Below are 55,968 nucleotides of genomic sequence, written 5' to 3' on the forward strand. Positions count from 1 at the left end.
GACGCCGGAGGAGATCGTCCACTTCTTCCATCTGGTGCGCGACCTGCGCGCCCGCGGCGTCTCGATCATCTACATCTCGCATGCGCTGGAGGAGTCGCTGCAGATCGCCGACCGCATCACCGTGCTGCGCGACGGCAAATTGGTGATCACGGCGCCGGCCAGACAGCTCACCCGCGACGCGCTGGTGCAGCACATGGTCGGCCGCGAGGTGGCGCAGGCGGTCTATGGCGGAAGAGAGAAGACCCATCAGCGCCGCGAGAAGGTGCTGACGGTCGAGAACGTCACCATGGGCATGGCGGTCAAGAACATGTCGTTCTCGGTCTATGCCGGCGAGGTGGTCGGCATCGCCGGCCTGATCGGCTCCGGCCGCACCGAGATCGCCAAGATCATCTACGGCGCGCTGAAGCGCAATCTGGTCAATGGCGGCACCATCCGGCTGCGCGGCAAGCCGATCCGTTACCGCGTGCCGCGGCAGGCGATCAATGACGGCATCGCCTACATCACCGAGGACCGCAAGGCCAACGGCTTCTTCGAGACCATGGTGGTCGACGACAACGTCTATATCGGCAGCCTCGCCACCGGAAAGGGCTGGAGCTTCCTGCTGTCGCGCGCACGGCGCAGCAAGCTCGCCAGCTACTGGGTCGATCGGCTCAAGATCAGCGCATTGCAGCGCAAGGCCAGGATCATCGAGCTGTCCGGCGGCAACCAGCAGAAGGTGGTGCTGGCCAAGACGCTGGTGCAGGACCCCTCGATCATCATCTTCGACGAGCCGACACGCGGCGTCGACGTCGGCACCATCCCGCACATCCACGGCGAAATCCGCCGTCTCGCCGACGAGGGCAAGGCGGTGGTGGTGATCTCGTCCTACCTACCGGAGATCCTCGCGGTGTCCGACCGCATCCTGGTCGCCCGCACCGGCCGCATCGTCGCCGAGTTCAACGCGGCGGATGCGACGCAGGACAAGATCCTGTACGCCGCGGTGCATTGAGGGCGCGCAGCGCGGCCTGGCATCGGCGTAGGGCGGATTAGCGCAGCGCAATCCGCCATCTTGCCACGCCTTCGATGGGCAAATCAGCAACAACAAGTTCAGTGTCGTCCCGGCGCAGGCCGGGACCCATAACCACAGATTGTCATTGTTGCACGTCGCTGGAACGACGAGTCCCGTCGACAATTTCTGCTGCGGCGTATGGGTCCCGGCCTGCGCCGGGACGACGCTGCGGGTGGGGCCGAACCGCCCTTGACAATTATTTTAAGTATAAAATAATATCCCCCATCGGCTCCGATGGGGAAATGCCCCCGGTCGCCGAAGCCAGAGCATGATCCGGAAAAGTGGCACCCGGTTTTCCGAGGCGATCATGCTCAAACGGAAAGGCGAGAACGCCATGCGTATCGTTTGCATTGGAGGCGGGCCGGCCGGGCTTTATTTCGGCATCCTGATGAAGATGCTAGATCCCGCGCACGTCATTTCGGTGGTCGAGCGCAACCGGCCCTACGACACCTTCGGCTTCGGCGTGGTGTTCTCGGATGCGACCATGGACAACATGCGCAAATGGGATCCGGTCACCGCTGACACGATCGAGCAGGCCTTCAACCACTGGGACGACATCGAGGTCCTGATCAAGGGCCGGCGCATGCGCACCACCGGCCACGGCTTCGTCGGCATCGGCCGCAAGCGGCTGCTCAACATCCTGCAGGCGCGGGCCGAGGAACTCGGCGTCGAATTGATCTTCGAGCGCGAGGTGAATTCCGATCTCGAATTCCCCGACGCCGATCTCATCGTGGCATGCGACGGCGTGAACTCGAAGATCCGCACCAAATACACCGATGCCTTCCAGCCCGACATGCTGATGCGGCCGAACCGCTATATCTGGCTCGGCACCAACCGTCCGTTCGACGCCTTCACGTTCGACTTCCGCAAGACCGAGCACGGCTGGTTCCAGGCGCACATCTACAAGTTCGAGGAGGGGGCGGCCACCTTCATCGTCGAGACCACCGAGGAGGCCTATCTCGCCCACGGCCTCGACAAGATGGAGCAGGGCGACTCCATCGCGTTCTGCGAGAACGTATTCGCGGAAATCCTCGAGGGGCATCATCTGGTCTCTAACGCGCGGCATCTGCGCGGCTCGGCCTGGCTGTCGTTCCCCAGGCTGATCTGCGGCAAATGGACCACGTTCAACGGCAACAGCCATGTCGTGCTGATGGGCGATGCCGCCCACACCGCGCATTTCGCGATCGGCTCGGGAACCAAGCTCGCGCTGGAGGATGCGATCGAGCTCACCAACCAGTTCAAGATCCACGGCGCGGCGCGGGACAGTATTCCCGCGGTGCTCAAGGCTTACGAGGAGCTGCGCCGGGTCGACGTGGCGCGGATCCAGAATGCCGCGCGCAACGCGATGGAATGGTTCGAGGTGGTCGGCTCGCGCTATGCCGACACGCTGGAGCCGGAGCAGTTCATGTATTCGCTGCTGACCCGCTCGCAGCGCATCAGCCACGAGAACCTGCGGCTGCGCGACAAGACCTGGCTCGAGGGTTATGAGCGCTGGTTCGCGGAGCGCAGCGGCGTGGCCGCGACCAACGACCGCGTCACGCCGCCGATGCTGACGCCGTTCCAGATCCGCGGCCTGTCGCTTCATAACCGGATCATCGTCTCGCCGATGGCGATGTATTCGGCCGAGGAGGGCGTGCCGACCGACTTCCATTTGGTGCATTTCGGCTCCCGCGCGCTCGGCGGCGCCGGCCTTCTCTTTACCGAGATGACCTGCGTCTCGCCGGAGGCGCGGATCACGCCCGGCTGCTGCGGCCTCTGGAACGACGCGCAGGCGGCGGCCTACAAGCGCATCGTCGACTTCGTGCATCAGAATTCGCAAGCCAGGATCGGCATCCAGCTCGGCCATGCCGGCCGCAAGGGCTCGACGCGCGTCGCCTGGGAAGGCATGGACGAAGCGCTGCCGGACCATAACTGGCCGCTGGTGTCGGCTTCGTCAGTGCCTTATCTGCCCGACGGCCAGATCCCGGAGCCGATGAGCCGCGCCGAGATGGACGAGGTACGTGACCAGTTCGTCGCCGCAGCCAGGCGCGGTACGGCCGCGGGCTTCGATATCCTGGAGCTGCATTGCGCGCACGGCTATCTGCTGTCGAGCTTCCTCTCGCCGCTGACCAACCGCCGCACCGACGACTATGGCGGATCGATCGAGAACCGCGCGCGTTATCCGCTGGAGGTGTTCCGCGCCGTCCGCGCGGTGTGGCCGGAGGACAAGCCGATGTCGGTCCGCCTGTCGTGTCACGACTGGACCGAGGGCGGCAACACGCCCGAGGATGCGCTGGCCTTCGCCAAGCTGTTCAAGGGGGCGGGAGCCGACCTGATCGACTGCTCCTCGGGGCAGGTCTGGGCCGACGACCATCCGGTCTACGGCCGGCTCTACCAGACGCCGTTCGCCGACAAGATCCGCAACGAGGTCGGCATCGCCACCATCGCGGTCGGCGCGATCTCGGAGGCGGATCACGCCAACTCGATCATCGCCGCCGGCCGCGCCGATCTCTGCGCCATCGCGCGGCCGCATCTCGCCGATCCGGCCTGGACGCTGCATGAGGCCGCCAAGATCGGCGTCAAGCAGATCGCCTGGCCGAAGCAGTATCTGTCGGGCAAGTCGCAATACGAGGCCAATCTCGAACGCGCGGCTGCGGGAGTGAAAGCATGATGAGGTTCTGGGCCAACGCACATGCGCTGGTGACCGGTGCCGGTTCCGGCATCGGCGCCGCGACGGCGATCGCTCTGGCAAAAGCCGGCGTGCGCGTCAGCATCGCCGGGCGGCGGATCGACGCGCTGAAAGCGACGGCGGCATCGCTCGACAAGCAGGTTGGCGCCGTGGTTTCGATCGACGTGACGGATGAAGCTGCGGTCGCCAAAGGTATCGCGCAGATCGAGGCCGAGGCTGGCCCGATCGATATTCTCGTCAACAATGCCGGCAAGGCCGCGAGCGCGCCGTTCGACAAAACCGGCGCGGCGCTGTGGGCGGACATGCTGGCGAGCAATCTCTCCAGCGTGTTCCTGGTGACGCATGCCGTGTTGCCCGGCATGGCGCAGCGCGGCCGCGGCCGCGTGATCAATGTCGCCTCGACCGCGGGTCTCACCGGCTATGCCTATGTCTCGGCCTATGTCGCGGCCAAGCACGGCGTCATCGGCCTCACGCGCTCGCTGGCGCTGGAATATGCACGACGCGGCGTCACCGTGAATGCGGTTTGCCCCGGCTACACCGATACGCCGCTGGTGGCGGATGCCGCCGCGAACATCGTCGCCAAGACCGGCCGCAGCGAACAGGAAGCGCGCGCAGCGTTGGCAAAAGTCAATCCGATGCAGCGGCTGGTCACGCCCGAGGAGGTCGCCGACGCCGTCCTCTGGCTTGCCTCCGAGACTGCATCGTCAATCAACGGACAAGCCGTCGCGGTCGCCGGCGGCGAAGTCTTTACCGGGTGAAGGAACACGTCATGTCCGAGATGAAAGCAAAACTCCGGCCGTTCAAGGATTATCCCGCCAAGCACTTCCGCTGGAAGGTCGATGCGAGCGGCCGTGTCGCGACCATCACGCTGAACCGGCCGGACAAGAAGAATCCGCTGACTTTCGAGTCCTATGAGGAGCTGCGCGATCTCTTCACCAATCTCAAATACGCCTCCGATGTCCGCGCGATCGTGCTGACCGGCGCCGAGGGCAATTTTTGCTCCGGCGGCGACGTGTTCGAGATCATCGAGCCTCTGACGCGGATGGCGATGCCGGACCTGCTCGCCTTCACGCGGATGACCGGCGAGGTGGTGCGGGCGATGCGCAAATGCCCGCAGATCATCGTCGCCGCGATCGACGGCATTTGCGCCGGGGCCGGTGCGATGCTGGCGCTGGCGTCCGACCTGCGGCTGGCGACGCCGCAGGCCAAGACCGCGTTCCTGTTCACCCGCGTCGGCCTTGCTGGCGCCGACATGGGCGCGTGCGGGTTGCTGCCGCGCGTGATCGGGCAGGGCCACGCGGCCGATCTGCTCTACACGGGGCGTGCGATGAGCGCCGAGGAAGGCTTTGCGTGGGGCTTCCACAACCGCCTGGTTCCGCCGGCGGAGCTCGCCGGCGCCGCGCAGGAGCTGGCGCGCTCGCTCGCGGATGGGCCGTGGTTCGCGCATGGCGTGACGAAAACGATGTTCAACCAGGAATGGGCGATGGGCGTCGACGAGATGATCGAGTCGGAAGCGCAGGCGCAGGCGATCTGCATGGTCACCGGCGATTTCCGCCGCGCCTTCGAGGCGTTCGCCGCCAAGCAGAAACCGGCCTTCGAGGGCAATTGAGATGATCGAAATCCTGCAACCGGAAGGATGGGCCAAGCCGATCGGCTACGCCAACGGCATGGCCGCGCGCGGCAAACAGCTGTTCATCGCGGGCCAGATCGGCTGGAACGGGCAGTGCGTGTTCGAGACTGACGATCTCGTGGCGCAGATCGGCCAGACCCTGCGCAACATCGTCGCAGTCGCCGCCGCCGGCGGCGCCGGCCCCGAGCACATCGTGTCGATGACCTGGTACTTGCTCGACCGCAAGGAATATTCCGCGCGGCTGAAGGAGATCGGCACGGTCTATCGCGACATCATTGGCCGGCGCTTCCCCGCGATGACCGCGATTCAGGTTGCCGGCCTGATCGAGGACCGCGCCAAGGTGGAAATCCAGGCAATTGCGGTCGTGCCGGATTGAGGGTGACGCCATTGGTAGACCCGTCATCCTGAGGTGCGAGCGGAGCGAGCCTCGAAGGATGCACGGCCCGGGTAGTGGCCGTCGACCCTTCGAGACGCCGCTACGCGGCTCCTTCAGCGACAAAGGCGAAGCCTTTGCGCGGGGGTGACGGGGATAGATCGGAGTACGCTGAAGCAATGTTAAGGCTAAGCCCAATCGTCGTGGGCCAGTCCTCGTCCCGGGCCGCAAACCCGCTTGCGGCCGGACAACGGGGCATGCGACCTTAGCCCAAAGCGTAAAAGCGTCCTGTTGTGAGTGGAGGTGAGGACGATGAAGGCGATTATCGTCGGAGGCGGAATCGGAGGCCTCACCACTGCGCTGATGCTGCGCTCGCGCGGCATCAGTTGCGAGCTGTACGAGCAGTCCGAGACGATCCGCGAGCTCGGCGTCGGCATCAACACGCTGCCGCATGCGATCCGTGAGCTGGCGGGGCTTGGTTTGCTTGACAAGCTCGACGAGGTGGCGATCCGCACCTATGAGCTGTTCTATCTGACGCGGCATGGCCAGCAGGTCTGGCACGAGAAGCGCGGGCTCGATGCCGGCCACGACGTGCCGCAATTCTCGATTCATCGCGGCCGTCTGCAAAGTGTGATCCATCAGGCCGTGGTCGATCGGCTTGGCGCGGATGCGATCCGCACCGGCTGCCGGCTCGGCTCCTTCACCCAGGACGAGGGCGGCGTCTCGGCCTATTTCTTCGATCGCAGTGGCGCCCATGTGCACACCGCGCGCGGCGACATCCTGATCGGCGCCGACGGCATCCACTCGAAGGTGCGGCAGACGCTGTTTCCGGATGAGGGCGGGCCGTGCTGGAACGGCCTGATGCTGTGGCGCGGCGCCACCGATTGGCCGGCCTTCCTGACCGGACGCTCGATGATCATCGCCGGCGGCCTGAACGCCAAGGCCGTGATCTATCCGATCGCGCCGGGCTCGAGCCCGGCGAGCCGCCTCACCAACTGGGCGGTGCTGGTGCGGATCGGCGATGGCACCTCGCCGCCGCCGCGCCGTGAGGGCTGGTCCAATCTCGGACGGCGCGACGAGATGATGCCCTATGTCACGAGCTTCACGATCCCGCAGGTCGACTTTACCGGCCTGATCAACGCGACGCCGGAGTTCTGGGAGTATCCGTGCTGCGACCGCGATCCCTTGCCGTATTGGTCGTGCGGCCGCGTCACGCTGCTCGGCGACGCCGCGCATCCGATGTATCCGGTCGGCTCGAACGGCGCTTCTCAAGCCATTCTCGATGCGCGCTGTCTGGCCGACATGCTGGCGCGATCGGAGCATCCGCGGCAGGCGCTGGCGGCCTATGAGCGGCAACGGCTGCCGATGACCGCCGACATTGTCGCCTCCAACCGCCGCGGCGGGCCGGAGGGCGTGATCGACGCCGTCGAGCAACTCGCGCCGCAGGGCTTTACCGACGTCGACACTATTCTCAATTACGAAGCGCGCGAGGCGATCGTACGCGGCTATGCCGCCAAGGCCGGCTTTGCCGCGCGCGTGGTGGCGCGGCAGTAGCCTGGAAAGGAGCGGACGTTTCGCAAAGTCGGTTCGCTTCATTACCCCCTCATGGTGAGGAGGCGCGCATGCGCCGTCTCGAACCATGAGGCCCGGCCTGCGGCCTCATCCCTCGAGACGCGCGTTCGCGCTCCTCGGGATGAGGGGACAGAGCTGGTGATGCTGTTACGCCGGAGGCGGCGGCAGGAAGTGGATGTTGTGCTCGGCGGCGAGCCGCACCACGTCATCCGGGTTCTGCTCCTTCATGTTGTGGATCGCCCAGAACAGGTCGTAGAGCCTCCGCGTCGGCGACACCCAGAACAGCGTCTTGGCCGCCTGCTGCGACTTGTTGAAGATGCCGTGCGGCTTGCCCATCGGCAGGCGCACCAGATCGCCTGGAGTTGCAGATTCATCGGCACCGTCGAGCATGAAGTCGAGCTTGCCCTCGAGGATGTAGAGGTACTCGTCCTGGTCGGGGTGGATATGCGGCGGAACGAAGGTACCCGGCGGGAAGGTGGCGTGCCAGGAGAATGAATGCTCGGTGCGGCTCTTCGGCACGTAGGTCTGGCCGAGGATGCTCCAGGAAATGCCCTGGATGCCTTCATTGGCGCGGGTGATGCCGGCGATCTCGTCTTTTATGCTCATGCTTGCTCCTGTGATCTACTTGGCGGCGCAGTCCTTGGCGTAGCGGTCGCCATAATTCGAAAACACCTTTTCGACGATCTCGGTCTGGAATTTGCCGTCCGGCCGCTTCGCGACCTTGGTGAGGTAGAAATCCTGGATCGGATAACCGTTGTTGCTGAACTTGAAGTTACCGCGCAGCGAGGTGAAGTCGGCCTTCTTCAGCGCGGCGGCGACCGCGTCCTTGTTGGAGAGGTCGCCCTTCACGGCCTTGACGGCACTGTCGATCAACAGCGCGGCGTCATAGGCCTGCATGGCGTAGGTGCCTGGCACGCCGTTGTAGGCCGCCTCATAGGCGGCGACGAACTTCTTGCTTTGGGGATTGTCGAGGTTGGGCGCCCAGTTCGCCCCGCCGAACATGCCGACCGCTGCGTCCTGCTGCGCGGGCAGGGTGGATTCGTCGACGGTGAAGGCGGAGAGCACCGGCACGGTGGTGCCGGCCTGCTTGTATTGCTTCACGAGGTTCACGCCCATGCCGCCCGGCATGAAGGTGAACAGCGCGTCCGGCTTCAGCGCAGCGATCTTGGACAGCTCGGGCTGGAAATCCAGCGTGTTCAGCGGCGTGTAGGATTCCTCGACGATCTCGCCCTTGTAGTCGAGCTTGAATCCGGCGACGGAGTCGCGGCCGGCCTGATAGTTCGGCACCAGCAGGTAGACGCGCTTGTAGCCGCGGTCCTGCGCCACCTTGCCGAGGATCTCGTGCACCTGGTCGTTCTGGTACGACGTCACATAGAAGAACGGGTTGCACTCCTTGCCGGCATAGCTGGAGGGACCTGCGTTCGGGCTGATCAGGAAGGTCTTGCTGTCGGTGACCGGGCGGTGGATCGCCTGCAGGATGTTGGAGAAGATCGGGCCGACCACGAAATCGACCTTGTCGCGCTCGAGCAGGCCGCGCACCTTGACCACCGCGCCGTCGGGCTTCAGTTCGTCGTCGGCGTTGACGATCTCGACATCGCGGCCGGCCATCTTGCCGCCGAGGTCCTTGATCGCGAGCGCAAAGCCGTCGCGGACCTGCTGGCCGAGCGCCGCGGCCGGGCCGGAGGTCGTGACCAGCACGCCGATCTTGATCTTCTCCTGCGCGGTCGCCGGGGTGACCGCGACACCGAGCAGCGCCGCCAATCCCGCGAGCTTCGTCAATTGCTTCATCTCACTCCCCCAACCATTGGCCTGATGCTTCGGCGGCCGATTTGGCTTCAGCTTAGTCTGACGCGCGCGACCGCTGCAAGCGATGTGGCATTGCGTCAGGATGATCGCCGCGGACCATGCGGGCGTCGCACATGCAAGCGCCGCGCCAATTGCTTGAAGTTTAAAGAAATTGCAGGATTGCCCAGGCGTATCAGGCGCGATTCGCAATTGTCCTTGCGGGACGCCGCGAATTGCTTGAAGCTCAAAACAATTGGTCCGACCGGAACCCGCCGCGGAGGCACGATCGCCGCATGATCCTCGATTCCGAAACCAAAGCCGTCGAACTGCCCGACGATCACGGCACCGAGCTGCGGCTGTGGCTGCGCCTCTTGACCTGCACCACGCTGATCGAAGGCGAGGTGCGCAGCCGGCTGCGCGAGAAGTTCGACGTCACGCTGCCGCGCTTCGACCTGATGGCCCAACTCGACAAGGTGTCCGACGGCATGACGCTGTCGGACCTGTCGAAGCGGATGATGGTGTCGAACGGCAACGTCACCGGGCTGGTCGAGCGCCTGGTTGAATCAGGCCATCTCGATCGCCGCACCTCGGAGACGGACCGCCGCGTGCAGTTCATCCGGCTCACAAAACTCGGCCGCGCCGAATTCCGCAAGATGGCCGCCGAGCACGAGAAGTGGATCGCCGATATCTTCGGCGATCTCTCGCCGAAGGATATCCGCGAACTGATGCGGCTGCTCGCCAAGGCCAAGGGCTCGGCGCAGCGCTCCGCCAAGGCGAGGAGCGCTTAAGCCGTGACCGAGGTCGACTACGAGGTCGAATACAACAATCGGGCGCGGGTGCCGGAAAATCCGGCGCTGATGGCCGGCTGGGCGAGGGACTCCGCGGCGTATCGCGAGCAGCATCCGCCGCGGCGGCTGACCTATGGTCCGGGCAGCCGCAACGTCATCGACCTGTTCGAAGGCGATCGTGACGGGCCGCTCGTGGTTTTTATCCATGGCGGCTACTGGCAGGCGCTCGACGGCTCGTCATCGAGCCACTGCGCGCGAGGGCTCAACGGTCACGGCATCAGCGTCGCGGTGCCGAGCTACGATCTCTGCCCCAATGTCACGGTCGGCGATATCATCGGCGAGATGCGTGCGGCGTGCCGTGAGCTGGCCAGGCTCGGCCGGCCGCTGGTCGTGTCGGGACACTCCGCAGGCGGACATCTTGCCGCATGCATGCTCGCGACCGATTGGCCGGCCCATGATGCGTCGCTGCCAAAGGACCTGGTCAGGGCTGCTTACGCGATCTCCGGTCTGTTCGAGCTCGAGCCATTGGTCGGCACCTCCATCAACAAGGCGCTTGGCCTCGACCGCGCCGCCGCCCGGGCGGCGAGCCCGCTGTTCTGGACGCCGCCCGCGGGCGCGACGCTCGATGCCGTCGTCGGCGGCGCCGAGAGCGCGGAATATCACCGGCAGAGCCGGGCCGTCGTCGATGTCTGGGGCAAAGCGGGCGTTGCAACGCGGTTCGGCGTCGTGCCCGACGCCAATCATTTCACCGCGATCGCGCCGCTCGCCGATCCGGGCTCGGCGATGGTGGCGCGGCTGAAGCAGCTTACGCAAGTCTGAGGTGCTGAAGGATCGGCCAGCGATTGCCACGCGATTTCCACGCGATTTCCGCCCTTGCGCCAAATTATTTTAAGTATAAAATGATTGGCGATTGGAACGCTGCCGGGCGTCCTCGATGTTGATGTTGGTCTTCTCGATATTGGTCTTGGCCTTTCTGGATGGAAAGCGAGGGGCGATCGAATGTCAGGTGAATTTCCCGGGCTCGGCCCATCCGGGCATGTCGACGATTTCGCACGGCGCAACCTGCCGCCATCAGCGCAATGGCCGCAGCTGCTGCTCGACCGGCCGGAGTTTCAATATCCCGATTATCTCAACGCCGCGGTCGAACTGACCGACCGCATCGTAGCGCAGGGGATGGGCGATCGCATCGCGCTGATCGGCAACGGCCGCCAGCGCACCTACAAGGAACTGACCGATTGGTCGAACCGCCTGGCGCATGCGCTGGTGGAGAACTATGGCGTCAAGCCCGGCAATCGCGTCCTGATCCGCTCGGGCAACAACCCTGCGCTGGTCGCGGCCTGGCTCGCGGCGACCAAGGCCGGTGCCGTTGTCGTCAACACCATGCCGATGCTGCGCGCCGGCGAACTGGCCAAGATCGTCGACAAGGCCGAGATTGCGCTGGCGCTGACCGACAGCCGCATCGCGGATGAACTGGTGGCCTGCGCCAAGACCAGCAAATTCCTCAAGCAGGTCGTCAATTTCGACGGCACGCAGAACCACGATGCCGAGCTCGACCGGATCGCGCTGAACAAGCCGGTCAAGTTCGATGCGGTGAAGACCGGCCGCGATGACGTTGCGTTGCTCGGATTCACGTCGGGCACGACAGGCGAGCCCAAGGCGACCATGCACTTTCACCGCGATCTCCTGATCGTTGCCGACGGCTATGCGAAGGAAGTGCTCAAGGTGACGCCGGACGATGTGTTCGTCGGCTCGCCGCCGCTTGCGTTCACGTTCGGCCTTGGCGGGCTCGCGATCTTCCCGCTGCGCTTCGGCGCCACCGCGACGCTGCTGGAGAACGCGGCGCCGAGCGAGATGATCCGGATCATCGAAACCTACAAGGCGACGATCTGCTTCACCGCGCCGACCGCCTATCGGGCGATGATGGCCGCGATGGACAAGGGCGCGGATCTGTCTTCGCTGCGACTCGCGGTCTCGGCCGGCGAGACGTTGCCGGCCCCGGTGTTCGAGAACTGGACCAAGAAGACCGGCAAGCCGATCCTCGACGGCATCGGCAGCACGGAGCTGCTGCACATCTTCATCACCAACCGCACCGGCAGCGCCGTCGGCGGCACCACGGGCACGCCCGTCACGGGCTACGAGGCCAGGATCGTCGACGAAGACATGAACGAGCTGCCGGCGGGGCAGGTCGGCAAGCTGGCGGTTCGCGGCCCGACCGGCTGCCGCTATCTCGCGGACTCCAGGCAGAGCAAATATGTCCGCGACGGCTGGAACATCACCGGCGATGCCTTCGTCAGCGACGAGAACGGCCGGCTGTCGTTCGTGGCGCGTGCCGACGACATGATTATCTCAGCGGGCTACAACATCGCCGGCCCCGAGGTCGAGGCCGCGCTGCTCGGCCATCCCGATGTCGCGGAGTGCGCCGTGATCGGCGCACCCGACGAGGAGCGCGGGCAGATCGTCTCGGCGTTCATCGTGCTGAAGCAGGGCGCGCGCTGCGACGATGTCGAGATCAAGCTGCTGCAGGATCACGTCAAGGCGACGATCGCGCCGTATAAATATCCGCGCGCGATCGCCTTCGTCGAGGCGCTGCCGAAGACCCAGACCGGGAAGATCCAGCGCTTCAAGCTGCGCGAAGCAAGCTGACAAGCAAAATGGGAGGGCGACGGCTTGCGGCCGCCGCCTCGGGGATCAACGATAGATCAATGCGCCGCGCCGCCGCCGGCCGCGTTCTTCGGCTTGCCGGTCAAGAGGATCGCGATTGCCGCGAACACCAGCACGATGCCGATCACGGCAAAGGTGTCACTGAAACCAAGCACCAGGGCCTGGCGCTTGACGATATTGCCGAGCGCCACGATCGCCTGGTGATGCGCGGTCGCCGGATCGGAGATGCCGTGGCTGAGGAAGTAATTGGTGACCTCGGCGATCCGGGTGCGCACTTCCTCGCGGCCGAGGTCGACCGACTGGCCGATGATGTTGGAGTGGAACTGCTCGCGCTTGGTGACGATGGTGGCGAGCAAGGCCGTGCCGATCGCGCCGCCGAGGTTGCGCATCATGTTGGAGATGCCGGAGGCCGCCGCCGCGTCCTGCGGCGCGACGCTGCCGAGGCTGACGGCGGACAGCGGGGCCAGCATGATTGCCTGGCCGATCGCGCGGACGATGTTCGGGACGAAGAACTGGTCACCGGAGTAATCGAGCGACATCGCGATGTTCATGAAGGAGGAGACCGCGAACAGGATCATGCCGGTGAAGGCGATGAAGCGCGGATCGAAGCGTTGCATCAGCTTCGGCACCAGCGGGATCAGGATCAGCTGCGGCAGGCCGGTCCAGGCCAGCACCTGGCCGATCTGCTCGGCGTTGTAGCGCTGCACCTGGCCGAGATAGGCCGGCAGCAGGTAGACCGAGCCGAACAGCGCGAAGCCGACGAACACCGCCGAGATGGTGCCGAAACCGAAGCTGCGCTGGGTCAGGAGGCGCAGCCGAATCAGCGGCTTCTCGACGACGAGCTCGATCCAGACGAACAGAGTGAGGCTGACGGCGGCGATCACCGCGAGCTTGACGATGAAGGGCGAGCCGAACCAGTCGTTCTTGTTGCCTTCCTCGAGCACGGCCTGCAGCGACGACAGACCGATCGCCATCGTGACGATGCCGAGCCAGTCGCCCTCGCGCAGCAGGTGCAGCTGCATCGGCTGGCGTTCCAGCGTGAAATAGAGGGTGATGACCATCACCGCGGTCGGGATCACGTTGACGAAGAAGATGGTCTGCCAGCCGTAATTCTCGGTGAGGTAGCCGCCGATGGTCGGTCCGATCGCGGGCGCAAAGGTCACGGCGAGCGCGAACATGGCAAGACCGACCGGCTGCTGGGCCTTCGGCAGCTTGGTGAAGACCAGCGTGAAGGCCATCGGGATCAGCACGCCGCCAAAGAAGCCCTGCAAGCCGCGCATCGCGATCATCGAGGGCAGGTCGTGGGTGAAGGCACAGGCGACCGAGAAGATCGCGAACAGGGTGGCGAAGCCGATGATGATCTTGCGGAAGGAAAACACCCGGCTGAGATAGTCGGTCAGCGGGATCACCACGATCTCGCCGATCAGATAGGAGGTCGAGATCCAGGAGCCGTTGTCGACGCCGGTTCCGATGCCGCCCTCGATGTTGAGGAGCGAGGCGTTGGTGATCTGGATGTTGAGGATCGCCATGAACGCGCCGATCATGGCGGCGACGATGGAGATCCAGACCGCCATGCTGGCGCGGTTGGGATCGGCCGCTACGGCTGCCGCGCGGGGCGCAGCAGAAGGGGAGGAGAGCGCGAGGTCGGACATGACATCACCTATTTGAAGGAGGCGACAGCGAGCTTGGGAGAGGCGTTGGAGCGCGGCGCCTCGCCAGGTTGCGACAAGGTTGCGATGGTCGGGATGACCGACATGCCGGGCCGCAATTCGACCGCCGTCGCGTCGAGCTTGATCTTCACCGGAATGCGCTGCACCACCTTGGTGAAGTTGCCGGTCGCATTGTCGGGCGGCAGCAGCGCGAATTCCTGGCCGCTGGCGGGCGCGAGACTGTCGACATGGCCGCGCACCACCTGTCCCGGGAACATGTCGACCGCGATCTCGACCGGCTGACCCTTGCGGACATTGGTGAGCTGCGTCTCCTTGTAGTTCGCGATCACATAGGCGCCGGTGGCGGGCACCAGCGACATCAGCTGTGTGCCGGCCTGGACGAACTGGCCGGTGCGCAGGGTGCGGTTGCCGACCACACCGTCGATCGGGGCTGATATGGTGGTGTAGCCGAGGTTCAGCTCGGCCTGATGCTGGAGCGCGGTGGCGCGAGCCTGCGACGCGACGGCCTGGGCAATGTCGGCCTTGAGCAACTCCACCTGGCGGAGTGCGGAGGCGAGGTTCGCGGTATCGCGGGCCACGGCGGCCTGTGCGCTGGCGTAGCGCGACTGTGCCTGCTGCGCGTTCTGCACGCTGCCGAAGCCGGTGCCGGCGAGGTCGGTGTAACGCTTGTTCTCCTGCTCGGCGAAGGTCTGCGTCGCGGTGTCCACGGCGAGGGTCGCGCGTGCCGCTTCGATCACGGACTGCTGCACATCGAGCTGCGCATGCTTGCTGGCGATCGCGGCCTCGGCGGCGGCGACGTCGGCCTTGGCCTGATCCAGCGCGACCCTGAAATCGCGATCGTCGATCCGCGCCAGCATCTGGCCGGCGCGCACATGCTCATTGTCGCCCACCAGCACCGCGCTGAGATAGCCGGAGACTTTTGGCGCGATCGTCGTGTTGTCGGCCTTCACATAGGCGTCGTCGGTCGAGACCTGAAAACGGCCGACCGTCCAGTAATCCCAGCCGTACCAGGCTCCGCCCGCGAGAACGGCGAGCGCCGCGCCGGCCAGCAGCAGGCGGCGAAGCCTGCCCTTGGCGGCAGGCGGCTTGGCGGCCTCCGGATTTGCGATCAATTGCCTGGCGGTCTCGGCCGGAACCTGGCTCTCGGCCTTGAATGATGTCTCATGCTGGCTCATGGCGGTGCTCCTGATCCGTCTATCCCACTGGAAAATCGTGCCAATTTCGGCCGGTGCCCGCGGGATTAATTAGGAAACTTGATGTTTTCCAAAATAGAGCCCATATTGGGAGTGTCAATAGAATGACAGGCATCATTTAAAAGCATGGCTCGCGGATGAACCGGAATGACAAGGATCAGACTGAGCAAGGCGCACCGGCGCGGCGCGGCCGCGGGCGGCCGCAGCTACGTTCCGACGACGAGACGCGTGCGCTGATCTATGACGCCGCACGACGCGAGTTCTCCGAGCGCGGCTTCGCGGCGGCCAACATCGCCGACGTGGCCTGCCGCGCCGGCGTCTCCACCAAGACACTCTATCGGCTGATCCCGACCAAGCTGGCGCTGTTCGAGGGCACGGTGACGGACCGGATGGACCGATTCATATCCGCCGTGAATCTCGGCGCCTGCGACGGCCGCGATATCGCGGCGGCATTGGAGGCGGCGCTCTCGAGCTGTGGCGAGTTGATCCTCGATGCCGAGGTCATCGCGCTCCAGCGCATCATTCTGGCCGACAGCGACAAATTCCCCGACATTGCCGAGATGTTCTACGAGAAGGCGATGCAGCGGACCCTTGGCGCGCTGGCCGCGTGGCTGGGCGTGCAGCAGCGGCGGGGACGGATCGCGGTGGACGACGCACAGGCCGCTGCGGGCATGCTGCTCGGCATGCTGGTGTTCCAGCCGCAACGCGACGTGATGTACGGCCACAGGCCGCCGCCGTCGCGGGCGCAGATCGAGGCCCGCGCCAAGGCCTGTGCGGCACTGTTCCTGTCCGGATGCGCCGCACCGGCCGACCAGACCAAGAAGCAGAACGGAGACGCGTGACGCCCCGCGTTACTTGCCCATTGCCGCCGCCGGCGGCTGGGCCAGCACCTGCCGGATCATCCGCGCGAGATCGGATTTGCGGTAAGGCTTCGGCAGCAGTGTCACATCCGGATCGAGACGGCCGTGGTGGATGATCGCGTCCTCGGTGTAGCCGGAGGTGAAGAGCACGCGCACCGAGGGCAGTTTGGCGATCACGGCATCGGCGACCTGTCGGCCGTTCATGCCGCCGGACATGATGACGTCGGTGAACAGCACGTCGCAGACGAACCCGTTGTCGACCGCAGCCAATGCTTCCGGGCCGTTGGCGGTGACCATGGTGCGATAGCCGAGCTGCTCGAGCTGGGCGCTGACGTAATTGCGCACCAGCGGATCGTCCTCGACGACCAGGATGGATTCATTGCCGCCGCGCGTGTCGACCGGAGGAGGCGGCTCGACGTCGATCATGTCGCCGCTGCTGCGCGGCAGATAGAGCTTGATCGAGGTGCCGTGGCCCTCTTCGGAATAGATCTTGAGGTGTCCGTTGGACTGCTTGATGAAGCCGTACACCATGCTGAGCCCGAGGCCGGTGCCCTTGCCGGTGTCCTTGGTCGTGAAGAACGGCTCGAACACCTTGTCGCGGATCCCCGCCGGGATGCCACCGCCGGTGTCGCTGACCGCGACCATCACATATTCACCCGCCCGCACGTCGGGGTTGGCGACGGCATAAACCTCGTCGAGGATGACGTTGCTGGTCTCCAGCATCAGCTTGCCGCCATCGGGCATCGCATCGCGGGCATTGACGGCGAGATTGAGCAGCGCGGTCGCCATGTGGTTCGGATCGATGAAGGCCGTCCAGGCGTCGGGTTCGAGCGCGGTATCGATCTCGATCTGCTCGCCGAGCGAGGGGCGCAGCAGCCGCGCGGTGTCCTGCACCAGGGTGTTGAGATTCGCTTCACGCGGTTGCAGCGGCTGCAGCCGCGAGAAGGCCAGCAGGTGCTTGGTCACTTCTGCACCGCGAAACGCCGCGTCGGTGATCATCTTGGCGACAGACGACAGCGCGGGATCATGTTCAACGGCTTCCGCGAGGATGTCGATCAGGCCGGTGATGACGGTCAGGATGTTGTTGAAATCATGCGCGATGCCGCCGGAGAGATGCCCGACGGCCTCCATTTTCTGCACCTGGCGGAGCTTTTGCTCGGCTTCGAGCTGTTCGCGGGCGGCCTCGACTTCGCGGGCGCGCATGAAGATTTCCGCTTCCATCTGCTCGGTGCGCTCGCGCAACCGGTCGGTCAGCTGGTCCTGCTCGGCGCCGCGCTGCTTCAGCTGGATGAAGCTGGTGACGTCTTCGACCCGATGGATGATGTAGGTGAACTGCCCGTTCGGCCCCAACACCGGCGAATTGCGCGGGCTCCAGTAGCGTTCCTCGAATCCGCCGCCCTCCGACTCGGGCTTGCGGATATCGTATTTCTGCACCGTCATGGTGTCGGGGCGACGGAACTGGACCACGCGCTCAAGCGAGGCGCGCAGGTTCCGCACGCCGTCGGCGGCCGGATCGTCCGGATTGTCGGGAAACACCTCGAACAGCCCGCGCCCGAGGATCGCGGCGCGCTCGGTCTTGGTGGCGCGCAGATAGGCGTCGCTCACTGCCGCGATGCGAAAGTCGGGCTGAGTCAGCACCAGATAGAGGCCGGGCGCCGCCTCGAATAACGCCTTGAAGTCGGGCGTCGGCGGGGACTGGTTCTGCAGCTCAACCTCCCTCGCAGGGTGCGGTCCGCCGGGTGACCGCAGCCAAGATGTGACATGCGTTTCGTGGAACTTCAATGCCTAACATACGGCACTGGCTCGATTTTCTCGATCGATCGGGCGTCGTGCGGCCGCTAGTGCGAATTCGGCAGATAGCGCCAGCCCTCCTTGCCGAGGAAGTCCAGCATGGCCTGCGCGGGCGGCAGCAGGATCTTGTCGGTGCGCCTGATCGCGTGCCACTGCCGGACGATCGGCAGGCCTTTCACCTTGAGCACCACCAGCCGGCCATCCTCCAGCTCATGGAACACCGTGTGCTGGGAGATGAAGGCGATGCCGAGCCCGGCCATGACAGCCTGCTTGATGGTCTCGTTGCTGTCCATCGCCATGCCGAGCTTCGGCTCCAGCCCGACCCGCTCGAAATATTGCTGCATCAGCATCCGCGTGCCCGATCCTTGCTCGCGGGTGATGAAGGTTTCGTTGGCGAGTTCCGATGGGGCGACGTGCCGCCGCCGCGCCAGCCGATGATCGGGCGCGGCGATGATGAAGTGCGGATGCCGGCCGAGCGGCTTCATCTCCACCTCGACATCGGCCGGCGGCCGCCCCATCACCGCGATGTCGAGATCGTAGCCGCGCAGCGCGTCGCGAATCTCCTCGCGGTTGCCGATCCTGAGCGTGACCTCGATCTTGGGAAAGCGGCGCGAGAACGCCGCGATCGCAAACGGCACGAAGTATTTGGCGGTGGAGACCGCGCCCATCGCGACGCGGCCGCCGCTGCGGCCGGCGATCATGTCGAGCGATTGCTCGCAGTCCTTCAGCGCCGCCTCGATCCGCTCGACCAGCGTCAGCACGTGCGCGCCGGCATCCGTCAGCGCCATGCCGTCGCCGGTGCGCTGGATCAGCGGCAACCCCGCGAGCGCCTGCAGGTTGCGGAGCTGCAGCGTCACCGCGGGCTGGGTCAGGTTCAACCGGTTGGCGGCGGACGTGATCGAACCAGCCTCGTGCAAGGTCGACAGTGCACGCAGCTGGCGGATGGTGAGATCCCGCGAGAAGTTGCCGGCCATGACAAGCTCCATAAGAAATACTTTGCCCGGACCAAAGATAATAAAATTTCCCTAATTGGGCAATTCGCGCGTTGATAGGGCGAAGGCGACTCCCTGAGGTCGCCTCTCGAAGCCTCGGGACAGAGGGCGCGATCATAGGGAGAGGCCGGTGGAGATTCGTCCTGCATTGCATGCCCATCTGGAGTGGCCGACGCAACACAACCCGTTGCGCGCCGCGACCGTTGTGGTGATCGAGGCCCTCGCGGGCGCCGCGATCGAGCTCTCGCGCATCATTGCCGTCGGGCCGCTCGCCGGCATCGGCGGCGAGAGCGGCGGGGTCAATCCCGACGGCGACCGGCAGAAGACCATCGACATCGTCGCCGACGATCTGATGCGGAACGCGTTGCGCACCGCGCCGGTCGCCGCAGTGCTGTCGGAGGAGGTCGAACTGCCCGAGACGCTCGATCCCGACGCGCCGCTCTGCGTCGCGATCGATCCGCTCGATGGATCCGCCAATCTCGAAAACAACATCTCGATCGGCACGATCTTCTCGATCCGGCCGAAAGGAAACGACGTCATCTCGACCTTCTTCGAGCCCGGCACGGCGCAATGTGCCGCCGGCTGCTTCATCTACGGTCCGCAGACCGTGCTGGTGCTGGCGCTCGACCAGCGCGTCGACTGCTTTACGCTGGACCCGCGAACCGGCGAGTTCGTCCTGACCGCGCGTGACCTGCGCGTACAGCAGGATGCGTCGGAATTCGCCATCAATGCCTCGAACCGGCGGCATTGGAGCGGCCCGGTGCGCAGCTACATCGACGAGTGCCTCGCCGGGGCGAACGGCGAGCGCGGGCAGGACTTCAACATGCGCTGGATCGGCTCGCTGGTCGCTGAGGCCTACCGCATCCTGATGCGCGGCGGCGTGTTCCTGTATCCGGCGGATGCGCGCCAGGGCTACCGCGAAGGCCGGTTGCGTCTGCTGTACGAGGCGCATCCCATCGCACTGATCATGGAATGGGCGGGCGGCGCCGCGTCGAACGGCCGGTCGCGGATTCTCGAACTGTCGGCACGTACGCCGCATCAGCGCGTGCCGCTGATCATGGGATCGACGCGCGCCGTGCGCGACGTCGATGCGATCCACCTGACCGTCGAGCCGTTGTTCGAAAGCAGCGATGCCCCGCTGTTCGCGCGGCGCGGCCTGTTCCGCTGAGGAGGACCGCATGTCACGTCGGCATCCCATCATCTCGATCACCGGCTCCTCCGGGGCCGGCACCACCTCGGTGAAGAAGACGTTCGAGAACATCTTCCGCCGCGAGAACGTGGTCGCCGCCTATATCGAGGGCGACGCGTTCCACCGCTACGACCGCGCCGAGATGCGCAGCCTGATGGCGGAGAGGGCCGAGCGCGGCAACAAGCACTTCAGCCATTTCAGCCCCGAGACCAATTTGTTCGAGGAGCTGGAGAAGCTGTTCAGCGACTACGCCGAGACCGGCACCGGAACCACGCGACACTATGTGCACGACGAGGAGGAGGCGCGGCTCTACGGCGCCAAGCCCGGCACCTTCACCGCTTGGGAGGCGCTGCCGGAGAATTCCGACCTGTTGTTCTACGAGGGCCTGCATGGTGCCGTGGTCACCGACAAGGTGAATGTCGCGCAGCATGCCGACCTCAAGATCGGCGTCGTGCCGGTCATCAACCTCGAATGGATCCAGAAGCTGCATCGCGACCGCAGCCATCGCGGCTACTCCACCGAGGCAGTGACCGACACCATCCTGCGCCGCATGCCGGACTATGTGAATTACATCTGCCCGCAATTCACCGAGACCGACATCAACTTCCAACGCGTGCCGACGGTCGACACGTCGAACCCGTTCATCGCGCGCTGGATCCCGACGCCGGATGAATCGATGGTCGTGATCCGGCTGAAGAACCCGCGCGGCATCGATTTTCCCTATCTGCTCTCGATGATTCCGAACAGCTTCATGTCGCGCGCCAATTCGATCGTGGTGCACGGCGCCAAGCTCGACCTCGCGATGCAGCTCATCCTGACCCCGCTGATCCTGCAACTGATCGAACGAAAGAGGCGAACGATATGACCGCACTTGCGTCCGTTGCCAGTCGCCCCGAAATCAGCCACGACGAGATGGCGAACGCCATCCGCTTCCTCGCCATCGACGCGGTGGAGCAGTCGAAATCCGGTCATCCCGGCATGCCGATGGGCATGGCCGATGTCGCGACCGTGCTGTTCACGGACTTCCTGAAGTTCGATCCGGCTGATCCGGCCTGGCCCGACCGCGACCGCTTTGTGCTGTCGGCCGGTCACGGCTCGATGCTGCTCTACGCGCTGCTCTATCTGACCGGTTACGAGAGCATGACGCTCGACCAGCTCAAGGCGTTCCGGCAGTGGGGATCGAAAACCCCGGGACATCCCGAGTATGGCCACACCCCGGGTGTCGAGACCACGACCGGGCCGCTCGGGCAGGGGATTGCGACCGCGGTCGGCATGGCGCTTGCCGAGCGGCTGATGAACGCGCGCTTCGGCGACGACCTCGTCGACCACTACACCTATGTGATCGCCGGCGATGGCTGCCTGATGGAAGGCCTCAGCCATGAGGCGATCTCGCTCGCCGGCCATTTGCGGCTGAACCGCTTGATCGTGCTGTTCGACGACAATCATATCTCGATCGACGGCGCCACCTCGCTGTCCTGTTCGGACGACCAGGCGGCGCGGTTCAAGGCCAGCGGCTGGAACGTCAACCGCATCGACGGCCACGATCCGCAGGCGATCACCGCGGCGATCAGGCAGGCACGATCGAGCGATCGTCCGTCGTTGATCGCCTGCCGGACGGTGATCGGGTTCGGTGCACCGAACCGGCAGGGCAGCGAAAAGGTGCATGGCGCGCCGCTCGGTGCCGATGAGGTGGCGAAGACCCGTGCCGCGCTGCGCTGGCCGTATCCGGCATTCGAAATTCCCGACGCGGTGCTGGCGGAGTGGCGCGAGCTCGGCGGCCGCGGCCGCGACGCGCGGCGGGCCTGGATCGAGCGTTCGCGCAGCGCCTGCAAGGGCGACAAGGTCGAGCGGTCTCCGTTCCATGACGCGCTGAACCGGAGATTGCCCTGCGCCTATGCCGAGGCGATGGTGAAGTTGGTGGAGCGGTTCGCGACCGAGCGGCCGAAGCTCGCCACGCGACAGGCCTCGCAGCAGGTCATCGACGTGATCGCGGAGGCGTTGCCCAATCTCCTCGGCGGCTCGGCCGACCTCACGCATTCCAATCTGACGCTGGCGAAGTCGCAGGTTTCGGTGCGGCCGGAAACGCTCGACGGCAGCTATATCCATTACGGCATCCGCGAGCATGGCATGGCCGCGGCGATGAACGGTATCGCCCTGCACGGCGGGTTCATTCCCTATGGCGGCACCTTCCTCAGCTTCGCCGATTACAGCCGGCCGGCGATCCGCCTCGCGGCGCTGATGGCGATCCGCGTCATCCATGTGATGACCCACGATTCCATTGGGCTCGGCGAGGACGGGCCGACGCATCAGCCGGTCGAGCATCTGGCGGCGCTGCGCGCGATCCCGAACGTCCTGGTGTTCCGCCCGGCCGATGCCGTCGAAACCGCGGAAGCGTGGGACTGCGCGCTGAAGGCGGAGACCTCGCCGTCGATCCTCTGCCTGTCGCGGCAGGCGCTGCCGACGGTTCGCGACGGCAGCAAGGACAACCAGGTCGCGCTCGGCGCCTACGTTCTCGTCGAGCCGGCCTTCGCGCGTGACGTCACCCTGATTGCAACGGGTTCGGAGGTGGCGATCGCGCTCGAAGCCGCAAAGCTGCTGGCGGAAGACGGGGTACAGGCGGCGGTCGTCTCGGCCCCGTGCTTCGACCTGTTCCGCCAGCAGCCGAGCGACTATCGCGCCCAGGTGCTGGGCAGCGCCCCGCGCGTCGGCGTGGAGGCTGCGGTCGAGGGCGACTGGGCGCGCTGGGTCGGCGAGGACGGTGCCTTCGTCGGCATGACCGGCTTCGGCGCTTCCGCGCCTGCCGACGTGCTCTACCGCGAATTCGGCATCACGCCCGCGGCAATCGCTGCTGCAGCAAAACAGCTCATTCAACGAGCGAATTGAAAGGAGGACGCCACCATGGCGCGGATAACCCTGAGACAGTTGCTGGATCACGCCGCCGAACGCGGCTACGGCGTGCCGGCCTTCAACATCAACAATATGGAGCAGGGCCTCGCCATCATGGAGGCGGCCGCGGCCTGCGATGCGCCTGTCATCATCCAGGCCTCGCGCGGCGCGCGGTCCTATGCCAACGACATCATGCTGGCGAAGATGATCGACGCGCTCGAGGAGATGCATCCGCAGATTCCGCTCTGCCTGCATCTCGACCACGGCAACGAGGAGGCGACCTGCGCCACCGCGATCCGCTACGGCTTCACCTCCGTCATGATGGACGGCTCGCTCAAGGCCGACGCCAAGACGGCAGCCGACTACGACTACAACGTCGATATCACCCGCCGGGTCGTCGACATGGCGCACTGGGTCGGCGCGTCGGTCGAAGGCGAGCTCGGCGTGCTCGGCTCGCTCGAGCATGGCGGCGGCGAGCAGGAGGACGGTCACGGCGTCGAAGGCAAGCTGAGCCACGACCAACTGCTCACCGATCCAGACCAGGCGGTCGATTTCGTTCGCGCCACCAAGGTCGATGCGCTCGCGATCGCGATGGGTACCTCGCATGGTGCCTACAAGTTCACGCGGCGGCCCGACGGCGAGATCCTGGCGATGCGTGTGGTCGAGGAGATCCACAGTCGCCTGCCGAACACGCATCTGGTGATGCACGGCTCGTCCTCGGTGCCGCAGCCGCTGCAGGACATGTTCAACCAGTTCGGCGGCGAGATGCCGCAGACCTGGGGCGTCCCGGTCGAGGAGATCGTCCGCGGCATCAAGCACGGGGTGCGCAAGGTCAATATCGACACCGATTGCCGCCTGGCGATGGCGGCGGCCTTCCGCAAGGTCGCCGTCCAGTCGAAGAGCGAGTTCGATCCGCGCAAATTCCTGAAGCCGGCGATGGATGCGCTGCGCGAACTCTGCCGTGACCGCTTCGAGCAGTTCGGCACGGCCGGCAATGCCGCCAGGATCAAGGTGGTTGCACTGCCGGAGATGGCCCGTCGCTATCGCGCCGGCGCGCTCGATCCGCAAATTGGAAAGATGACCCAGGCCGCCTGAGCAAATGGCGACGAACCACAGGAGATTTCGATGAACATGCAGCAGTCGATGACGGTGCGCGGCAAGGATCGCTACAAGTCCGGCGTGATGGAATACAAGCGGATGGGCTATTGGGAGCCGAACTACGAGCCCAAGGACACCGACGTCATCGCCCTGTTCCGCGTCACGCCGCAGGACGGCGTCGATCCGACCGAAGCCTGCGCGGCGGTGGCGGGCGAATCCTCGACCGCGACCTGGACCGTGGTGTGGACCGATCGGCTGACGGCCGCGGAGAAATACCGGGCGAAATGCTACCGCGTCGATCCGGTGCCGAATTCGCCGGGCAGCTACTTCGCCTATATCGCCTACGACCTCGACCTGTTCGAGCCGGGCTCGATCTCTAACCTGACGGCCTCGATCATCGGCAATGTGTTCGGCTTCAAGCCGCTGAAGGCGTTGCGGCTCGAGGACATGCGGCTGCCGACGGCCTATGTGAAGACATTCCAGGGGCCGGCGACCGGCATCGTGGTGGAGCGCGAGCGGCTCGACAAGTTCGGCCGTCCCTTGCTCGGCGCCACCGTGAAGCCAAAGCTCGGCCTGTCCGGCCGCAACTATGGCCGCGTCGTTTATGAAGCCTTGAAAGGCGGGCTCGACTTCACCAAGGACGACGAGAACATCAACTCGCAGCCCTTCATGCACTGGCGCGAGCGCTTCCTCTACTGCATGGAGGCGGTCAACCGCGCGCAGGCCGCGACCGGCGAGATCAAGGGCACCTATCTCAACGTCACCGCGGCGACCATGGAGGACATGTACGAGCGCGCCGAGTTCGCCCATGAGCTCGGCTCCAACATCGTCATGATCGATCTTGTGATCGGCTACACCGCGATCCAGTCGATGGCGAAGTGGGCGCGCAAGAACAACATGATCCTGCATCTGCATCGCGCCGGTCACTCGACCTACACGCGGCAGCGCAGCCACGGCGTCTCGTTCCGCGTGATCGCGAAATGGATGCGGCTCGCCGGCGTCGATCACATCCACGCCGGCACGGTGGTCGGCAAGCTCGAGGGCGATCCGAACACCACCCGCGGCTACTACGACATCTGCCGCGAGGACTTCAATCCGTTGCACCTGGAGCACGGCGTGTTCTTCGACCAGAACTGGGCGAGCCTCAACAAGCTGATGCCGGTGGCCTCCGGGGGCATCCATGCCGGCCAGATGCACCAGCTGCTCGACCTGCTCGGCGAGGACGTCGTGCTGCAGTTCGGTGGCGGCACCATCGGCCATCCCCGCGGCATCCAGGCCGGCGCCACCGCCAACCGCGTCGCGCTGGAGGCCATGATCCTCGCCCGCAACGAGGGGCGCGACTACGTCCACGAGGGGCCGGAGATCCTGGCCAAGGCGGCGCAGACCTGCACGCCGCTGCGCGAGGCGCTCGACGTCTGGAAGGACGTCACCTTCAACTACGAGTCGACGGACGCCCCCGATTTCGTTCCCACGCCGAGCATGGCGGTCTGAGAGGAGGTTCTCATGCGCGTTACCCAAGGCTGCTTCTCGTTCCTGCCCGATCTGACCGACGAGCAGATCGCCGCACAGGTACAATATTGTCTCGACAAGGGCTGGGCGGTGAACATCGAGTTCACCGACGATCCGCATCCCCGCAACACCTATTGGGATATGTGGGGCCTGCCGATGTTCGATCTGCGCGATGCGGCGGGCATCATGAAGGAGCTCGCCGACTGCCGGCGGGTCTATGGCGACCGCTATATCCGGGTCTCCGGCTTTGATTCCAGCCCGGGCTGGGAGTCGGTTCGCATCTCCTTCATCGTCAACCGGCCGCAGGAGGAGCCAGGCTTCCGGCTCGACCGCCAGGAGGCCGCCGGACGCAATCTGCGTTACGCGACCCATTCCTATGCAGCGGGCCGCCCTGAAGGCGAACGCTACACCGATCATTGACCGCGTCCGGCTTGCAAACCAGGCGGGTTGCTCCCTCGACCGTCTTGGTCCGGATGCACTTCTCCGTCGTCGCCGCCGCGGCGACGGAGCTTTTCCAGGCGAGAGGATCATGACCCAGGCGCAAGAACAGATCAGCGAACAAATCCGCGAGACCCCGCTCGAGACCATCGACCTTCGTCATGAATTCGCCGACCTCGGCATCGGCGACGTGCTCGACCAGCTCGATTCCGAATTGATCGGCCTGAAGCCGGTGAAGACCCGTATCCGCGAGATCGCATCGCTGCTGCTGGTCGAACGCATCAGGCAGAAGATGGCGCTGGCGACGACGTTTCCGACCCTGCATATGTCGTTCACCGGCAACCCCGGCACCGGCAAGACCACGGTCGCGCTGCGGATGGCCGGCATCCTGCACAAGCTCGGCTTCGTCCGCCGCGGCCACGTCATCAGCGTCACGCGTGATGACCTTGTCGGGCAATATATCGGCCACACCGCGCCGAAGACGAAAGAGATATTGAAGAAGGCGATGGGCGGCGTGCTGTTCATCGACGAGGCCTATTACCTCTATCGCCCCGAAAACGAGCGCGACTACGGACAGGAGGCGATCGAGATCCTGCTGCAGATCATGGAGCAGCAGCGCGAGGATCTGGTGGTGATCCTGGCCGGCTATGGCGACCGCATGGAGAAATTCTTCCAGAGCAATCCGGGATTCCGCTCCCGCATCGCGCATCACATCGACTTCCCGGACTATTCGGACGGCGAGTTGCTCTGGATCGCCGAGCTGATGTTGCAACAGCAGAATTATCGTTTCTCCCCGGAAGCACGCGATGCCTTCACCCGATACATCGGCATTCGCAAGGAACAACCGCTGTTCTCCAATGCACGCTCGATCCGCAATGCGCTCGATCGCATCCGGTTGCGCCAGGCCAACCGGATCGTGGCGAAGCTCGACCGCACGCTCACCGCCGACGACGTGATGTCGATCGAGGCCGGCGACGTGCTCGCCAGCCGGGTGTTCGTCAAAGGCGCCGGTGCGCCGGGCGAGGCACGATGAACGAGGCGCTCGCCGTGATCCGGTCCGCCGGGATGCGCGACATCATCGCGAGCGCCCGCGCCTTGATCTTCGATGTCGACGGCACGCTCGCCGAAACCGAGGAGGTGCACCGCCGCGCCTTCAATGAAGCCTTTGCCGAAGCCGGCCTCGATTGGTTCTGGGACCATGTCACTTACGCGCGGCTGATTCGGGTGGCCGGCGGCAAGGAGCGCATCCGCGCCTTCGACCAGCGCAACGCGGTCCCAATGCTGACATTCGCCGAGATCGCCGACCTGCACAGGATCAAGACCGCGCGCTACGCCGCGCTGATTGCCGCGGGCGGTTGTCCGTTGCGGCCGGGCGTCAGGGCCTGGCTCGCCGGCGCGCGCAGCCGCGGCCAGCGCCTGGCGATCGCAACGACCACCTCGCACGGCAATATCGATGCGCTGCTTTCGGTTTCGCTCGGGCTGGACTGGGCCGATCAGTTCGAGGCGATCGTTGCCGGTGACGACGTGCCGCGGAAGAAGCCGGCGCCGGACGTCTATGTCGAGGTTCTGGCGCGGCTCGGGCTCGGGCCGGGAGATTGCGTCGCCGTTGAGGATTCCGGCAACGGCCTTGCCGCCGCGGCAGGCGCCGGCATCCCCGTGGTCATCACCCGCAGCACCTATTTCAGCGACGACGATTTTGCCGAGGCGCTGCTGGTTGTTGACGATCTCTCTGACATCGACGCCTGAAGATTGAGGCCGCTGGCCGGCAGTTCCGGCAATTTTATTCTGCCTGTTAAATAAATGGCGCTTGCGTCCATAGCGGGGTATGGGGCACAATCCCACCGAAGGTTGCCAAAAGTGATGCCGCGCCACCTGGAGGGCAATGGGACTTGTCAACATTTCCGGATAGCGCCTCACAATCCTCCCCGCCTCCGATCAATTTATTCGGATAATTAAATAAATGGCCAGTCGGTGCTTGCATCCGTACGGTGGGAGCAACATCAATCAAAGGGCGCAGAAAGCCGTGCCACACCGCCAGAAGTTCTGGCGCATGCTGGCGCTCGCCAACAATTCCGGGAGACTGGCGCCCCATGATCCTCCACGTCATTCCTGCGCCGCGTTCGTCCCACGACATGACTCGCGACTGAACCCGGCCTTGCAGGATCGACATGGCCGATCGTGCGGAGCGAGCATTGGCGCTGTTGACGGGTTCGATCGACATTCCGCAACTTCGGTTCGTGACGGTCCCGGCGCCGATCCGACACCGCCGTAGATCTGCGGTCCGCCCACGAACGATAGCCGTCGATGGACGCTGTGCACGGCAAGGGTATCCCAACTCAAAAAAACGAGGGAGTGAAGCATGTCCAAATTGAAGACCAGCTTGTTTGCGCTCGTGCTGGCCGGCCTTGCCGCGGCGGTGTCGGATCGCGACGCCATGGCCCAGAGCAAGCCGACCATCGGCATCGCGATGCCGACAAAATCCTCGGCACGCTGGATCGACGACGGCAACAACATGGTCAAGGTGCTGAAGGAGCGCGGCTACGGCACCGATCTGCAATATGCCGAAGATGACATTCCGAACCAGCTCTCCCAGGTCGAGAACATGGTGACCAAGGGTGCCAAGGTGCTGGTCATTGCCGCCATCGACGGCACCACCTTGTCCGATGTCCTGAAGCAGGCCAAGGCCCAGGGCATCACGGTGATCGCCTATGACCGCCTGATCCGCGACACCCCCAACGTCGACTATTACGCGACCTTCGACAATTTCCAGGTCGGCGTGCTGCAAGCCCAGTCGATCGAGAACGCGCTCGGGCTCAAGGAGGGCAAGGGGCCCTTCAACATCGAGCTGTTCGGCGGCTCGCCCGACGACAACAATGCGTACTTCTTCTACGACGGTGCGATGTCGGTGCTGAAGCCCTATATCGACAGCGGCAAGCTCGTGGTCGGCAGCGGCCAGACGGGCATGAACAAGGTTGCGACGCTGCGCTGGGACGGTGCGACCGCGCAGGCGCGCATGGATAACCTGCTCAGTGCGTTCTACGGCAAGAAGCGCGTCGATGCGGTGCTGTCGCCCTATGACGGCCTGTCGATCGGCATCATCTCCTCGCTGAAGAGCGTCGGCTACGGCAGCAAGGACCAGCCGATGCCGTACATCAGCGGGCAGGATGCCGAGGTACCATCGATCAAGGCGATGCTGCGCGGCGAGCAATATTCGACCATCTTCAAGGATACCCGCGACCTCGCCAAGGTGACGGCCGACATGGTCGACGCCGTGCTGAGCAAGAAGGAGGTCAGCGTCAATGACACCAAGACCTACAACAACGGGGTCAAGGTGGTTCCGTCCTATCTCCTCAAGCCGGTCGTGGTGGATAAGACCAATTGGGAGAAAGTCCTGATTGACAGCGGCTATTACAAGCGCTCGCAATTCGACTAGAGCGTTTTCGAGCGAAGTGGCTACCGGTTCGCGTGAGGAAAACGCGTCAAAACTAGAATCCAGAGCCCCGTTCCGATTTAATCGGAACGGAATAGGCTCTAGGCGGATCGCCGGGCAAGCGGCGGCGAGCCGCGCCGGGGACGATCGACGTTGCGGGACCTGATCCGATGACGGCAATGCTTGAGATGCGCGGCGTCAGCAAGAGCTTTGCCGGCGTGCAGGCGTTGCGCGACGTCAGCTTCACCGTCGAGGCCGGGCAGATCCATGCGCTGGTCGGCGAAAACGGCGCCGGCAAGTCGACCCTGATGAAGGTGCTGAGCGGGGTCTATCCGGCCGGCAGCTACGATGGGTCGATCGTGTTCGACGGCGAGGAGCGGCGCTTCCGCGACATCAACGACAGCGAGGCGCTCGGGATCATCATCATACATCAGGAGCTGGCGCTGATCCCGCTGATGTCGATTGCCGAGAACATCTTTCTGTCGCATCCGCCGTCGCGGTTCGGCGTCATCGACCGCAACGCGGTGCATCGGCGGACCGCCGAACTGTTGGCGCAGGTCGGCTTGCGGGAGCCGCCGGACACGCTGATCACCGACCTCGGCGTCGGCAAGCAGCAGCTCGTCGAGATCGCCAAGGCGCTGTCCAAACGGGTGCGCCTCCTGATCCTCGACGAGCCGACCGCCAGTCTGAATGAAGCCGACAGCGCCGCCTTGCTCGAGCGTCTCCCGGCCTTCCGCGAGCAGGGCATCGCCTCGATCCTGATCTCGCACAAGCTGAACGAAGTTGCGCGCGTCGCCGACCGCATCACGGTGCTGCGCGACGGCCGCACCGTCGACAGCATCGACTGCCGGATCGAGCGCATCGAGGAGGACCGCATCATCCGCAGCATGGTCGACCGCGATCTCGCGCACCGCTTCCCCGAGCGGAAGGCGGAGATCGGCGAACCCGTGATGACGGTGGAGAACTGGTCGGTGTATCACCCGCTGCATCCCGAGCGGCAGGTGATCAAGAACGTCGACTTCACGCTGCGGCGCGGCGAGGTGGTCGGCATCGCCGGCCTGATGGGCGCCGGCCGCACCGAGTTCGCGATGAGCCTGTTCGGCCGCGCCTGGGGCACCAACGTCTCCGGCAGGGTCCGCCTCGATGGACGCGAGGCCGATCTGTCCAGCGTGCCGGCCGCGATCGATGCCGGCATCGCCTATGTCACGGAAGACCGCAAGCAGCTCGGGCTGATCCTTGCCGCCGACGTCCGCAAGAACGTGACGGTGGCGAGCCTGCGCCAGGTGTCGGAGCGCGGCGTGATCGACGATGTCGCCGAGCTGAAAGCCGCGAGCGACTACCGCACCCGGATGCGGATTCGCTGTTCCGACGTCTACCAGGCGACCGGCGACCTCTCGGGCGGCAACCAGCAGAAGGTCGTCCTGTCGAAATGGCTGATGACCGATCCGAGGGTGCTGTTGCTGGACGAGCCGACACGCGGGATCGACGTCGGGGCGAAATACGAGATCTACTCCATCATCAACGAGCTGGCCGAGGCCGGCAGGGGCGTCGTAGTGATCTCCTCGGAGATGCCCGAGCTGCTCGGCATCTGCGACCGGATCTGCGTGATGAATGACGGCGCCTTCGTCGGCGAGTTCGCAAGTCACGACGCGACGCAGGAGAAGATCATGCGCGCCATCATGCGCAATGTCAGAATGTCCGGACGCGGCGCCGACGAAAGGGCGGCACGCGCCGGAGGAGGGGCACCATGACTGACAAGACGGTATCACTTCCCGAGACCCCCAGGCATTCCGGCTTCATCAAGAACAATCTGCGCAACTACGGCATGCTGCTGTCGCTGCTCGCGATCATGCTGTTCTTCGAGATCGTGACCGACGGCACGCTGTTGCAGCCGCTCAACCTCACCAATCTCGTGCTGCAGAACAGCTACATCGTCATCATGGCGCTCGGCATGCTGCTGGTGATCGTCACCGGGCATATCGATCTTTCGGTCGGCTCGGTCGCGGGCTTCGTCGGCGCCGTCGCGGCGGTGCTGATGGTGCGCTACCATGTCAGCTACCCGATCGCCTTCGTCGCCTGCCTCCTGGTCGGCGCCGCGATCGGCGCGGCCCAGGGCTATTGGGTGGCCTATTTCGGCATTCCGTCCTTCATCGTGACGTTGGCGGGCATGCTGGTGTTCAAGGGTCTCGCGCTTGCGGTGCTGCAGGGCCAGTCGGTCGGGCCGTTCCCGCCGACCTTCCAGAAGCTGTCGTCGGGCTTCATCCCCGAGCTGCTCCCGAGCGCCGGCACGCTCTATCCGACGTCGCTCGCGATCGGCATCGTCCTGGCGTTTGTCCTGGTCCTGGCCACCGCCAGGAGTCGGGCGCGCGAGCAGGCGCACGGCATCGCCGTCGAGCCCTACGCGTTTTTCATCGTCAAGAGCATCGCGCTGGCGGGCGCGGTGCTCTACTTCACCTACCTGATCGCCTCGCATCGCGGCCTGCCCAACGTGCTCGTGATCATGACTGTCCTGATCGCGCTCTATGGCTTCGTCACGCGGCGGACGGTGATCGGGCGGCAGATCTACGCGGTGGGCGGCAATGCCAAGGCGGCGAAACTGTCGGGCGTAAAGACCGAACGGCTGACCTTCTTCACCTTCGTCAACATGGGCGTGCTGGCCGCGCTCGCCGGGCTGGTGTTCGCAGCCCGGCTCAACACCGCGACACCGAAGGCCGGCCTCGGCTTCGAGCTCGATGTGATCGCCGCCTGCTTCATCGGCGGTGCGTCGGCCTATGGCGGCGTCGGCCGGGTCGGCGGCGCGGTGGTCGGTGCCATGATCATGGGCGTCATGAACAACGGCATGTCGATCCTCGGTATCGGCATCGATTATCAGCAAGTGATCAAGGGCCTCGTCCTGCTTGGCGCCGTCTGCATCGATGTCTACAACCAGCGCCGCTGACCGCCACGCAGTCACAATGCCGCGATAGGATGCCGGCGCAACGCAGGAGAATACCGCGTGAAACTGTCCCATGCCGACGCGCTTGATATCGGAGCCATCCTTGCCGAAGTCGGCCGCAGCGAGATCATGCCGCGGTTCCGCCGCGTGCGCGAGATCGAGGTCCGCACCAAGACGTCGGCATTCGACGTCGTCACCGAAGCCGATGAGTTGGCCGAGCAGGCGATATCGGCGGCGCTGCTGCGGGCGTTTCCGAATGCGGTTGTGATCGGCGAGGAAGGCACTGCGCGTGATCCGGCCGCGCTCGATCAGGTCGGAACCGCGGAACTTGCCTTCATCATCGATCCGATCGACGGCACGCGGAACTTCACCTCGAGCCTGCCACTGTTCGGCACCATGGTGGCCGCCACCATGCGCGGCGAGATCGTGTTCGGCGCGATCCATGATCCGGTCAGCAACGACACCGCATTCGCGCTGCGCGGCGAGGGCGCGTGGCTCGCGATGCCGGACGGCCGGCGGCATGACCTGAAGGTGGCTCCCGCCGTGCGGGTCAAGCAGATGGATGCGATCGTCGGCGTCAACTTCCTGCCCGAGCCGCTGCGCACGATTGTCGCCGGCAATCTTTCCAGGCTCGGCGGCAGCGCCTGGCTCAGATGCGCCGCGCACGAGTATCGCATGGCGGCGTCCGGACATTGCCACGTGCTGTTCTACAACAAGCTGATGCCGTGGGATCATGCCGCGGGCTGGCTGTTGCATCGCGAGGCCGGCGGCTACAGCGCGCATTTCGACGGATCACCCTACCGGCCGGTCAATCTGACCGGCGGCTTGCTCTGCGCACCCGACGAGGCGAGCTGGCACGCGGCGCGGCAGGCGATCATGGTGCCAGCGGGATAAGAAGCAGGACGTGCGGTTCGTTGCTTCGCTTTCGGATTCAACTGTCAAACAGCTTGTTCGGTGTCGTCCCTGCGAAAGCAGGGACCCATACCCCGCGGCAGGTGTTGTGAACGGGACTCGTCGTCCCAACATCGTTCAACAATCAGCATTTGTGGTTATGGGTCCCGGCTTTCGCCGGGACGACACCCAATATGGGTCGTCGTTTGTGGGTCATGCCTTCGCTCAGGGCTTCAGGCCTGCACGATTTCGCCGTCCGCCTCGCGTCTTCGCAAAGGAGCTTGCGCCGTCGGGCAAATCAGTGCTTGGCGATTTCGGCCGGAGCATCCAGCAGTGCCAGATGCCTGATGCGGCGCACGACAAGGATGGCAACGGCCGCAGCGGCGATCGGTGCCAGTTGCAGGCCGTTGGCGCCCGCAGGCACCATGGCGAAGGGCGTCAAATAAAGCGCAGCGAGGGCGATGCGTTCATAGGGCAGCCAGCCCTGCGCAAGCGCCTGCGCGATCAGCCACGCGCCCGGGATCGCCAGGATCACGACCTCATAGTTGCCGAGCGACGGTACGCACAGGCCGGTCATCGCCACCATCAGCGCGATCTCGGCGGCGCCGCCGGGACGTTTTCGCAGCACCAGGATCAGGACGACGATCGCGATCGCGGCCGCGGTCACCTGGACGAGCCAGGCCGTGCTGCTGGATCCGCCGGCCAGCCTGACCGCGGCATAGGGGCTGGCGAACTTCTCGAAACCGGGTCCGCCGCCGAGGCTCCAGGCGCTTGCCTCCGGCAGAACGGCAACAAACTTGATCCACGGATCGATCCCGAAGGAGGCGGTGGCCGCCAGCACAAGCACGAGCGTCGTTGCGGCCGCCGCGGCGAGCGCGCGCCAGCGCCGCGCCAGGATCAGCACCAGCGGTGCAAGCAGGGCGATCTGCGGCTTGTAGCTGAAGCACCCGATCAGCGCGCCGGCGATCACCGGATAGCGGTCCAGCGTGACGGCCGATCCGCCGAGCAGGGCCGCCGAGAACAGCGAATTCTGTCCGAACAGCGCGCACACCCACACGGCGGGAAAGGCGAGCGCGGGAACGACGGAGCCTCGCTCGAGCATGGCCCTCACCGCGGCCGCATAGGCGGCGCCGGTCGCGACGATCCAGATGACGGCGGCCGTTGCAAAGGGAACCAGTGCGAAGGGCAGCCAGAACAGCAGCGACGTCGGCGGGTAGAAGAATGGTGCGTAGGTGTTCTGACCGAGCACGGCGGCTACAGCGGCGCGGCCTGCGTCGCCATAGGCGTCGCCGGCGCGGCCTTCGAGCGCGAGCCTTGCCGCGGTCCAGAACGCCGCGAAATCATGGCCGACATCCATCGTCGGTGCAGCCCATGGGATGATCGCGATGCAGCCGATGAACAGGACGAGAAATACGCGGGTGAAGGCGGTGACACGGTCAGCCGTAAGCCAGTCGGCCTCGCGCAGCGCGGAGACCAGCGCGCCGGCGCCGGACCGCGGTGAATGCGCGGTTGCCGCCTGCGGCCGACTCGTGGACGCGCTTGACATCCGGCCGGTGGTTGCGCGTGGCATCACAGTGCCACGATCCGCGTCATTCGCCGCGAGGTGACGCGCGGCGTCATCAGCGAAGGCCAGCCTGTGTCCCTCGAGGTCCGACTTCTGCGACATCGGCCGCTTCATCCCAATCGCGTCGTGCACGCGCAACATTTGGATCAAATCGTCTAAGGTTGCGTAAACCCGATCGCTGCAATTGGCCGCGGCGCAATCGGAACCGATGATCGACATTGCCCCTTGTCCGCGGCCTGTCACGCCGGGCATGGTAAATGAACCCGCAACGCCGGCGGAGCGTGCGGCGCTTGACGGTCAAGGTTCATCGCGAATGGCGGTATTGCAGCAGTTCGGCCACGACATCTGGATTGCCGGGGGACCGAACCTTGCGGTCGCCGGGTTTCACTATCCGACCCGGATGGCCGTCGTCAGATTATCGGACGGCGGCCTTTTCATCTGGTCGCCGGTCCGGTGGACGGAGGAATTGCAGGCCGGCGTGGCGGCGCTCGGTCAGGTCAGGCACATCGTGGCCCCCAACTCGCTGCACCATCTGTTCCTCGCCGAGTGGAAGCAGGCCTGTCCGGCCGCTGTGCTTCACGCCCCGCCGGGTCTGCGCAAGCGGCGCCGTGACCTCGGCTTCGATGCCGATCTCGCGGACGCGCCGAGCCTCGACTGGGCCGGCCAGATCGATCAGGTGGTGATGCGCGGCAACCTGATCACCTCGGAGGTGGTGTTCTTCCATGTTGAAAGCGGCACCGTGCTGTTCACCGACTTGCTGCAGCAGATCCCTCCCGAACTGGTCTCCGGCTGGCGGGCGACGATCGCGAAACTCGACCTGATGGTCGGGCCGGAGCCGTCGGTGCCGCGCAAGTTCCGCGTTGCCTTCACGGGCCGCCGCGCCGCGCGTGCGGGTTTGCAAAGGATTCTGGCGTGGCCCGCCGAAAAGGTGCTGATGGCCCATGGCACGCCAGTCGAAAAGGATGCGCCGGCATTTCTGCGCCGCGCCTTCGCGTGGCTCTCGGCGTGATGATTTCATCGCGGATGCGGCGTCGTTGCGGATCGTCAGCCTGAGCGGAAATGCCGCGGCGAATGCTGCGTTTCGCGCCGGATCAGCCGGCGGAGGGTCGATGGCTCGGAATATCCAACCTTGCCCGCGATCTCTTCGACCGACAGGCGCGTGGTCTCGAGCAGCGACCGCGCCGTCTCGATCCTGATGCGTTGCACGAATTGAATGGGCGACACGCCGCAGATCGACTCGAGCCGTCTGGCAAATGTCCGCGGCGCCAGCGCCACCGCAGCGGCGACGTCCCCGATCGTGAAGTCGCGCGCGATGTTGCTGCGCACCCATTTCTCGGCCCTGGCGACCTTGGGGTCCTGGCTGGCAAGATAATTGATCGCCATGAACGGCGCCTGCGAATGCCGCTCGCCAAGCAGCAGGTAGTTGGCGCAGCCCTTGGCCAGCGCCGGGCCGCCGAAACGCGTGACCACCGCAAGCATCAGGTCCATCTGCGCCATCGCCGCGCCGGCGGTTGCGATCGGCCAGTCGGCCACCACCATCCGCTCCGTCATCAGCTCGACATTCGGATAGCGTTGCCGAAACAGCGGCGCGAACCACCACGTCGTGGTCGCGCGCTTGCCGTCGAGCAGGCCGGTCTCCGCCAGCAGGAAGCTGCTGGCGCAGGACGCGGCGAGCATCGCGCCGTTCGCGAACGCCGTGATCAGCATGTCGCGGGCGTGCCGACATGCCGGTGTCGCGAGCTTCCGCTCCAGTTCGCCGGCCGATGCCGAGCCGAGCCCGGGAACGATGACGAGGTCGGCGCCGCGCAATCGGCCGCCTTGCCGCCTCGGCCCATAACGCAGCGTCGTCACCTCGAAGCGCGCGCGCTTCGTCGTACTGATCCGGTTGGCGGTGGCCAGCACGTCGTGGGTGATGGCGGCCGCCGACGCGAGGCAGCCGTCGATCTCGACAACCGCGATCCTGGTCATGTCATAAAATCCGCGATCAATGTCATTTTTGACACTAGCCGCCCGGCCGGAAAATCGCAACTCTGACGACGAGACGCTGCCGATCTCGATCAGGAGGACCGCCGATGCCGAACCGGCCGATGACCCAGGACGATCCGCTCGAGGATTTCGAGCGCCGCCAGATTACCCTCGATGGGGCCGGCAAGACCGTCCATGTTGGCGGCGGAGGTCCCGCGGTGATCGTGATTGCGGAGATGCCGGGTATCAGCCCGCATGTGGCGCGCTTCGCCCGCTGGGTTCGCGATGCCGGCTTCACCGTCTATATGCCGTCGCTGTTCGGCAGCGACGGCGCCGTCGCGAGCGCGGAGGAGGGCGCCGCGGTGTTTCAGCGCGCCTGCGTCAGCGCGGAGTTTCGTGCGATGGCCGCAAACCAGTCCAGTCCCGTGACGCAATGGCTGCGCGCGCTGGCGCGATTTGCCCATGGCGAATGCGGCGGTCCCGGTGTCGGGGCCATCGGGATGTGCTTTACCGGCAATTTCGCGCTCACCATGATGCTGGAGCCGTCGATGCTGGCGCCGGTGCTTTCGCAGCCGTCATTGCCATTGAACGATCCGGCGGGCATCGAGATCGCACCGGAGCAAGTCAAAGCGGTGCGTGAGCGGCTGGAGCGCGAAGACCTGACCGTGCTGGCCTATCGCTTTGCGGGTGACAAGTTCTGCATGGCGCAGCGCTTTGCGGCCTATCGCGAGGCGCTCGGCGACCGATTCATCGGGCGAGTGCTTCCCGACAGCGCGGCGAACCGCGATGTGCCGCCGTTCTTCCGGAATTTCGTCACGACACCGCACAGCGTCGTGACTGTGCATCTGATCGACGAGGTCGGCCAGCCGACCATCGCGGCCCGCGATGAGATCCTGGCGTTTTTCAGGCAGCGGCTGTCATCCGTGAGCGGATGAGCCCGGCCGATCGAAATAGGCGAATGCGGCGCTCGTCAGGCTGCCGAGCAGGGACCAGAACACCAGACTGGTCAGCGTGACGGCGACCACGAACTGATGCGACAGGGACGAAGGCACGTTGGTCTCGACATGCTCCAGTTCGGGCGCGCCGATCAGATGCGGCAGCATGATCAGGACCACGCCGGCGATGGCGGCCGGCATCGAGCGCCGGAACACGATCAGCCCGAGGCCGGCTGCGGTCGCCAGCACCGCCGTCACCCACCAGATCTGGCGCGACAGCAATGGAGCGGTGGGAACGCCCGGCAATTCAGGCGGCAGTCCGAGGCCCGGAGCAATGGTGAAGACGGCAAAGCCCGCAAGGCCCCACATCAAGCCTTCATGCCACGAGATCGGCTCGCCGGTCGCGCCGCTGCGAACCGCGAGGAAGCCGCAGAGCAGAAGCGCAAAGCCGATCGCGGTCAGGATGTTTGCCCCCGCGGTATAGACGTTGCGCTCCAAACCGTCGCGCGGCTCCCAGGCCTCCGCGCCATGATCATGATCCGCATGATCATGCACGAGGATCGCCTGCGGTGTCGCCGAGGCCTCGTGCTTGTGCGCGGCCGCCTTTTCATAGACCTCGGCCCTGAGGATCAGGGGAACGGTGCCGAACTGCTGGACCGCGGTGACGATCAGGCCGACGATGAATCCGGCAATGACCGACGAGAAGACGATCGAGCGAAACGTGCTCATGCCAAGGGGATCAGTGGCAGGGGAAGGCGTTGGAATGGCGCACGTCATGCGCGGCGTTGTGGATCACGTCGATGTGCGAGAAGCCGACCACGCCGACGATGAACAGGCCGAGCGTCATGGCCATCAACGACTGTGCAAGCCGTCCGATCTGCCGGGTAGCGATCGGCAGCGTGACCTGAGCTTGAGTAACCTGGGTTTGCGCGGTCTGGGACTGGCTCATGGTCGTTCTCCACATTCGATTTGATCGGCTTCTAGCAGCTTTCGGGTGATGTCGCGACTGGTAAGATGCAAATTTGTTCCAAGGGGAATGCGCTTGCGCTCGATCTTGGCGCGCGCGGCTGTCTTGAAGGCGTGTTCAAACCGTCTGAAATGGGCGAGACATGCGTCCACCGTCGGATCGGCGCCAAGCAGCGTACGAAAGGCGCCCCGATGCACCGCGCAGATCGCGTTGTGCTCCGGCACGGGAAAGACCAGCGAGGCGATGTCGGCGCGCCAGTGCGCGTCACAGCTCGAGGTGCCGTCGCCGGCAGGGGCTCGGTCAGCGTCGGATGGTGAATTCATCCGGACCTCGCCGCGATTCCCACTTGGCCTGTTCGAGCTCCGGACGGTCGCATTCGGTCTGAGGGTAACCGATGCAGAGATAGCCGATAAATTTCCAGGAGTCCGGGATTTCCAGAACGCCATGAATGCGTTCCGGATTGAGGATCGACACCCAGCCGATGCCGATGCCTTCGGCGCGCGCGGCAAGCCACATCGAGCAGATCGCGGCCACTACGGAATATTCCGACGTCTCCGGCATCGTCGCGCGGCCGAGACCGGCGCCGATCCGGTCGGTCTTCTCGGCGAACACGGCGAGATGGCCCGGCGCTTCCTCCAGGCCTGATAATTTCAATGCGGCATATTTTGCGGCGCGCTCGCCCGAATAGGACCGCAGCGCATCGGCGTTGCAGGCCTTGAAGTCGTCGATGACAGCGCGGCGTCGTGCCTCGTCGTCGACAATGACGAACCGCCAGGGCTGGCTCAGGCCGACCGAAGGCGACAGGCAGGCGATCTCGATCAGCCGCTCGATCGTGTTATCTGGCAGCGGATCGGCCCGGAACCGCCGCACGTCCCGCCGCCACACGAACAGCTCGTGCAGTTGGCGGCGAAACGTATCGTCGAATGAGACCATCGTGGGGCCTTTGGCAGGATCGATCTCGGACTTCATTTAAGCTTCATCGGCAGGCCCGCAACGACGAACTCGACCTCGTCGGCGATGCCGGCGATAGTCTGGTTCATGATTCCTGCGGCGTCGCGGAAAGTCCGCGCCAATGCGTTGTCCGGCACGATGCCGAGACCGACCTCGTTGGTGACCAGGATGACCGGGCCGTGCTGGCGCGACAGCGCATCCGCCAGACGCGTCACTTCCTGCGACCAGTCGCGCCCGGCATGCAGCAGATTGGATAACCAGAGCGTCAGGCAATCGACCAGCCTCGCGCCGCCGCCATCGGTCTCGGACAGCACTTCAACGAGATCAAGCGGCACCTCGCGCTCGATCCAGTCGTTGCCGCGCCGCGCGCGATGTTTGGCGATCCGCTCATCCATTTCCGCGTCGAGCGCTTCGGCGGTCGCGATATAGACCGGTTGCCCCGCAAAGTTGCGCGCACGAAGTTCGGCGCGCCGGCTTTTGCCGGACCGGGCTCCCCCCGTGATCAGAATAACGGCCATATCATCTCCTGTGCGACCGGTACGCACGTCGTTCACAAACGCTCTAACCACCAATCGCGGAGAAAGACAAAGCCGAAATCCGTCACGGAGGGCTTGCGCTCGGCCGATGTCTTGCGCATCAGGGGGACCGCGGCGAGGAGAGGGTTATCGTGGGTTTTGCGGGAGCGATGGCGGTGGCGATGGCGGTGGATGCCCTGATCGGCTGGCCGGAGTGGCTGTTTGCCCGCATCGGCCATCCCGTGACATGGCTCGGCCGGCTGATCCATCTTGTCGATAGCGCCTGGAACCGCGCCTCCGATCCGCCGGCGTTTCGGCGTTTGGCTGGCGTCGCGGCCGCGATCTCGGTGATCGCGCTGGTGGTGGCGCTCGGTTGGGCCGTTCAGTTCGTGCTCGCATCCGGATGGGTTCGCGTTGTCCTTGTTGGTGTCCTGGCATGGCCGCTGGTTGCCGTGCGCTCGCTGCATGACCATGTCGCCGCGGTGGCAAATCCTTTGGCATCCGGCGACATCACGGCCGCACGTTTGGCGGTCGCGCAGATTGTCGGGCGTGATCCGGCTACGCTCGACGATTCCGGCATCGCGCGCGCCACCATCGAGAGCCTTGCCGAGAATGCATCCGACGGCATCGTGGCGCCAGTGTTGTGGGGCGCGCTGTTCGGCCTGCCGGGGATCCTTGGCTATAAGGCGATCAACACGCTGGACTCGATGATCGGCCACCGCACCGAGCGGCACGAAGCCTTTGGCTGGGCAGCCGCCCGGATCGACGATCTCGCCAATCTCGTTCCTGCACGGCTGACCGGGCTTCTGTTCGTGCTGCTCGCGCCGAACCGTTCGCAGGCGTGGTCATGCATGTTGCGCGATGCGCATCGCCATCGCTCGCCGAATGCCGGCTGGCCGGAAGCCGCGATGGCCGGCGCGCTCGGCGTCCGGCTCAGCGGTCCCCGCATCTATCACGGTCACATCGCCGATGAGCCGTGGCTGAACGAGGGGGCGCGCGATCCGGCTGCCGCTGACGTCCTCACCGGGCTGAAGCTCTATCGCTACGCCATGGTGCTGTTGGCTGCGGCGTTCGTCGCCCTGGCGCTGGCGTGAAGGAGCGGCGCATGCGTGAGCACGGCGGGAATCTTGATGTCGCCCAGCAGCGCTTCGGCGGCGCCGCGGACGACTGGATCGACCTGTCGACCGGGATCAATCGGGCGCCGTATCCCCTGGTCGATGTCGAGCCGCGGCACTGGAGCGCGTTGCCGTCGCGATCCGATCTTGAATCGCTCCACGACGCCGCGCGGCAAGCCTATGCCACCGACGCGCCGATGGTGGCGATGGGTGGTGCGCAGGCCGCCATTCAGTTGCTGCCGCATCTGGCGCTCAAGGGGCGGGCGCGGATCCTGGCGCCGACCTACAATGAGTATGCCGCGGTGTTGTCGGCCGCCGGCTGGGACGTCGCCGAGGTGTCCGATCTCACCGCGCTCGCGGGAGCGGACATTGCGATCGTCGTCAATCCGAACAATCCCGATGGACGACGCCATGATCGGCAGGAGTTGCTGGCACTACTGCCGCGCGTTGGCCGGCTCGTCATCGACGAGAGTTTTGCGGACGCCGTTCCTGAGCTGTCCCTTGCACCGGAAGCAGGACGCGCGGGGCTCCTGATCCTGCGCTCATTCGGCAAGTTTTACGGACTTGCCGGCTTGCGCCTCGGCTTCGCGGTCGGCAGCGAGGCTGATATCGCCGCGCTTGCCGCGATGGCGGGCCCATGGCCGGTTTCGGGTGCCGCGATTGCGATCGGACGGCGCGCGTTGCTCGATCGCGACTGGGCAGAGGCGACAGCCGCGCGGCTCGCGGACGACTGCGTCAGGCTCGACGCGGCAGCGCGATCGCAGAGCTGGACGCTGCGCGGCGGCACGCCGCTGTTCCGGCTTTATGAGGTCGGCGATGCGCTGGCCGCGCAGGAGAAGCTTGCCCGCGGCCAGATCTGGTCGCGTGTCTTCCGGCAAAAGCCGGGATGGTTGCGGCTCGGCTTGCCGGGCGGCGAGGCGGAATGGTCGCGCCTTTCCTCCGTGTTGTCGCGCTGATTGCGACGGCGCTGCGCTCCCTCTCCCCGTTCTTACGGGGAGAGGGCTGGGGTGAGGGGCCGCATCCGCATATTCGGCGACAGCTGCGGTTACGGAGGCTCCCCCTCACCCGGAACGCATCTAGCGATGCGTTCCGACCTCTCCCCGCACGCGGGGCGAGGTGAAAAGGAATCATCTCGCTTTAACGCGCCAGCGCAAGCAAACCTTCGACATCGAGATGGGTCTCGATGTGCTCGGCAAGCGCATCGAGTGCGCTCTCGACCCTGGCGCCATAAGGCTGATCCGCCGCCGCGATGTCGAGTTGCGCAAGGTAAGCCTTGCGAAATCCGTCTGAGGCGAACAGGCCGTGCAGATAGCTGCCGTGAACGCGCCCGCTGGCCGAAACCGCCCCTTCAGCTGCACCATCAAGCAACGCAAAAGGCCGCGCGCGATCCGGGCCGTCGGTGCGTCCGATGTGGATTTCGTAGGCGGTGATCGGTTGATGGGTCGCTTCATGCACCGCACTGACGCGCGTCAGCGTCTTCTGTTCGGTCATCGTGGTCGTGACATCGAGCAGCCCGAGGCCGCGCGTTTCGCCGGCGGGCCCCTCGATCCCATCGGGATCGGCGACGGTGTGCCCGAGCATCTGGTAGCCGCCGCACAGGCCGAGGACATGGCCGCCGCGGCGATGATGCGCGAGGAGATCGATGTCCCAGCCCTGCGCGCGCAGGAAGGCGAGGTCGCCGCGGGTCGATTTCGAGCCGGGCAGGATGACGAGCTTTGCATCACCCGGGATGGCTTCGCCCGGACGTACCATCACGAGATCGACGCCGGGCTCGAGCTTCAGGGGATCGAGGTCGTCGAAATTGGCGATCCGCGACAACGCAAGGAACGCGATCTTGCACTGACCGGGCTTGCGCGCCTCGCCGAGCCCGAGCGCATCTTCCGCCGGAAGCTCGCCGGCGCGGACGAACCAGGGCAGCACGCCAAAGCCGCGCCACGCCGTGCGCTCTTCGATCAGCCGGTAGCCGTCATCGAACAATGTCGGATCGCCGCGGAATTTGTTGATGACAAAGCCCCGGATCATCGCGGCATCGTCAGGGGCGATCACCGTCTTGATGCCGACGAGCTGAGCGATCACGCCGCCACGGTCGATGTCGCCGACCAGCACTACGGGCACGTCAGCCCGGCGTGCAAAGCCCATATTGGCGATGTCGGCTTTGCGTAAGTTGACCTCGGCGGGGCTGCCGGCGCCCTCGACCAGCACCAGATCGGCGCGCGCCTTCAGGCGTGCAAAACTCTCCAGCACCGCGCCCATCAATGATGGTTTCATGCCGGCATATTCGCGCGCGCGTGCGGTCGCGATCCGTTTGCCGTGCACGATGATCTGGGCGCCGACATCGGTCTCGGGCTTGAGCAGCACCGGGTTCATGTCGGTGTGCGGCTCGACGCCGGCGGCCAGCGCCTGCAACGCCTGCGCACGTCCGATCTCGCCGCCGTCGACGGTCACGGCGGCGTTGTTCGACATGTTCTGCGGTTTGAACGGCAGCACGCGCAGGCCGCGTCGTCGGGCGGCGCGCGCAAGGCCGGCGACGATGAGCGACTTGCCCACGTCCGAGCCGGCTCCCTGGATCATCAATGCGCGCGCCATGGTGATGTCTGTCAGAATTCGACGCCCGGCTGGGCCTTGATGCCGGAGCGGAACGGATGCTTCACCAGCGTCATCTCGGTGACGAGGTCGGCAATCTCGATCAGCTCCTCCTTGGCGTTGCGCCCGGTGAGCACGACATGGGTCATCGGCGGCTTCGACGTGGTCAGGAAGTCGACGACGTCGGCGATCGCAAGGTAATCGTAGCGCAGCGCGATGTTGATCTCGTCGAGCACGACCATGCGCAGGCTCGGGTCTGCGATCAGCTGCTTGGCCTTCTCCCAGCCGGCTTGCGCTGCCGCGATGTCGCGGGCGCGATCCTGGGTCTCCCAGGTAAAGCCTTCGCCCATGGCGTGGAATTGACAGAGATCGCCGAAATGCCCGGTGAGCAGGCGGCGCTCGCCGGTATCCCAGGCGCCCTTGATGAACTGTACCACGGCGCAGGGAAAGCCGTGCGCCACACAGCGCACGATCATGCCGAACGCTGAGGACGATTTTCCTTTGCCGGCGCCGGTATGAACGATGATCAGGCCCTTTTCGCCGCTCTTGGTCGCCATGATGCGGTCGCGGGCGGCCTTCTTTTTCGCCATCTTGTCCGCATGGCGTGCATCCAGCGAAGAATCGGTGCCGACGGCGGCGTCTTCAGCGTCGTTTCCATCTGAAATCATCACGTTCCTTCGGCTTGACAAGTGCGAGGCTTGGACGAATGGTGGGCCCGCGTTGGTTCCTGTCCTACGACAGGCGAAGAGGGAATGCGATAGGGCGAAGACCGCAAGGTTCGCCCGAAGCGCAGCCGCCCCCGCGACCGTGACCGGAGAGATGCCCAAGCCACTGATTCCATACGGAGTCGGGAAGGTGGGCATCGAAGGGTAAAACCTGCTCCGCAAGCCGGGAGACCTGCCAACGCAGCATGTTGTGAGACCGGCGGACGGGGTGTTCCGCGACGGGGAACGAACCTGTCCAAAATCGGTTCGTGTGCCTCATCGCTTCCCGCTGTCAATCCAGGAAGGGCGATGAGCGTTACACTTCATGTCTGCATCACTTGCCGCGCCGGCCAGACGCCGGCGGAAGGTGAGCTCGCGCCCGGTGCGCGCCTGCATGCCGCGCTCGTTGAGGCCGGCGTGCCCGATGACGTCAATCTGGTTCCCGTCGCGTGCCTGTCGGCCTGCAGCCAGGGTTGCTCGGTCGCGCTTAGCGCGCCGGGGCGGTGGTCCTATGTCTACGGCCGCTTGTCCGCTGACAATGCCGCGGATGTGATCGCCGGTGCCTCCGCCTATGCGGCGGCGCCTGACGGCATCGTGCCGTGGCGCAGCCGTCCGGAAATCTTCCGCAAGCAATCGCTCGCCCGCATTCCACCTCTTCCCGTCGTGCCGGAGGCCGCAGAATGACCACGCTCGCCAAAATTCCGGTCACCGTCGTGACCGGCTTTCTCGGCTCCGGCAAGACGACGCTGATCCAGCATCTGATCCGCAATGCCAATGGCAAGAAGCTCGCGGTGCTGGTCAACGAATTCGGCAGTGAAGGCGTCGACGGCGACATCCTGAAGTCGTGCGCCGACGCCAATTGCCCGGCCGAGAACATCGTCGAGCTCGCCAATGGCTGCATCTGCTGCACCGTCGCCGATGATTTCATCCCGGCGATGGAGCAGTTGCTGGCGCGGAACGTGAAGCCCGATCACATCGTGATCGAGACCTCAGGGCTCGCGCTGCCGAAGCCGCTGCTGAAAGCGTTCGACTGGCCGGAGATCCGCTCGCGGATCACGGTCGACGGCGTGATCGCACTGGCCGACGCCGAGGCTGTCGCCGCCGGCCGTTTTGCGCCTGATCCGGCGGCGGTGGATGCGCAGCGCGCGGCCGATGAGAATCTCGACCACGAGACGCCGCTGTCGGAAGTGTTCGAGGACCAGATCGCCTGTGCCGATCTCGTGCTGCTGACCAAGGCCGACCTTGCCGGGGCGGAGGGGATCAAGGCAGCGAAAGAGGTGATTGCGGCCGAGATGCCGCGCGAGGTGCCGATGCTGCCCGTCGTCGACGGCACGATCGACGCGCGCGTGATCCTCGGGCTCGAGGCGGCGGCGGAAAACGATCTCGCGTCGCGGCCGTCGCATCACGATGGCGAGGAGGAACACGAGCACGACGATTTCAATTCCGTCGTGATCGATCTTCCGGAGGTTTCGGATGTCGACGCGCTGATCGCCTCGATCAAGGGACTGGCGCGCGAGCAGAACGTGCTGCGCGCCAAGGGCTACATCGCGGTCGAGGGCAAGCCGATGCGGCTGCTGGTGCAATCGGTCGGCGAGCGGGTGCGGCATCAGTTCGACATGCCCTGGGGCGCACGGGTGCGGCAGTCGAAGCTCGTCGTGATCGGCGAACATGCCGACATCGACGAAGCCGCGATCAGGGCACGGCTTGGTGTCTGATGCACGTCGTCTTCCGCGAGAGCCGCGGCCTTGAGGAGACCGCGACGCCAAGGGACCTCGGCCAGGATCCGGCCGATCTCGTGGTGTTGTCGTTTTCCGACAGCGATCTTGCTGCCTTCGCGGCCGGCTGGCGGCGCGGCCGCGCTGCGTTGCCGTCGCTGCGGCTCGGCAATCTCGCGGAGCTGCGCCATCCGCTGTCGGTGGATACCTATATCGAGCGGACGCTCTCGCACGCCCGCGGCATTCTGGTGCGGCTGATCGGCGGCGAGCCCTATTGGTCGTACGGGCTGGCCGCGGTGCATCGGCTGGCGAAGGAGCGCGGCATCGCCCTGGTGGTGCTGCCGGCCGATGGCCGCGACGATCTGCGGCTGGATGAATTCTCGACCTTGCCGGTCTCGACGCTGCGCCGTCTCAAGGTGCTGTGCGACAAAGGCGGCCCGGTTGCCGCGCAGGCCGTGATCGCGCAATTGGCGCTGGCGTCCGGACTCTATGCCGGGCCTGTGGTCGGCGAGATCGATCTTCCCGAGATCGGCGTCTACGATTCCCGGCGCGGTGCCATCGCGGCGTTGCCCGCACCGAACGGCCGGCCGCGGGTGCTGGTGACGTTTTATCGTTCTTATCTTGCGGCCGGCGACACGGCGCCGGTCGATGCATTGATCGATGCATTGCGCGAGAGGGGCTTTGATGCTCACGGCGTGTTCGTCGCCTCGTTGAAGGCGGCGGGCGTGACCGATTGGATGCGCGCTCAATTCGCGCAATGCCCGCCGGCCGCCATCGTCAATGCGACCGCGTTCTCCGCGGCCGGCGACGACGGCACGACGCCGTTCGACGCTGCATCGTGCCCGGTGTTCCAGGTCGCTTTGTCGACCGCGCGGCGCGAGGATTGGGCCGGATCGCTGCGCGGTCTGTCGCCTGGCGATCTTGCGATGCATGTGGTGCTGCCGGAGGTCGACGGCCGCCTGTTCACAGGCGTCGTGAGCTTCAAATCGCCTGGTGAGCGCGATCCCGAGCTGCAGTTCGCGCATCTTGCACATCGACCGGACGCCGAGCGCGTCGCTGCAATTGCCGCACGCGTGGCCGCCTGGCATCGGCTTGCCGGCAAGCCGGCACAAGAGAAGCGGCTTGCGCTGGTGCTCTCGAACTATCCGGGCCGTCCGCATCAGATCGCGCATGCCGTCGGCCTCGATGCGCTGGCCTCGGTCGAGGCGTTGCTGGCTGATCTCGCGGCCGCCGGATTTGACCTTGAGCCGGTGGCGTCGCTGGGCGACATTCTCTTGCGCGGGAATTTGACGTGGGACGTCGCCGACTATCGCGCGGCGCTTTCCGGCCTTCCGCAACAATTGCAGGACGATCTGAGCCGCGCATGGGGCGCGCCGGAGGATGATCCCGATTGCCGTGACGGCGCATTTCATTTCGCGGCGATCTGCTGCGGCAAATCGGTCATTGCCGTTCAGCCGGAGCGCGGTGAGGTGGGACAGCGCGACGCCGATTATCACGATCTGGCGCGCACGCCGCGCCATGCCTATGTCGCGTTCTATCTGTGGCTCAGGCAGCAGGCCATCGATGCCGTCGTCCACATGGGCGCGCATGGAACGCTGGAATGGCTACCGGGGAAGTCGGTTGCGCTGTCGTCCGCATGCTGGCCGGAGGCGCTGATCGGCGATCTGCCTGTTGTCTATCCCTTCATTGTCAACGATCCCGGCGAGGCCGCGCAGGCCAAGCGCCGGATCGGTGCCGTGACGATCGGTCATCTGCCGCCGCCACTGGCACAGGCCGCGCTGCCGGACGGCCTGCGCAGTCTCGAGCGCTTGCTCGATGAGTATTCGACCGCCGATGGTCTCGATCCGGCGCGGCGGCAGCGCCTGATCGCCGCGATCCGCGACGAAGCCCGCATCGCCGGGCTGGAGGACGATCTCGGTCTCGCAGCATCGGTCTCCGCGGCCGAGGCCATTCCGCAGATCGATCGTTTCGTCTGCGACCTCAAGGAAAGCCAGTTCGGCGACGGCCTGCATGTGTTCGGGCAGGGCGCTTGCGGCGAGGCGGAGAGGGCGTCGCTGCGCGCCGCGCTCGCAGGCCGGCGGGTGGCGCCGGGGCCGTCGGGCTCGCCCTATCGCGGACGCCGCGACGTGCTGCCGACCGGACGCAATCTGTTTGCGGTCGATCCACGCGCGGTGCCAACGCCGTCGGCGCATGCGCAAGGTGTGAAACTTGCCGAAGAGCTGCTGCGCCGTCATTTGCAGGATCACGGCGACTGGCCGAAGGGGCTCGTGGTCGACCTCTGGGGCTCGTCGACGATGCGCACTGCCGGCGAGGATTTTGCGATGGCCCTGCACCTCGCGGGCATCGCGCCGCGCTGGGATCATGGATCGGGGCGGGTGTCCGGCTATGACATCATCGCGCCGGCGGAGCTCGGCCGGCCGCGCATCGACGTCACGTTGCGGGTGTCGGGGCTGTTCCGCGACGTCTTCTCGGGGCTGGCCCAGTTGTTCGAAGCCGCGGCGGAGGCGTTGTCCGAACGCGGCGACGAGGCGGACGAGAATCCTTACCGGCGGCGCATCTCGCGCGTGTTCGGTCCTCGCCCCGGATATTATGGCGTTGGCATTGCGTCGATGCCGGATGTCTTCACCGAGGAGGCGCGCGAGGCGGCCGGCGAAGCCTGGCTGTCGGCATCGTCGTGGGCTCTCGCATCCGACGGCGAGATGCGGCCCGATCGCGCCGGCATCGAGGCGCGGCTCGCGGCTGCGGACAGTTTTGTTCACACCCAGGATCTGCCGGAGACCGATCTGCTGCTGGCGGCGGACTATGCCGCGCACGAGGCGGGCATCGCGGCGGCGGCCCGGCGCCTTGGCACAAACGTTCCGTCGCTCTATCACCTCGATGCAACGCGGCCGGATCGGCCGCATGCCCGCGCGTTGACCGAGGAAATCTCGCGGGTGGTGCGGGCGCGCGCGGCCAACCCTGCCTGGATCGCGGGCATGATGCGCCATGGCTTCCGTGGTGCCGCCGAGATATCAGCGACGCTGGAGCACATGGCTGCGTTCGCCCATCTCGCCGGCGCGGTGCCGGCGCATCTGTTCGATCTCTACTACGATGCAACGCTCGGCAATGACGAGGTTCGCGGCTTCATGGCGCGCGAGAATCCGGCGGCGCTGGCGGCGATCGAAACCTGCTTCACGCGATTGCATGAGGCGTCGCTGTGGCAGACGCGGCGCAATTCGATTGCGGCTGCGCTGCAGGAGGCCTCATGAGCGCGGTTGCGGTCAAGGGTTGGTGTCCCGGCGCGCTGCGGCCGATGTTATCGGGCGATGGCCTCGTGGTGCGCATTCGCCCGCGCGCCGGACGGCTGGACGCGGCGCAGGCGGCGGGAATTGCCGAGCTGGCGGCGCGATACGGCAACGGCCTGATCGACCTGACCAGCCGCGCCAATCTCCAGATTCGCGGCGTCAGCGATGAAGGTTATCCGTCCCTGGTCGATGGGCTCGCTGAGCTCGGGTTGCTGGACACCGACTCGAGTACCGAGGCGCAGCGCAACATTCTGGTGACGCCGTTCTGGACTGCCGCCGACGAGACACGCTCGCTTGCGACCGAGCTTGAGCAGGGGCTAGCCGGTGCCTCGCTTGATCTTCCAACCAAGTTCGGCTTCGCAATCGATGATGGCAACGCGCGGGTGCTGGCCGGTGCGTCCGCGGATATCAGGATCGAGCGCGATCGGAACGGGGGACTGCTGGTGCGGGCCGATGGCGCACAGCGCGGGCTTTCGGTCACGCGGAGCGAGGCGGTGCAGGCGGCGCTGGCGCTGGCCGAGTGGTTCGTCGCTTCCGGCGGAATCAGGGGTGAGAAAAAGCGGATGGCGGCTCATCTCGCCGGCGGTGCGAGCGTTCCGGAGACACTTCGCGGTGATGTCGAGCCCGTGGCTCGATCGGCGGACCCTGCGCCTGGCCTCTATCCGACGGGCGCGATGGTTGGCGTCGCCTTCGGGCAGATGCCGCACCAGACGCTCAGCGATCTGGCCGGCTGCGCTCGGGCTCTTCGCATGACGCCGTGGCGGACGATGCTGGTGGAGGGGATGCGCGAGATGCCCCGTGGGGTGGACCTCGTGACTGGTGCCGGTGACCCCAGGCTGCGCGTGGTCGCCTGCAGCGGCGCGCCGCGCTGCGGCGAGGCGCACGCGGATACGCGTATACTGGCGTCGGCGCTCGCGCGGCATATCCCACCCGATGAGCGGCTTCACGTATCCGGCTGCGCCAAGGGCTGTGCCCATTCCGGTTCTGCGGATGTCACCCTCGTTGCGACAAGCGACGGCTTTGATCTGATCCGCCGCGGCACGACACGGGATGTGCCGGTCATCCGGGGACTGACCAGTTCGTACCTCGTCGCAAATCCCTCCGTGCTGACGGGAGGCCATTGATGCCGCACGTCTACGAAACCGACGGCGCGACGATCTATCGCCAGTCCTTTGCCACCATCCGCTCCGAGGCCGACCTTGCCCGCTTCACACCAGACGAAGAGCCGGTGGTCGTGCGCATGATCCATGCCGCCGGCATGGTGGGCCTGGAAGCGCATGTGCGCTTCACATCAGGCATGGCTGCGTGCGCGCGAGCGGCCTTGCAGGAGGGCGCGCCGATCCTCTGCGACGCGCGCATGGTGTCGGAAGGAATTACGCGCGCGCGGCTGCCGGCCGGTAACGCCGTCATCTGCACGCTGGGCGATGTCAAGGTGCCTGCACTCGCGCAATCGATGCGCAACACGCGTTCCGCGGCGGCGCTCGAGCTGTGGCGGCCGCATCTGGGCGGCGCCGTCGTCGCGATCGGCAACGCGCCGACCGCGCTGTTTCATCTGCTCAACATGCTGGAGGATGCCGATTGCCCAAGGCCGGCGGCGATCATCGGCTGTCCGGTCGGCTTTGTCGGCGCGGCGGAATCCAAGGCGGCATTGATAAGTCGGATCGTAGCCATGTCGTTCTGTGAGCCAAGGAGTTGCCAGACATATTTGTCTTCCTAAGACCGCTTGGCCTCCGACTTGCGATGGGACGCATCATCTGCTGCGGCCTCGGCCCAGGCGATCCGGACCTGATGAGCGTGCGCGCCGACCGCGTTGTGCGTGCCGCCAAGCACGTCGCTTATTTTCGCAAGAAGGGCCAGCCGGGGCAGGCGCGACGTATCGTCGAAGGCTTGCTCGCCGCCGACGTCAGCGAATATCCGATGGAATATCCGGTCACCACGGAAATCGCGTTCGACAGTCCGGACTACGCGCGGCTGCTGGCCGACTTCTATGACGAATGGGCCGAGCGCCTGGCGCGATTTGCGCGCGCGATCGACATCGTCGTGCTCTGCGAGGGCGATCCCTATTTCTATGGCTCGTTCATGCATCTGCATGCGCGGCTGCAGGGGCGTGTCGAGATCGAGGTGATCGCCGGCATTCCCGGCATGGTCGGTTGCTGGAATTCGGTGGGTCAGCCGATTGCGCTAGCCGACGATGTGACGACCGTTCTGATGGGGACGCTGCCGGAGCCGGAGCTCGCCGAGCGGATGCGCGGCTCCGACGCGCTGGTCGTGATGAAGACCGGTCGCAATCTTCCGAAGATTCGCCGCGCGCTGGCGTCCGCGGGGCGCCTCGATGATGCGTGGCTCGTCGAACGCGGCACCATGCCGGATCAGCGCGTCGCCCGGCTTGCGGATGTCGGCGAGGCCGAGTGTCCGTATTTTGCGATCGTGCTGGTGCACGGGCAGGGGCGGCGCAGGGAGGTCGCGCAATGACCGGCACGCTGACCATCGCGGGGCTCGGACCGGGCGATGAGGCGCTGATCACGCCGGAGGTCTCTGCTGCGCTCGCGGCTGCGACCGACATCGTCGGCTATGCGCCCTATGTGACCCGCGTGCCGCCGCGCGCCGGGCTCACGCTGCATCCCTCGGACAATCGCGTGGAGTTGCAGCGTGCCGCTGACGCGCTGCGGCTTGCATCGGAAGGCGGCCACGTCGTCGTGGTGTCCTCTGGCGATCCCGGTGTGTTTGCGATGGCATCCGCCGTGTTCGAAGCGCTGGAGGATGCGCCGCAATGGCGCGACCTGCCGATTCGCGTTCTGCCCGGCGTGACGGCGATGCTGGCGGCGGCGGCAAGCGCCGGCGCGCCGCTCGGTCATGATTTCTGCGCGATCAACCTCTCCGACAATCTCAAGCCATGGCCGCTGATCGAGAAGCGCCTGCGGCTTGCGGCCGAAGCGGATTTCGCGATCGCGATGTACAATCCGCGCTCGGCCAGCCGGCCGGAAGGTTTTGGTCGCGCGCTCGAGATCTTGCGCGAGGCGGGCTGTGGCGAGCGCATCGCGATTTTCGCGCGCGCCGTCAGCACGCCCGAGCAGCGGATCGAGACGGTCGAACTGCGCGACGCAAGGCCAGAGATGGCCGACATGCGGACGCTCGTGATCGTCGGCAATTCGGCGACCCGGCGGGTCGGCCGCTGGATCTATGCGCCGAGGCAGGTCCGATGACCGAGCCATTGCATCACCTCGCGCACGCTTGCCACCCGCGGCCTGTCGTGCAGAGCCGGCCGTGTGATCATGATCACGGGAAGGCCAAGCACGCGGGCGGCGTCGATCTTGGCGCGCGCGCCGGTTCCGCCGGAGTTGCGGGCGACGATCCACTCGATGCGACGCGCGCGCATCATCTCGAGCTCGCCCTCGAGCGTGAAGGGACCGCGCGACACAATGACGTCCGCGTTGGGCAACGACAGCGTTTCGTCGGGCGGGTCGACGAAACGCAACGTATAGGCATGTTGCGGCCGGTTACCGAACGGCGCGATATGCTGGCGGCCGATCGCGAGGAACACGCTGGCGCGGCTGTCCGGCAAGGCTGCGGCCGCGGATACGACGTCCGCGACCTCGATCCAGCGATCGCCGGCGGTTTTGTCCCAGGGCGCGCGCTCAAGCGCGATCAGGGGCGTTGTGGTTTGCGCACATGCAGCGATCGCGTTGCGGCTCATCTCGGCCGCGAAAGGATGCGTCGCATCGATCACATGCGTAATGGCTTCGCGACGCAGATAATCGGCAAGACCTCTGACGCCGCCGAAACCCCCGCTGCGGACCGGCAATGGCTGGCCGGCCGGCGCACGGGTGCGGCCGCCATAGGAATAGACCGCGTCGATGCCCGCGCGAGCGATCGCAACGGCCAGCAAATTGGCGTCGGCCGTTCCGCCCAGGATCAGGGCGCGCATCATGGATAATCCCTGGTTGACCATCATCGGCATCGGCGAAGATGGCCTTGACGGCCTCTCCGACGCAAGCCGAAAGGCGCTTTCCGAAGCCGAAACGGTTTTCGGTGGCGAGCGGCACCTCGCGCTCGCCGGCATGGCCAACCGCGGCCGTGCCTGGCCGGTGCCGTTCGATGCGAACATCGTGCTTGCATGCCGGGGTCGTCCGACGGTGGTGCTCGCGTCGGGCGATCCGTTCTGGCATGGCGCCGGCGGAAGCCTTGTCGAGAAGCTGCAGCCCGGCGACTGGGTCGCGCACTCCGCGCCGTCGACGTTCTCACTGGCGGCGGCTCGTTTGGGCTGGCGTATCGAGAATGCTGTCTGTCTCGGTCTTCACGCCGCACCGTTCGAACGGCTGTTGCCGCATTTGGCGCGCGATGCACGGATCATCTGCCTGCTGCGCGACGGCAAGGCGGCGTCCGATCTCGCACGCTGGCTGACGGAGCGTGGTTGGGGGGCGTCGGCAATATGGACGCTTGCCGCGCTTGGCGGACCGCGTGAATCCATCACGCAGCATCGCGCTGACAATTATGTGGAGGATTCGGGCGACAGCCTCGTCACGGTTGCGCTGGAGGCGAAGGGAGGACAAGGGATCGCACGCAGCTCTGGACTTGCCGATGCGCTCTTTGCGCATGACGGGCAACTGACAAAGCGGCCGGTCCGCGCGCTTGCGCTGTCGGCGCTTGCGCCGCGGCCCGGTGAGCGGCTGTGGGATGTCGGCGCGGGCTCGGGCTCGATCTCGATCGAATGGGCGCTGTGTGAAGGGACGGCGATCGCCGTCGAAGCCCGCAGCGAACGCACCGCGAACATCCGCAGCAATGCGGCGAGCTTCGGCCTGACTCACCGGATCACCGTCATCGAAGGCGAGGCGCCCGGCGCTTTATCGGACCTCGCGGCACCCGATGCCGTGTTCATCGGTGGCGGCCTCGATGCTGATATGTTCGATGCGATCTGGTCACGGATTGCGCCGGGCACGCGACTGGTTGCGCATGCGGTGACCCTGGAGACCGAAGCGCTGCTCTCCGATCTGCATCAGCGCCATGGCGGCGAACTGATGCGGCTGGAGGTCGCCCACGCCGAGCCATTGGGCCGCTATCGCGCCTGGAAGGCGGCGCGGCCGATCGTGCAGTGGAGCGCGCTCCGATGAAAGTCGCCGGTCTCGGATTCAGGCGCAATGCCAGTGTCGCGTCCTTGCGCGACGCGCTCGACGCGGCCGGCGGTTCCGACGGCCTTGCGGCAATTGCAACCGTGAGTGACAAGACGGATGCGGCGGCGTTGAAGGTGCTGGCCCAGGAATTGGGATTGCCAGTCCGCGGCATTTCTGCCGGGATATTGGCCGAGATACAAACCGCGACACAGTCCGAAATCATCAAGGCGAGATTCGGAACAGGCTCTGTCGCCGAAGCTGCGGCGATCGCTGCGGCAGGGCGCGGTGCGCGCCTGATCTCGGTGAGGACCGCGTCACGGGATCGGATGGCCATTGCGGCGATCGCGGAAGGAGACGGCGAATGACGGTGCACTTCATCGGCGCAGGGCCCGGCGCTGCCGATTTGCTGACCCTGCGCGGGCGCGATCTCATCGCCTCGTGCCCGGTTTGTCTCTATGCCGGATCGCTGGTGCCATCAGGTGTTCTGGCGCATTGCCCGCCGGATGCGCGCATCGTCAACACCGCGCCGCTGTCGCTCGACGAAATCATCGCCGAGATCGCTTCCGCGCATGCGGAGGGCAAGGACGTCGCGCGGCTGCATTCGGGCGATCTCTCGATCTGGTCGGCGATGGGCGAGCAGCTGCGCCGGCTGCGCGCGTTGCAGATTCCGTATTCGGTCACGCCCGGGGTGCCGGCTTTCTCGGCGGCCGCGGCGGCGCTGGAGGCCGAGCTTACGCTGCCGGGCCTTGCGCAATCGGTGGTGCTGACGCGCACGCCGGGCCGGGCGAGCGCGATGCCGGATGGCGAGGCACTCGCAGCGTTTGCCGCGACCGGCGCGGTGCTGGCGATCCATCTTTCGATCCATCTGCTCGACAAGGTCATCGCCGAACTCACGCCGCACTACGGCGCGGATTGCCCGGTTGCGATCGTCTGGCGCGCGAGTTGGCCGGACCAGCGCATTGTGCGCGCCACGCTCGCGACGCTCGATACCGCCGTTGGCCCCGAGCTCGAACGCACTGCGCTCATTCTGATCGGCAAGACGCTCGGCGCGGACGAATTCGCCGAGAGCCGTCTCTATGCAGCCGACTACGACCGCCGCTACCGTCCGGTCGGGGCGGCGCCGCGCTTTCCGGAATCGTCGCCGGAATCATCGCA

At 65.7% G+C, this 55,968-nt stretch carries 53 protein-coding genes and 1 riboswitch (2 of these 54 running past the window's edge); of the genes, 36 read left to right on the forward strand and 17 right to left on the reverse strand.

What is annotated here, in order from left to right:
• The 6 genes from QJT82_RS01030 to QJT82_RS01055 all read left to right on the forward strand — a co-directional run.
• A protein-coding gene (locus QJT82_RS01030; protein WP_028345209.1) for a sugar ABC transporter ATP-binding protein crosses the window boundary here: on the forward strand, positions 1-988 show its 3' portion. The gene continues 548 nt to the left of window position 1, outside the view; 988 of the gene's 1,536 nt are visible here — the last part of the coding sequence; its start codon lies beyond the left edge, outside the window; it ends in the stop codon at positions 986-988.
• A 394-nt stretch (positions 989-1,382) separates the two neighbouring features.
• On the forward strand, positions 1,383-3,698 hold the full coding sequence (locus QJT82_RS01035; protein ID WP_028345208.1) for a bifunctional salicylyl-CoA 5-hydroxylase/oxidoreductase: 2,316 nt from the start codon (positions 1,383-1,385) through the stop codon (positions 3,696-3,698).
• Positions 3,695-4,474 carry an SDR family NAD(P)-dependent oxidoreductase gene (locus tag QJT82_RS01040; RefSeq protein WP_035634288.1) on the forward strand — a complete coding sequence of 260 codons (780 nt, stop codon included), beginning with the start codon at positions 3,695-3,697 and terminating at the stop codon, positions 4,472-4,474. Before QJT82_RS01035 ends, QJT82_RS01040 begins: the two co-directional genes overlap by 4 nt.
• 11 nt (positions 4,475-4,485) lie before the next feature.
• On the forward strand, positions 4,486-5,325 hold the full coding sequence (locus QJT82_RS01045; RefSeq protein ID WP_028345206.1) for an enoyl-CoA hydratase family protein: 840 nt from the start codon (positions 4,486-4,488) through the stop codon (positions 5,323-5,325).
• A 1-nt stretch (position 5,326) separates the two neighbouring features.
• A complete protein-coding gene (locus tag QJT82_RS01050) occupies positions 5,327-5,722 on the forward strand; it encodes a RidA family protein (protein ID WP_028345205.1) in 396 nt (131 codons plus the stop codon).
• 309 nt (positions 5,723-6,031) lie between these two features.
• A complete protein-coding gene (locus QJT82_RS01055; RefSeq protein WP_028345204.1) occupies positions 6,032-7,273 on the forward strand; it encodes a flavin-dependent oxidoreductase in 1,242 nt (413 codons plus the stop codon).
• Positions 7,274-7,438: 165 nt separating this feature from the next.
• Here QJT82_RS01055 and QJT82_RS01060 read toward each other — a convergent pair whose 3' ends face one another.
• A complete protein-coding gene (locus QJT82_RS01060; RefSeq protein ID WP_035634282.1) occupies positions 7,439-7,897 on the reverse strand; it encodes a cupin domain-containing protein in 459 nt (152 codons plus the stop codon).
• 15 nt (positions 7,898-7,912) lie between these two features.
• Complete coding sequence (locus QJT82_RS01065) at positions 7,913-9,079, reverse strand: ABC transporter substrate-binding protein (RefSeq protein WP_028345202.1); 1,167 nt, start codon at positions 9,077-9,079, stop codon at positions 7,913-7,915.
• A 290-nt stretch (positions 9,080-9,369) separates the two neighbouring features.
• On the opposite strand from QJT82_RS01065, the gene QJT82_RS01070 reads away from it, so the two are divergent.
• The 3 genes from QJT82_RS01070 (at position 9,370) to QJT82_RS01080 (ending at position 12,507) form a co-directional block, all read left to right on the forward strand.
• Positions 9,370-9,864, forward strand: a complete 495-nt coding sequence (locus QJT82_RS01070) for a MarR family transcriptional regulator (protein ID WP_016845834.1) — start codon at positions 9,370-9,372, stop codon at positions 9,862-9,864.
• A 3-nt stretch (positions 9,865-9,867) separates the two neighbouring features.
• Positions 9,868-10,683 (forward strand): alpha/beta hydrolase, encoded by an 816-nt coding sequence (locus QJT82_RS01075; protein WP_028345201.1) that lies wholly within the window; start codon positions 9,868-9,870, stop codon positions 10,681-10,683.
• A 180-nt stretch (positions 10,684-10,863) separates the two neighbouring features.
• On the forward strand, positions 10,864-12,507 hold the full coding sequence (locus QJT82_RS01080; RefSeq protein WP_028345200.1) for a benzoate-CoA ligase family protein: 1,644 nt from the start codon (positions 10,864-10,866) through the stop codon (positions 12,505-12,507).
• Positions 12,508-12,563: 56 nt separating this feature from the next.
• Here the strand turns inward: QJT82_RS01080 and QJT82_RS01085 are convergent, their stop codons facing one another.
• Both QJT82_RS01085 and QJT82_RS01090 read right to left on the reverse strand, forming a co-directional pair.
• Positions 12,564-14,099, reverse strand: coding sequence for a DHA2 family efflux MFS transporter permease subunit (locus QJT82_RS01085; RefSeq protein ID WP_050999433.1), 1,536 nt, complete (start codon positions 14,097-14,099; stop codon positions 12,564-12,566).
• Positions 14,100-14,185: 86 nt separating this feature from the next.
• On the reverse strand, positions 14,186-15,370 hold the full coding sequence (locus tag QJT82_RS01090; RefSeq protein ID WP_028345198.1) for an HlyD family secretion protein: 1,185 nt from the start codon (positions 15,368-15,370) through the stop codon (positions 14,186-14,188).
• 155 nt (positions 15,371-15,525) lie between these two features.
• Here QJT82_RS01090 and QJT82_RS01095 point away from each other — a divergent pair, with 155 nt between their 5' ends.
• Positions 15,526-16,230, forward strand: a complete 705-nt coding sequence (locus tag QJT82_RS01095; protein ID WP_028345197.1) for a TetR/AcrR family transcriptional regulator — start codon at positions 15,526-15,528, stop codon at positions 16,228-16,230.
• A 9-nt stretch (positions 16,231-16,239) separates the two neighbouring features.
• Here QJT82_RS01095 and QJT82_RS01100 read toward each other — a convergent pair whose 3' ends face one another.
• Together QJT82_RS01100 and QJT82_RS01105 are read right to left on the reverse strand one after the other, a co-directional pair.
• Positions 16,240-18,030 (reverse strand): ATP-binding protein, encoded by a 1,791-nt coding sequence (locus QJT82_RS01100; protein WP_259244280.1) that lies wholly within the window; start codon positions 18,028-18,030, stop codon positions 16,240-16,242.
• A gap of 56 nt (positions 18,031-18,086) precedes the next feature.
• The gene (locus tag QJT82_RS01105; protein WP_028345195.1) at positions 18,087-19,013 is read right to left on the reverse strand and encodes a LysR family transcriptional regulator; all 927 of its coding nucleotides are present in this window, start codon (positions 19,011-19,013) and stop codon (positions 18,087-18,089) included.
• Between the two features lie 166 nt (positions 19,014-19,179).
• Between QJT82_RS01105 and QJT82_RS01110 the strand changes: the two genes are divergently transcribed.
• The 8 genes from QJT82_RS01110 to QJT82_RS01145 all read left to right on the forward strand — a co-directional run bounded on the left by QJT82_RS01110 (position 19,180) and on the right by QJT82_RS01145 (position 27,897).
• Complete coding sequence (locus QJT82_RS01110) at positions 19,180-20,199, forward strand: class 1 fructose-bisphosphatase (RefSeq protein ID WP_028345194.1); 1,020 nt, start codon at positions 19,180-19,182, stop codon at positions 20,197-20,199.
• A 10-nt stretch (positions 20,200-20,209) separates the two neighbouring features.
• Positions 20,210-21,085 (forward strand): phosphoribulokinase, encoded by an 876-nt coding sequence (locus tag QJT82_RS01115; protein WP_028331481.1) that lies wholly within the window; start codon positions 20,210-20,212, stop codon positions 21,083-21,085.
• Positions 21,082-23,103, forward strand: a complete 2,022-nt coding sequence (gene tkt / locus QJT82_RS01120) for a transketolase (protein WP_028345193.1) — start codon at positions 21,082-21,084, stop codon at positions 23,101-23,103. The genes QJT82_RS01115 and tkt overlap by 4 nt, the downstream gene beginning before the upstream one ends.
• Before the next feature lie 15 nt (positions 23,104-23,118).
• Positions 23,119-24,201, forward strand: a complete 1,083-nt coding sequence (gene fba / locus QJT82_RS01125) for a class II fructose-bisphosphate aldolase (protein WP_016845644.1) — start codon at positions 23,119-23,121, stop codon at positions 24,199-24,201.
• A 30-nt stretch (positions 24,202-24,231) separates the two neighbouring features.
• Positions 24,232-25,695, forward strand: a complete 1,464-nt coding sequence (locus QJT82_RS01130; protein ID WP_028345192.1) for a form I ribulose bisphosphate carboxylase large subunit — start codon at positions 24,232-24,234, stop codon at positions 25,693-25,695.
• A gap of 12 nt (positions 25,696-25,707) precedes the next feature.
• Positions 25,708-26,133 (forward strand): ribulose bisphosphate carboxylase small subunit, encoded by a 426-nt coding sequence (locus QJT82_RS01135; RefSeq protein WP_028345191.1) that lies wholly within the window; start codon positions 25,708-25,710, stop codon positions 26,131-26,133.
• Positions 26,134-26,242: 109 nt separating this feature from the next.
• Entirely contained in the window at positions 26,243-27,184 is a 942-nt protein-coding gene (gene cbbX / locus QJT82_RS01140; RefSeq protein WP_051448217.1) for a CbbX protein, read from the forward strand.
• The gene (locus tag QJT82_RS01145) at positions 27,181-27,897 is read left to right on the forward strand and encodes an HAD-IA family hydrolase (protein ID WP_028345189.1); all 717 of its coding nucleotides are present in this window, start codon (positions 27,181-27,183) and stop codon (positions 27,895-27,897) included. Before cbbX ends, QJT82_RS01145 begins: the two co-directional genes overlap by 4 nt.
• 46 nt (positions 27,898-27,943) lie before the next feature.
• Here the strand turns inward: QJT82_RS01145 and QJT82_RS01150 are convergent, their stop codons facing one another.
• Entirely contained in the window at positions 27,944-28,372 is a 429-nt protein-coding gene (locus tag QJT82_RS01150) for a hypothetical protein (RefSeq protein ID WP_155258882.1), read from the reverse strand.
• A 138-nt stretch (positions 28,373-28,510) separates the two neighbouring features.
• Between QJT82_RS01150 and chvE the strand changes: the two genes are divergently transcribed.
• The 4 genes from chvE (at position 28,511) to QJT82_RS01170 (ending at position 33,410) form a co-directional block, all read left to right on the forward strand.
• Positions 28,511-29,584 (forward strand): multiple monosaccharide ABC transporter substrate-binding protein, encoded by a 1,074-nt coding sequence (gene chvE, locus QJT82_RS01155; RefSeq protein WP_028345188.1) that lies wholly within the window; start codon positions 28,511-28,513, stop codon positions 29,582-29,584.
• A 167-nt stretch (positions 29,585-29,751) separates the two neighbouring features.
• The gene (gene mmsA, locus QJT82_RS01160) at positions 29,752-31,332 is read left to right on the forward strand and encodes a multiple monosaccharide ABC transporter ATP-binding protein (protein WP_028345187.1); all 1,581 of its coding nucleotides are present in this window, start codon (positions 29,752-29,754) and stop codon (positions 31,330-31,332) included.
• Positions 31,329-32,519, forward strand: a complete 1,191-nt coding sequence (mmsB, locus tag QJT82_RS01165; protein ID WP_028345186.1) for a multiple monosaccharide ABC transporter permease — start codon at positions 31,329-31,331, stop codon at positions 32,517-32,519. The genes mmsA and mmsB overlap by 4 nt, the downstream gene beginning before the upstream one ends.
• A gap of 57 nt (positions 32,520-32,576) precedes the next feature.
• Positions 32,577-33,410, forward strand: a complete 834-nt coding sequence (locus tag QJT82_RS01170) for an inositol monophosphatase (RefSeq protein WP_051448216.1) — start codon at positions 32,577-32,579, stop codon at positions 33,408-33,410.
• 295 nt (positions 33,411-33,705) lie between these two features.
• Here the strand turns inward: QJT82_RS01170 and QJT82_RS01175 are convergent, their stop codons facing one another.
• Positions 33,706-35,073 (reverse strand): glycosyltransferase family 87 protein, encoded by a 1,368-nt coding sequence (locus tag QJT82_RS01175; RefSeq protein ID WP_196238269.1) that lies wholly within the window; start codon positions 35,071-35,073, stop codon positions 33,706-33,708.
• A 211-nt stretch (positions 35,074-35,284) separates the two neighbouring features.
• Between QJT82_RS01175 and QJT82_RS01180 the strand changes: the two genes are divergently transcribed.
• On the forward strand, positions 35,285-35,980 hold the full coding sequence (locus QJT82_RS01180) for a DUF4336 domain-containing protein (protein WP_028345183.1): 696 nt from the start codon (positions 35,285-35,287) through the stop codon (positions 35,978-35,980).
• Positions 35,981-36,015: 35 nt separating this feature from the next.
• On the opposite strand, the gene QJT82_RS01185 is transcribed toward QJT82_RS01180, so the two are convergent.
• The gene (locus QJT82_RS01185; protein ID WP_028345182.1) at positions 36,016-36,939 is read right to left on the reverse strand and encodes a helix-turn-helix domain-containing protein; all 924 of its coding nucleotides are present in this window, start codon (positions 36,937-36,939) and stop codon (positions 36,016-36,018) included.
• Between the two features lie 104 nt (positions 36,940-37,043).
• On the opposite strand from QJT82_RS01185, the gene QJT82_RS01190 reads away from it, so the two are divergent.
• Positions 37,044-37,871, forward strand: a complete 828-nt coding sequence (locus QJT82_RS01190) for a dienelactone hydrolase family protein (protein ID WP_028345181.1) — start codon at positions 37,044-37,046, stop codon at positions 37,869-37,871.
• Here the strand turns inward: QJT82_RS01190 and QJT82_RS01195 are convergent.
• The 5 genes from QJT82_RS01195 to cobU form a co-directional block, all read right to left on the reverse strand.
• A complete protein-coding gene (locus QJT82_RS01195; protein WP_028345180.1) occupies positions 37,854-38,600 on the reverse strand; it encodes a CbtA family protein in 747 nt (248 codons plus the stop codon). The genes QJT82_RS01190 and QJT82_RS01195 overlap by 18 nt on opposite strands.
• A 10-nt stretch (positions 38,601-38,610) precedes the next feature.
• A complete protein-coding gene (locus QJT82_RS01200; protein WP_035634278.1) occupies positions 38,611-38,820 on the reverse strand; it encodes a CbtB domain-containing protein in 210 nt (69 codons plus the stop codon).
• Positions 38,817-39,062, reverse strand: coding sequence for a hypothetical protein (locus QJT82_RS01205; protein ID WP_245288961.1), 246 nt, complete (start codon positions 39,060-39,062; stop codon positions 38,817-38,819). The genes QJT82_RS01200 and QJT82_RS01205 overlap by 4 nt, the downstream gene beginning before the upstream one ends.
• Before the next feature lie 76 nt (positions 39,063-39,138).
• A complete protein-coding gene (gene bluB, locus QJT82_RS01210) occupies positions 39,139-39,771 on the reverse strand; it encodes a 5,6-dimethylbenzimidazole synthase (RefSeq protein ID WP_028345178.1) in 633 nt (210 codons plus the stop codon).
• Positions 39,772-39,803: 32 nt separating this feature from the next.
• Positions 39,804-40,307, reverse strand: a complete 504-nt coding sequence (cobU, locus tag QJT82_RS01215) for a bifunctional adenosylcobinamide kinase/adenosylcobinamide-phosphate guanylyltransferase (RefSeq protein WP_028345177.1) — start codon at positions 40,305-40,307, stop codon at positions 39,804-39,806.
• 149 nt (positions 40,308-40,456) lie between these two features.
• On the opposite strand from cobU, the gene cbiB reads away from it, so the two are divergent.
• Positions 40,457-41,398: an adenosylcobinamide-phosphate synthase CbiB gene (cbiB, locus tag QJT82_RS01220; protein ID WP_028345176.1), complete on the forward strand. Its 942-nt coding sequence runs from the start codon at positions 40,457-40,459 to the stop codon at positions 41,396-41,398.
• Positions 41,399-41,409: 11 nt separating this feature from the next.
• Positions 41,410-42,375, forward strand: a complete 966-nt coding sequence (gene cobD / locus QJT82_RS01225) for a threonine-phosphate decarboxylase CobD (RefSeq protein WP_028345175.1) — start codon at positions 41,410-41,412, stop codon at positions 42,373-42,375.
• A 181-nt stretch (positions 42,376-42,556) separates the two neighbouring features.
• Here the strand turns inward: cobD and QJT82_RS01230 are convergent, their stop codons facing one another.
• Complete coding sequence (locus QJT82_RS01230; protein ID WP_028345174.1) at positions 42,557-44,005, reverse strand: cobyric acid synthase; 1,449 nt, start codon at positions 44,003-44,005, stop codon at positions 42,557-42,559.
• An 11-nt stretch (positions 44,006-44,016) separates the two neighbouring features.
• Positions 44,017-44,670, reverse strand: coding sequence for a cob(I)yrinic acid a,c-diamide adenosyltransferase (cobO, locus tag QJT82_RS01235; RefSeq protein WP_051448214.1), 654 nt, complete (start codon positions 44,668-44,670; stop codon positions 44,017-44,019).
• 36 nt (positions 44,671-44,706) lie between these two features.
• A riboswitch (cobalamin riboswitch) is annotated at positions 44,707-44,922 on the forward strand.
• Between the two features lie 93 nt (positions 44,923-45,015).
• On the opposite strand from cobO, the gene QJT82_RS01240 reads away from it, so the two are divergent.
• The 7 genes from QJT82_RS01240 to cobJ are packed head-to-tail and all read left to right on the forward strand — an operon-like array spanning position 45,016 to position 52,908.
• Complete coding sequence (locus QJT82_RS01240) at positions 45,016-45,390, forward strand: DUF1636 domain-containing protein (protein WP_028331460.1); 375 nt, start codon at positions 45,016-45,018, stop codon at positions 45,388-45,390.
• Entirely contained in the window at positions 45,387-46,421 is a 1,035-nt protein-coding gene (gene cobW, locus QJT82_RS01245) for a cobalamin biosynthesis protein CobW (RefSeq protein ID WP_028345172.1), read from the forward strand. Before QJT82_RS01240 ends, cobW begins: the two co-directional genes overlap by 4 nt.
• Positions 46,421-49,669: a cobaltochelatase subunit CobN gene (cobN, locus tag QJT82_RS01250; RefSeq protein WP_028345171.1), complete on the forward strand. Its 3,249-nt coding sequence runs from the start codon at positions 46,421-46,423 to the stop codon at positions 49,667-49,669. Before cobW ends, cobN begins: the two co-directional genes overlap by 1 nt.
• On the forward strand, positions 49,666-50,829 hold the full coding sequence (cobG, locus tag QJT82_RS01255) for a precorrin-3B synthase (protein ID WP_028345170.1): 1,164 nt from the start codon (positions 49,666-49,668) through the stop codon (positions 50,827-50,829). Before cobN ends, cobG begins: the two co-directional genes overlap by 4 nt.
• Complete coding sequence (locus QJT82_RS01260; RefSeq protein ID WP_281446616.1) at positions 50,829-51,422, forward strand: precorrin-8X methylmutase; 594 nt, start codon at positions 50,829-50,831, stop codon at positions 51,420-51,422. The genes cobG and QJT82_RS01260 overlap by 1 nt, the downstream gene beginning before the upstream one ends.
• Before the next feature lie 23 nt (positions 51,423-51,445).
• Positions 51,446-52,177, forward strand: a complete 732-nt coding sequence (locus QJT82_RS01265) for a precorrin-2 C(20)-methyltransferase (protein WP_028345168.1) — start codon at positions 51,446-51,448, stop codon at positions 52,175-52,177.
• Positions 52,174-52,908, forward strand: a complete 735-nt coding sequence (gene cobJ / locus QJT82_RS01270) for a precorrin-3B C(17)-methyltransferase (protein ID WP_028345167.1) — start codon at positions 52,174-52,176, stop codon at positions 52,906-52,908. The genes QJT82_RS01265 and cobJ overlap by 4 nt, the downstream gene beginning before the upstream one ends.
• Here cobJ and QJT82_RS01275 read toward each other — a convergent pair.
• The gene (locus QJT82_RS01275; protein ID WP_028345166.1) at positions 52,884-53,633 is read right to left on the reverse strand and encodes a cobalt-precorrin-6A reductase; all 750 of its coding nucleotides are present in this window, start codon (positions 53,631-53,633) and stop codon (positions 52,884-52,886) included. The genes cobJ and QJT82_RS01275 overlap by 25 nt on opposite strands.
• On the opposite strand from QJT82_RS01275, the gene QJT82_RS01280 reads away from it, so the two are divergent.
• The 3 genes in view from QJT82_RS01280 to cobM are tightly spaced (each overlapping or abutting the next) and all read left to right on the forward strand, a layout consistent with a single transcriptional unit that may run on beyond the window.
• The gene (locus tag QJT82_RS01280) at positions 53,632-54,813 is read left to right on the forward strand and encodes a bifunctional cobalt-precorrin-7 (C(5))-methyltransferase/cobalt-precorrin-6B (C(15))-methyltransferase (RefSeq protein ID WP_028345165.1); all 1,182 of its coding nucleotides are present in this window, start codon (positions 53,632-53,634) and stop codon (positions 54,811-54,813) included. The two genes, QJT82_RS01275 and QJT82_RS01280, sit on opposite strands and share 2 nt — an antisense overlap.
• Complete coding sequence (locus QJT82_RS01285; protein ID WP_028345164.1) at positions 54,810-55,178, forward strand: cobalamin biosynthesis protein; 369 nt, start codon at positions 54,810-54,812, stop codon at positions 55,176-55,178. Before QJT82_RS01280 ends, QJT82_RS01285 begins: the two co-directional genes overlap by 4 nt.
• Positions 55,175-55,968 carry the 5' portion of a precorrin-4 C(11)-methyltransferase gene (cobM, locus tag QJT82_RS01290; protein ID WP_028345163.1) on the forward strand. 4 nt of this gene lie beyond the right edge of the window, so only the first 794 of its 798 coding nucleotides appear in the window; the start codon lies at positions 55,175-55,177; the stop codon falls past the right edge of the window. The genes QJT82_RS01285 and cobM overlap by 4 nt, the downstream gene beginning before the upstream one ends.

This window comes from Bradyrhizobium sp. Mp19, from assembly GCF_029952935.1.
Lineage (GTDB): Bacteria > Pseudomonadota > Alphaproteobacteria > Rhizobiales > Xanthobacteraceae > Bradyrhizobium > Bradyrhizobium elkanii.

What these genes read in the sequence shown, in the direction of transcription:
- QJT82_RS01035 (WP_028345208.1), top strand. Translation starts at nt 1,383, where the DNA reads ATGCGTATCGTTTGCATTGGAGGCGGGCCGGCCGGGCTTTATTTCGGC.
- QJT82_RS01040 (WP_035634288.1), top strand. Translation starts at nt 3,695, where the DNA reads ATGATGAGGTTCTGGGCCAACGCACATGCGCTGGTGACCGGTGCCGGT.
- QJT82_RS01045 (WP_028345206.1), top strand. Translation starts at nt 4,486, where the DNA reads ATGTCCGAGATGAAAGCAAAACTCCGGCCGTTCAAGGATTATCCCGCC.
- QJT82_RS01050 (WP_028345205.1), top strand. Translation starts at nt 5,327, where the DNA reads ATGATCGAAATCCTGCAACCGGAAGGATGGGCCAAGCCGATCGGCTAC.
- QJT82_RS01055 (WP_028345204.1), top strand. Translation starts at nt 6,032, where the DNA reads ATGAAGGCGATTATCGTCGGAGGCGGAATCGGAGGCCTCACCACTGCG.
- QJT82_RS01060 (WP_035634282.1), bottom strand. Translation starts at nt 7,897, where the DNA reads ATGAGCATAAAAGACGAGATCGCCGGCATCACCCGCGCCAATGAAGGC.
- QJT82_RS01065 (WP_028345202.1), bottom strand. Translation starts at nt 9,079, where the DNA reads ATGAAGCAATTGACGAAGCTCGCGGGATTGGCGGCGCTGCTCGGTGTC.
- QJT82_RS01070 (WP_016845834.1), top strand. Translation starts at nt 9,370, where the DNA reads ATGATCCTCGATTCCGAAACCAAAGCCGTCGAACTGCCCGACGATCAC.
- QJT82_RS01080 (WP_028345200.1), top strand. Translation starts at nt 10,864, where the DNA reads ATGTCAGGTGAATTTCCCGGGCTCGGCCCATCCGGGCATGTCGACGAT.
- QJT82_RS01085 (WP_050999433.1), bottom strand. Translation starts at nt 14,099, where the DNA reads ATGGCGGTCTGGATCTCCATCGTCGCCGCCATGATCGGCGCGTTCATG.
- QJT82_RS01090 (WP_028345198.1), bottom strand. Translation starts at nt 15,370, where the DNA reads ATGAGCCAGCATGAGACATCATTCAAGGCCGAGAGCCAGGTTCCGGCC.
- QJT82_RS01095 (WP_028345197.1), top strand. Translation starts at nt 15,526, where the DNA reads ATGAACCGGAATGACAAGGATCAGACTGAGCAAGGCGCACCGGCGCGG.
- QJT82_RS01105 (WP_028345195.1), bottom strand. Translation starts at nt 19,013, where the DNA reads ATGGCCGGCAACTTCTCGCGGGATCTCACCATCCGCCAGCTGCGTGCA.
- QJT82_RS01115 (WP_028331481.1), top strand. Translation starts at nt 20,210, where the DNA reads ATGTCACGTCGGCATCCCATCATCTCGATCACCGGCTCCTCCGGGGCC.
- tkt (WP_028345193.1), top strand. Translation starts at nt 21,082, where the DNA reads ATGACCGCACTTGCGTCCGTTGCCAGTCGCCCCGAAATCAGCCACGAC.
- fba (WP_016845644.1), top strand. Translation starts at nt 23,119, where the DNA reads ATGGCGCGGATAACCCTGAGACAGTTGCTGGATCACGCCGCCGAACGC.
- QJT82_RS01130 (WP_028345192.1), top strand. Translation starts at nt 24,232, where the DNA reads ATGAACATGCAGCAGTCGATGACGGTGCGCGGCAAGGATCGCTACAAG.
- QJT82_RS01135 (WP_028345191.1), top strand. Translation starts at nt 25,708, where the DNA reads ATGCGCGTTACCCAAGGCTGCTTCTCGTTCCTGCCCGATCTGACCGAC.
- cbbX (WP_051448217.1), top strand. Translation starts at nt 26,243, where the DNA reads ATGACCCAGGCGCAAGAACAGATCAGCGAACAAATCCGCGAGACCCCG.
- QJT82_RS01145 (WP_028345189.1), top strand. Translation starts at nt 27,181, where the DNA reads ATGAACGAGGCGCTCGCCGTGATCCGGTCCGCCGGGATGCGCGACATC.
- QJT82_RS01150 (WP_155258882.1), bottom strand. Translation starts at nt 28,372, where the DNA reads ATGTCGATCGAACCCGTCAACAGCGCCAATGCTCGCTCCGCACGATCG.
- chvE (WP_028345188.1), top strand. Translation starts at nt 28,511, where the DNA reads ATGTCCAAATTGAAGACCAGCTTGTTTGCGCTCGTGCTGGCCGGCCTT.
- mmsA (WP_028345187.1), top strand. Translation starts at nt 29,752, where the DNA reads ATGACGGCAATGCTTGAGATGCGCGGCGTCAGCAAGAGCTTTGCCGGC.
- mmsB (WP_028345186.1), top strand. Translation starts at nt 31,329, where the DNA reads ATGACTGACAAGACGGTATCACTTCCCGAGACCCCCAGGCATTCCGGC.
- QJT82_RS01175 (WP_196238269.1), bottom strand. Translation starts at nt 35,073, where the DNA reads ATGTCGCAGAAGTCGGACCTCGAGGGACACAGGCTGGCCTTCGCTGAT.
- QJT82_RS01180 (WP_028345183.1), top strand. Translation starts at nt 35,285, where the DNA reads ATGGCGGTATTGCAGCAGTTCGGCCACGACATCTGGATTGCCGGGGGA.
- QJT82_RS01185 (WP_028345182.1), bottom strand. Translation starts at nt 36,939, where the DNA reads ATGACCAGGATCGCGGTTGTCGAGATCGACGGCTGCCTCGCGTCGGCG.
- QJT82_RS01190 (WP_028345181.1), top strand. Translation starts at nt 37,044, where the DNA reads ATGCCGAACCGGCCGATGACCCAGGACGATCCGCTCGAGGATTTCGAG.
- QJT82_RS01195 (WP_028345180.1), bottom strand. Translation starts at nt 38,600, where the DNA reads ATGAGCACGTTTCGCTCGATCGTCTTCTCGTCGGTCATTGCCGGATTC.
- QJT82_RS01200 (WP_035634278.1), bottom strand. Translation starts at nt 38,820, where the DNA reads ATGAGCCAGTCCCAGACCGCGCAAACCCAGGTTACTCAAGCTCAGGTC.
- bluB (WP_028345178.1), bottom strand. Translation starts at nt 39,771, where the DNA reads ATGGTCTCATTCGACGATACGTTTCGCCGCCAACTGCACGAGCTGTTC.
- cobU (WP_028345177.1), bottom strand. Translation starts at nt 40,307, where the DNA reads ATGGCCGTTATTCTGATCACGGGGGGAGCCCGGTCCGGCAAAAGCCGG.
- cobD (WP_028345175.1), top strand. Translation starts at nt 41,410, where the DNA reads ATGCGTGAGCACGGCGGGAATCTTGATGTCGCCCAGCAGCGCTTCGGC.
- QJT82_RS01230 (WP_028345174.1), bottom strand. Translation starts at nt 44,005, where the DNA reads ATGGCGCGCGCATTGATGATCCAGGGAGCCGGCTCGGACGTGGGCAAG.
- cobO (WP_051448214.1), bottom strand. Translation starts at nt 44,670, where the DNA reads ATGATTTCAGATGGAAACGACGCTGAAGACGCCGCCGTCGGCACCGAT.
- QJT82_RS01240 (WP_028331460.1), top strand. Translation starts at nt 45,016, where the DNA reads ATGAGCGTTACACTTCATGTCTGCATCACTTGCCGCGCCGGCCAGACG.
- cobW (WP_028345172.1), top strand. Translation starts at nt 45,387, where the DNA reads ATGACCACGCTCGCCAAAATTCCGGTCACCGTCGTGACCGGCTTTCTC.
- cobN (WP_028345171.1), top strand. Translation starts at nt 46,421, where the DNA reads ATGCACGTCGTCTTCCGCGAGAGCCGCGGCCTTGAGGAGACCGCGACG.
- cobG (WP_028345170.1), top strand. Translation starts at nt 49,666, where the DNA reads ATGAGCGCGGTTGCGGTCAAGGGTTGGTGTCCCGGCGCGCTGCGGCCG.
- QJT82_RS01260 (WP_281446616.1), top strand. Translation starts at nt 50,829, where the DNA reads ATGCCGCACGTCTACGAAACCGACGGCGCGACGATCTATCGCCAGTCC.
- QJT82_RS01265 (WP_028345168.1), top strand. Translation starts at nt 51,446, where the DNA reads ATGGGACGCATCATCTGCTGCGGCCTCGGCCCAGGCGATCCGGACCTG.
- cobJ (WP_028345167.1), top strand. Translation starts at nt 52,174, where the DNA reads ATGACCGGCACGCTGACCATCGCGGGGCTCGGACCGGGCGATGAGGCG.
- QJT82_RS01280 (WP_028345165.1), top strand. Translation starts at nt 53,632, where the DNA reads ATGGATAATCCCTGGTTGACCATCATCGGCATCGGCGAAGATGGCCTT.
- QJT82_RS01275 (WP_028345166.1), bottom strand. Translation starts at nt 53,633, where the DNA reads ATGATGCGCGCCCTGATCCTGGGCGGAACGGCCGACGCCAATTTGCTG.
- QJT82_RS01285 (WP_028345164.1), top strand. Translation starts at nt 54,810, where the DNA reads ATGAAAGTCGCCGGTCTCGGATTCAGGCGCAATGCCAGTGTCGCGTCC.